Here is a 56,954-nt window from a genome sequence, read left to right on the forward strand (position 1 = left end):
GCGCCACGTCGGTCACCCGCACGGGACCCTCCTGCGCGATCGCCTGGAGCGTGGCGGCCAACGTCGCCGCGTGCCCCACCAGCCGGGCATACTCGTTGTGGAAGTAGAGCGACAGCCGCCCCGTACGCGAGAACAGCAGGCCCTGCAGCACCGGCTTGAGGGTCGCGTCGTCGTAGGGCGGCGGCTCGGAGACCAGCGCCTCACCGACCATCTGCAAGTAGAACGGGTGACCGCCCACGATGTCGACGATGCGCTCGGCCAGCGCGCCGGGGATCCGGCGATCGGGCGGCGACGCCTCCACCAGCAGCTCCACGGCATCCACCCGCTCGAAGGGACCGAGCTCGAACAGGTGGAAGTGCTGGAAGAACGGCGAGTGGCGCGAGGTGACCAGCTCGCGCAGCACGCTCGGCGCCGAGCCGGAGATCACGTAGCCCACCCGCTGGTGGCGCTGCCAGACCGAGCGCATCAAGGCGAACGGCTCGAAGTAGCGCGTGAGGCCCATCAGCTCCTGGACCTCGTCGATCGCCAGCACCAGCGTGCGGTCGAGCGCGATGCACAGCTCCTCGGGAAGCTCCAGCCAGCGACGCACCGTGTCCCCCGTGGCCTCGTCGTCGGCGAGCCGATCGAGGTCGGTGCGCAGCCCAGGGTCCAGCGTTCGAAGCGACGGCGCTCGGTGCAGCAGGGCCCGAACCTCGGCGGGCGCGTGGAGCCGCCGCGACAGCGAGCCTCCCATCTCCTCGTCCAACAGCGCGTCGATGCAGCGAGCCGCGAACAATCGGAACACGTCGAGGTCGAGCGGCGCACGCTCGAACACGTCGACGACGGCGACGCTCAGCGCCTGCGGTGCCCGACGCGCCGCCTCGAGCAGCAGGCTGGTCTTGCCCACCTTGCGCGGGCCCACCAGCGCGAGCCACCGGGGAGCCCCCGCCTGCAGGGCCTCGAACGACGAGAGCACCCGGGCGATCTCGGAGGTGCGGTCGCGAAAGCCGCTGGCGGTTACCGGGGCGCTCGAGCGAAACATCGTCCTAGACGCTACCCCGCGGCCTTCGGGTAGGCAAGTTTGCCTGCTGGCAAAGTTGCCTACTGGCAAGGTTGCCTGCTGCGCTCATTGCGCTTGTCCTTCGCCCGACCCTAGCCCGCCAGCCACTCGGCGAAGTCGATCAGCGCGTCAGCCTGGGCATCGACCACGCCCGCCATGTGCGGCCCGACGGAGTTGGTCTCCTCGTAGTGATCCCCGTCGGCCTCGTCGAAGTAGGGCAGCAGATCGTGAAGGATGAAATCGTATTCGGGGATGATGTAGCCGAGCTCGTCGTTGCCCAGGCCGATGATCCACGGCGTGCGCAGCCGATCGCCGGCCGCCACGCGCTCGAGCAGATAGGGCCCCACGGGCGCCGCATCGAGATCGGGCGGGTTGGGGTTGGCCGGATCGACCAGCGGCACTCCGGGCGCATGGACGTGCGAGCCGTCGTAGCCGCCCACCGCCAGCTCGGGCAGCAGCTCGCCGGGCACCGTGATCATGCGCAGCGGGCCCACGTCGATGAGCGCCATCTCGGTGACGATGCCCTGCTGCCCGCCGACGTCGATGATCTCGCGCTCGAGCAGCCCGTTCTCGAACGCGAAGATGAAGTTGGTGTTGTCCACCACCAGCTCGAAGCTCTGCGCCATGAAGCGCAGCTGCGGATCCTCGATCACCTCGCCCACGTCGAGGGCATCGAGCGCCATCTCGCCGACGATCTGGCCGATCGAGTCGGCCTTCTCGAAGCTCGCCGACTGATAGGTCTGACCGTCGGGATTGGTCACCTGCACGCCGAGGCTGGTCATCATGCCGCCCAGCGCCCCGCTGATGAAGATCGCGGGGCCGCCGACCCCCGTGCGCTCGGGGGCGGTGCTCCAGATCGAGCCCTGCTCGACCGTGCGACGCAGCGCGTGGATGTAGTCGGCCGACCACAGCGTGTTCTCGTCCGCGACGGTCTCCGGATGGCAGGCCCACGACAGCAAGGTCACGATCGTCTCGCCGCGCTCGTCGACCAGGCGAGCCGCGCCCACGGTGGGATCGACGATCCACGGATCGCGAGAGTCGCGGAGCACGTTGGCCACCCCCGCGACGGGATCGTAGGTGGAGGCGTCCACGTTGCCCACGATCATCGAGGCCACCGGACGCAGCTCGCCGATGGCCGTCCCCACCGCATCGACCGCAGCCGCACGCCACTGCTCACCATAGGCGGGATCGTAGCCGCTGGTCAGCAGATCGGGCCCCCAGAGGCCCATGGTGTCGGGGCCTTCGTGATCGTGGATCGCATGGATCACCAGGAAGTCGACGTCGTGGCCGGCCTCCTGCAAGGCGGTGCGCACCAGCTCGACGTCGGGGCGGAAGATCCCCACCGTGTCGGCGGCCACCAGGGCCAGCCGCGCATCGCCCTGCTCGAGCACCACCGCGCGCAGGCTGATGCCGTCGCCCTCTCCCACTCCGGGCAAGCCCACGCCGTCGCCGCGCACGCCGGAGGCCGGGCGGTTGTGCTGGAAGCCACCGATGAAGGCTCGCTGGAACACGCCATCGCCCTCGCCCTCGTCGGCCCCGGGGTAGCCGCGATCGGCCGGACACAGGCGGTCGCAGCCGCAATCGAGGAAGTCGTCCTCACCCGCGTCGTAGGTCCCGTCGCCTGCGAGGTCGGTCCAGCTCTCGTAGCACTCGGGCACGATCGAGCGCACCGCTGCCGCTGCCATCAGCGGGCCCTCGGTGGAATCGCAGATCCCCGAGGGATCGCCGGGGCAGTGGAGTTCGGGAGGCGTGCCCGGATACTCGCCACCCCCGGTCGTGCCCGAGCTGCCCGAGCCGTCGCTGCTGCCGGCCGTGGTATCGGCCGGGCCCACCGTGGACGATCCGTTCGACGTGGGTCCGGCCGTGGTCGTGGCCCCCGTCGTGCTGCCCGCCGTGGTCGCCGAGGTGTCGTCCCCGCAGGCCGTGGCCAGCAGCAACGCACACGCGGCAAGGCCCCACCCTTGCTTCCCCCTCGTCTGCATGCCTTCAGGGTGCGCCCTCGGGCCGCATCGAGGCAAGGGCGCAGGTGGGCACCCGGGCCTTCGTCAGGGCACGGGCCCGACGATCGCGTCGGGATCGACGTCCGCGGCCAGATGGGCGCTCACCTCGATCGTCACGCCGGTGGGGTCGATCCCCGCATCGGCCAGATCGAACGCATGCCCGCCCGCCGCCGGATCGAATTCGACGACGTGGCGCCCTGGCTGTGCGACGCCGTCCACCGCCAGCGACAGCGACAGCGGCACCCGCACCGTGATCGGCTGACCGGGCCCGGCCTCGGGATCGAGCACCCGCCAGCCCGCCACGGGCCAGGTCTCCTCGACGGTCCACGTCGTCGGCGGCAGCTGAAGGGTCAGCGTGAGCATCGTGCCGCTGCGCTGCACGTCGAGCATTGCCCCCCCGTGCTGGCCCACCGAGAACGGCGACGACGCGACCTCGTATGGCTGCTCGGCCGCGCCATCCCACCACGGCCCGGTGGCCACCAGGCGATAGGTCGCCGCCGGGAGCTCAGCCGGCAGCTCCCAGTCCACGAACCACACGTGGGCCCGCGACGCGAGGACCTCGTCGGACTGCTCCGGCGTGGGGTCGTAGTGCGTGATCATCTCGTGGCGCGAGTTGTCGAGCGCCACGCCGGGAAAGCCCGCGGGGCTCGGCACGTCGACGAACGTGCCATCGCCGGGATCCACCTGCACGCGCACCCGCGGGGCTCCCAGGGCCGGATCGCCGCCCTCGAACCCGAAGCGCACGACCTCGGTCCGCATCATCCCCGTGCTCACGTCCTGCACCAGCGCGCCCGGATCGTCGCTGCCCTCGAGCTCGCGCGGGTCGAACGAGTCGGGCTCGGCCAGCGAGGGCGCCTCCTCCACGAACGGCGGCAGATCGGCGCCGCCGAGCAGCTGGTCCACCACCTCCATCTGCCGGTCCACCAGGGTACGCCCTGCGAACGGCCCCCACAGGCTCATCTCGCTCTCGTAGCCGGCCTGATACCAGTCGTCGGGGTGCGTGAGGTAGAGCAGGTGATCCTGGCTATAGCCCACGCCGAGCACCGTGGCCGAGGGATCGCGCTCGGCCATCTGCTCGCGCAGGTAGTGCATCACCGAGTACGCCGGCTCTCCCGGCAGCGTCACCAGGTAGAGCTCGTCGAGCCTCGCCGCGCTCAGATAGGTCTGGTGGGCCTCGGCATGCGGCGCCTGGCCCAGCAGGAGATCCACCGGGATGCAGTTCTTGTCGAGCCCCTCCATCGAGGTCGCCGGGTCGTCATCGGCCGGGACCTCGGGGTTGGTGCACTGCCACCCTCCCCACGTGTACTCCTTGGGCACGCCCAGCCACGCCCCCTCGAACTCGGGGGTCTCGTCGTAGCCGAACGTCTCGTAGCGCAGCTCGATGCGCTGGGAGTGAACGTCGAGCGCGAGCTCGTCGCGCCACGACAGCCCCTCGTAGAGCGCCAGCAGGCTCGGCGCGGCGGCGTGGCCGATCACCTCGGCGCGCGAGATCCCATCGTGCCCCAGGTGCCCGCCCGCCGGCGAGGCATCGCCGCCCCCCGCCTGCATGAACATGCCGAGGATCGGCGCCCCGTGGGCCGCGAAGAACTGCTCCTCGAACACCATCTCGACCCCGCCCGCCGCGTCCTCGGTGAGCAGCTCGTTGTCGGAGTCGAGCAGCGTGCCGTGCATGCCGAAGTTGAGCACCGACGCCAGTGGCGTGCCGTCGGGGCGCCGCACCGCCAGCATCGTCAGGCGGGGGTCCTTGCCGTAGAGGAAGTCGTTCTCCCCGCGGCGGTCGCGATACACGAGATCGGCGGGATCCCAGTCCTCCTGCACCCCATAGGCCCACTGCGCGGGCGCGAGCTGCTCGCGCGCATCCATGATGGTGTCGGCGAACGCGGTGGCCAGCACGTCGATGACCTCCTCGTCGGCGGTGTCGGCCCCCACCTCGGCCAGCGCGTCGGGCAGCCGCCAGTAGCGGGCGTGGATGTGGTGCGAGTGGGTGGCGCCCGTGATGATCCGTCCCGCGAGGTCCACCCCGTGGCGCTCCATCATCTTGGCCACGATCGCATCGGTGATCCCGGACTCGCCGCTCATGATCGGCAGCTTGACGAGCACCAGCTCCTCCTCCCCCGCCCGAAGCACCATGGCCTTGATGGTCGGCAGCGCATAGAAGCCGCGCGAGGCGAAGAACGCTCCCGCCCAGGTCGAGCCCAGCCCTCCCGTGCGGCCGCCGTAGCCCGCCATCGACACGCCCACGGGGCGATCGAGGTAGCGCATGGCCACCCCGGCCTGCAGCGGCGCCGGCTCGATCACCCCGCCGGTCTCGCCGGTGCTGGTGCCGGTGCCGGTGCTGGTGCCGGTCTCGTCGGCGGTCCCGGTGACGTCGACCCCCGTCGTCGTCATCGCCCCGCTCGTCCCGGTGCTCGATCCATCGGCGGGCTCGACGGGAGCATCGTCTCCGCACGCTCCGACCAGCACGAGCCCACCAAGCCAAGCCGGCCACGCCCACTTCGTCCATCCCCGCGCTCGCATGGCCCCCACAGTAGCGGACCTCGACCGCGTACGGACATCCACGTGCATCGCATGCTCGGACATGAGATTCGTCTCACCCAAATGCCCAGCGGGACGTCGTTCGCGCTTGCCAACGCCATGGCCTACGGGGTTCAACACTCATCATGGTCAAGCCCGCCCGTCTTTGCATTGCCCTGAGCTCGCTGCTGGTGTCGATGGCCTGTGGGGACGACGCCCCGCCGGCGCAAGACGGCTCCTCCACGGGGACCGAGCCCACCACCACCACCGACGCCACCACCGGCACCACGGCGGTGGTCGACGAGGGCAGCACCAGCAGCAGCACCGGCGAGGGCAGCACCGACGACGGCGGTCCCATCGATCCGGAGGACCTCGAGTGGCCGCTGCTCGAGTGCGATCCCCTCGTGCCCGAGTACTGCGCGTTCCCGTTCCCCTCCAACGTCTACACGATCCCCTCCGAGGACACCGTCACCGGGCGCAGCGTGCAGCTGCCCATGGCGCCGTTCGAGGCCGATCCCGACCCCGAGCCATGGACCTGGTCCGACGGCTTCTCGCCCCAGGCGGGCATCGCCACCTTCCTCCCGGGCGCCACCGCGGCCGGCCTGCCCAGCCACGAGGACATCGACGCCTCGCTCGCCGACGACTCGCCCACCGTGCTCATCGACGCCGAGACCGGAGAGCGCATCGCCCACTACTCCGAGCTCGACTACAGCACCGACGAGGCCAACCGCCGCGCGCTGTTCATCCGCCCCGCCGTGCGCCTGCCGCCCGCGCGGCGCTACATCGTGGCCATCCGCGGGCTGGTCGACGCCGGGGGGGCGCTCGTGCCGGCGTCGCCCGCGTTCGCGGCGCTGCGCGATCACACCGACCTCCCCGAGGAGCCCTCGGTCGAGGCGCGTCGCGAGCTCTACGGCGACATCTTCTACCGGCTCGGTCAGACCGGGGTCGCCCGCGAGGAGCTGCAGCTGGCCTGGGACTTCCACACCGCGTCCGACGAGAACACCACCGGCTGGCTGCTGCACATGCGCGACGAGGCGTTCGCCGAGCTGGGGCCCACCGGCAGCCCGCCCTACACGCTCGACGTGGTGGACACGATGTGGAACACCACCGACTTCTTGTACCGGATCGAGGGCACGTTCCAGGCTCCGCTCTACCTCGACTCCGAGAGCCCGGTCTCCGGCCGCCTGGTGCACGGCCCCGACGGCATGCCGGTGGCCAACGGCACCGTCGACGTGCCGTTTTGGCTGATCGTGCCGCGCACGGCCGAGACCACCCCGGCCGCCCTCATGCAGCACGGCCATGGCCTGCTGGGCTCGGGCTCGCAGATCGAGGGCAGCCACTTCCGCGAGATGGCCACCCTGTACAACTACGCGGTCTTCGGCATCGACTGGATCGGCATGTCCGAGGAGGACTACCTGCCGATCGCGGCCACGATCTCGACCACCGGGACCACCGGGCTCGCGGTGATGACCGACCGCATGCACCAGGGGTCCCTCAATCAGCTGCTAGCCATGCGTCTTGCGTGGGCGGGGCTGGCCGAGGATCCGCTGCTGGCGGGCCTGCTCGATCCCGACCAGCGCTACTGGTATGGCATCAGCCAGGGCGGCATCCTGGGCGGCGTCTACATGGCGACCACCACCGAGGTGGAGCGCGGCGTGCTCGACGTGCTGGGACAGCCCTACAACACCCTGCTGACCCGCAGCGTGGACTTCGATCCGTTCTTCGACCTGATGCGCCTGGCCTACCCCGATCCGCTCGACGTGGCCCAGGCGCTCCTGTCGCTGCAGATGCTGTGGGATCGAGTGGAGCCCGAGGGTTACACGCACCGCATCGTCACCGATCCGCTGCCCAACACGCCGCCGCACGAGGTGCTGATGACCGCGGCGCTCGGCGACCACCAGGTGACCACGCTGGGCGCCCACAACATGGCGCGCTCGGCCGGCATCGTGCACCTCGACAGCGGCATCCGTGAGATCTGGGGCCTTCCCGTGGCCCAGGACAGCCACATGGGCTCCGCGCTGGTGGAGTACGACTTTGGCCTGCCGCCCGATCCGGTGTGCAACCGCCCCCAGACGGCCTGCAACGATCCCCACGGTCGGCTGCGCCGGATGCCGGCGGCCCGCGACCAGATCGATCACTTCCTGCGCAACGGGGAGGTGGTCAACTTCTGCCCCGCCGGCGTGTGCAGCTTCCCCGACGAAGGCATGTGCGCCCCGGGCGAGATGACGCCCGACGTCTGCCAATGAACCAGCGCCACAACGATCGCCCAAGGTGGTATCGTGGGGCGATGTCGGGTGACTTGCATTGGCCTGGTCCTTCCCTGCTCTCGTGCTCGCTGTGCGCGGGCCTGCTGCTCGCAGGCTGCACGGTGCAGGACGCCAACGACGACGGCGGAGGATCGGGCACGAGCTCGGGCTCGGCCGACTCCACGGGGGCTGCCACCGATGGCATGACGAGCCAGAGCTCGGCCGACAGCACCGCGGCTGCCGAGACCACCGAGGACAGCGGCCCGATCGTCGACGACATCCCGCCTCCCGGCGACCTGCCGCCCGTGAGCCTGGCCGACTGCCGTGACGAGCCACCGCCCGGGGCCATGATGCCTCCTGCGCTGCCCGTCTACGGCGGCGAGTGTCCGGAGATCTTGCCCGGCCCCAATGCGATCGACAGCTCCGGCGATCTGCGGGAGTTCCTGCTCATCGCGCCCAGTGATCTTCAGCCCGAGGAGAACCTGCCCGTGGTGTTCCTGTGGCACTGGCTCGGCGGTGACGCGCAGGACTTCCTCGAGCAGGGCGACGTGCAGAACGCGGTCGATCAGTTCCGCTTCCTCGCCGTGATCCCCAGCTCCAAGGGCGACCTGCTGTTCCAGTGGCCGTTCTCGATCATCGACCCGGGGCCGCGCACCGACGAGGAGTACGTGTTCTTCGACGACATGCTCGCCTGCGTGGCCGAGCAGTACAACGTGGCCGAGGGCTGCATCTCGAGCGCCGGCGTGAGCGCGGGGGGCCTTTGGACCGGCCAGCTCGGCTCCGCCCGCGGCCAGTACCTCTCGAGCATCCTCTCGCTGTCCGGGGGCACCGGCGGCGCGGTGGTCAAGCCCTGGAACGGCTCGGCGCACAAGATGCCCGCCATGGTGCTGTGGGGAGGACCCATGGACTTCTGCGTGGCGGTGGACTTCCAGGTGACCTCGCAGGATCTCGAGAACAACCTCGAGGACGAGGGTCACTTCGTGCTCGAGTGCATCCACAACTGCACCCACGCCGCGCCGCCGTTCGACGTGGCCAACGGCGAGACCGCATTCGCGCCGCTGTGGAGCTTCGTGATCTCGCACCCGTACTGGCTGCAAGATGGGGACTCGCCGTACCTGGAGACCGGAGTGCCGGCGGACCTGCCGGAGTGGTGTGGGATCGGGGTGGGTGGATCGACGCCGCGAGAAGGCCAGTGCGGCGGGAGCCAGTGCTGACATGAGCCGGGTACGTTGGATGGTCGCCGCCGTGGCGATCGGCTGGGGCTGCGGCGGGGGCTGCGGCGGGGGCTCGGAGGGCCCGGAGGGCTCGGACCAGAGCACGGGGACGAGCGAGAGTTCGACCAGTGCCGTCACCTCGACCTCGAGCGCGAGCCTCGACTCCACCGGCACCACCATCGCCGGCACCACCACCACCGAGGGCTCGAGCTCGAGCGACGGCGGGTCCTCCACGGGCGAGCCCCCGGTCGAGGAGCCCTGGGAGCCGGGCACGGTCTACCCCACGCCCGAGGGTCCCAATGCCCGGGGTCTGCTCGATCGTCGCGGTGCGATCCATACCCACTCGGTCTACTCGCACGACGCTTGCGACGGCATGCCGCAGGATGCCGGTGGCGTGCCCGACCCGGTGTGCCTCGAAGACCTACGCCGCGGCCTGTGCCAGACCCAGCACGACTTCGTGATGTTCACCGATCACGGCGACTCGTTCGCGGACAACACGTTCCCGGACGTCCTCCTCTACGATCCCGCGCGCGGCGACGTGCTGGTCGAGCGCGGCGGTGATCCGGTGGCGAGCTGGGCCGGCTGCGTGGGGCAGCCGGTCGTGCCGGAGCGGCCCACCCTGATCATGGCAGGCTGCGAGTCGGGCACGATGCCGATCGGCCTCGAGCACCATGCTCCCGGCCTCGGGGCGACCTACGGCTCGGCCACTCCGGCCGCGATCGACGAGCTTCGTGCCGCCGGGGCGGTGATCCTGGTCGCCCATACCGAGGAGTGGGACGTGTCCGAGCTGGTCGACCTGCCCCTCGATGGCTTCGAGATGTACAACCTGCACGCCAACCTCGAGGCCAACATCGCGGCCGGGCTGGCCTTGCTCACCCAGATCCTCACGGGCGATCCGGGCCTGCCCCACAGCGACCTGGTGCTGTTCCCGCTGTGGCAGGAGGACCCGCGCTACCTCGAGCGCTGGGGCAGCGTGCTCAGCAGCGGGGTGCGCCGCGTCACCACCATGGGCACCGACGCGCACCGCAATTCGTTCCCCCAGGAGCTGCCCGACGGCGAGCGCATCGACAGCTTCCGCCGCATGCTGCTGTGGTTCTCCAACCACCTGCTGGTGGAGCCCGCCGCCGACGGGAGCTGGGACGACCTCGCCCTCGACGACGCGCTGCTGGCCGGGCGGCTCTTCGGCGTGTTCGAGTACATGGGCTACGCCGAGGGCTTCGATGCGGTGATCGAGGCGGGTGGCGAGGTGTTCGAGCTCGGTGCCGAGGTGCCGCTCGGCGATGGTCCCGAGATCGTGGTGCAGCGGCCCGGGGTGCGGAACCTCGATCCCGGGGCCATGCCTCCGGTGATCACGACCCACGTGCTGCGAGCGATCGACGGTGGCTTCGAAGAGGTCGCGACCGAGGCCGGGCCCGAGCTGCGCTATGCACCCGATGCACCGGGGGCCTATCGCGTGGAGGTGCGCATGGCCCCGCTGCATCTGACCGAGTACCTCGGCAGCCATGCCGACGGCGCGGCCACGCCGAGGGTGTGGATCTACGCCAATCCGTTCTACGTGATGCCCTAGGCCGGCCCGGCCCCCCTGGGCCTAGTAGCGCGGCGGCCAGGGTCCCGGGGGTGGGGCGCCCGGAGGGGGTGATCCGGGTGGCATGCCGCCGAGCGGGGCGATGTGCGGGGTCCACAGCCGGCCGTCGAACCACCGCAACATCGGGGCGCCTTGTGGATCGGGATACCAGCCGGGGGGAGGCGCGAGCATCGGCCGCATCGGCATGCTCGGGAGCTCGCCGATGCGCGCGAACTTGGGCCGAATCGCCAGCAAGTAGGCGATCGATCCCGGGAGGCCGGCGAACAGGATCACGAGCAGCCACAGGGTCTTCTCCTGCCCGATCGCCTTCCATTGCTGGTCGGAGCGCCCGAGGATGTCGACGAGGCTCCAGCCCCACGCTCCGAGGACGCCGAAGACGAAGGCGATGATGATGAGCTCCATCCCTCCCAGCACGAGTACATCCTAACCGCTTCGACCGCGACGCGGGGGAGTGCGGTCCCTCCACCGCGTGGCGCGGGGGCGAAGGCGAGACAGAGGATCGCGGCGCAGGGGGCGAGGGCGAGGACCGACCGGGCCGTAGACGCCACCATCGGGGAGATGCCCCGAGGGTCCGGGAGCGCCCACGCGAGGCGGCCGCTCGCCGACGCACAGGCCACCCTGCGCTGCGGCCGGTTCCGGATCCGCGCTCGCACCGTCGCGCTCGGCCTCTGCCATCGGGCGCCCCCAACCTCGGGGCCATGAGGAGCATTCCCCTTCGCGCGGCGGCGGGGACTCTATCGCTGGTGGTGCGGCGTGGCGTAGCATGACTGCGCCGTGCTCGAGCTGCGGCCGTATCAGCGCGAGTGCCTGCGGTCGATCTACGCGGCCTACAAGGCCGGCCGCCGGCGCCTGCTCGTCTCGCTGCCCACCGGCACGGGCAAGACGGTGGTGTTCTCCGCGTTTCCGCGGTTCTTCCGGATGAAGCGGCGCCTGCTCGTGCTCGCCCACCGCGAGGAGCTGCTCGAGCAGGCGCGCCACAAGTTCTCGCTCGCCAACCCGGAGCTCCGCGTGGAGATCGAGCAGGCCGCCCGCCACGCCTCGGACGATGCCCAGGTGGTGATCGCCTCGGTGCCCACGCTCGGCCGCGCGGCCAGCCAGCGGCTGGCGCGGCTGCGACGGGAGGACTTCTTCCTCGTGGTCGTCGACGAGGCGCACCATGCCGTCGCGGACAGCTATGTCCGGATCTTCGACCACTTCGGCCTGCGCGAGCCCGACACGCCCCGCATGCTCGTGGGCTTCACCGCCACGCCCCACCGCGGCGACGGTGCGGGCCTGGGGGCGGTGTTCGAGGACATCGTGTTCCGTCGCGATCTCCGGAGCATGATCCGCGAGCGCTTCCTGTGCCGTATCCGCGGCTGGCGGATCGTCACCGATGTCGATCTCGACGCAGTCAAGGTGCGCCACGGCGACTTCGTGGAGTCGCAGCTCGCCGCGGCCGTCAACGTGGAGGTCCGCAACGAGTCCGTGGTCAAGGCCTACCAGGACTTCGCCCCCGGGCGCCGCGCCGTGATCTTCTGCGCCGACGTGGCCCATGCCCGCGCGATGGCGGCGGCGTTCCTCGCGGCGGGCGTGTCCGCGGCCGCCGTGTGGGGCGCGATGCCCAGCCACGAGCGCCACGCCACGCTCGCCGCGTTCTCGACGGGAGCCATCTCGGTGCTGGCCAACTGCATGGTGCTCACCGAGGGCTTCGACGAGCCGCGGGTCGATTGCGTGATGCTGGCCCGCCCGACCAAGTCGCAGCTCCTCTACGTGCAGATGGTGGGCCGCGGGACCCGGCTGCACCCCGACAAGCAGGATCTCATGGTCATCGACGTGGTCGACAACTCCCGCAAGCACCGCCTCGCGGGGCTTCACCACGTGTTCGACCTTCCCGAGACGCTCGAGCTGCGGGGCGGGGACGCGCTCGCGGTCGCCGACGAGCTCGAGGCGATCGGCGAGCGCTATCCCTGGCTCGATCTACGCCGCGTCGCCAGTGCGGACGAGCTGCGCATTGCTGCGCAGCGCATCGACTTCATGGAGCTCGAGCCGCCCGAGGAGCTCCGCGACACGACCGCCTACGCATGGTGCTCAACGCCGACCGGCGGGTACCGGCTGCCGCTGCCCGAGGGGGAGGAGCTGGTGATCCAGCGCAACCTGCTCGACGAGTGGGAGCTGCTCCATCACAGGGCGCCGGAGACGGTGACGCAGCTGAGCCGTCATCAGTTGCTGGCGGTCGCGATCCGTACGGGCGACCGCCTGGTCCGCGAGCAACGGCCGGAGGCCGTGCGATTGGTGGACATGCGCCAGCCCTGGCGCGAGCAGCCGCCGACGGAGAAGCAGGTGATGGTGCTGCGGCGGCGGGAGATTCCGGTGCCGCAAGGGCTGACTCGTGGGGGGGCGTCGTGGATCATCGCGCTGGGGGGGCGGCGGTAGGGTGGAGGGGAGCCTCGCGAACATCCAAGACGAGCACTCCCCAAACCGCCCTCGGCGAGGATCGGCCAGGCAATGTTGTCGCACCTCATGGGCACGCAGCCGCGGTATCCTCGTCGTGACGCGTGAACTCGAGGCTGTCCACATGAAGCAGCGAAACACCGTCATTGGCCTGCGGTGCCACGATCGAAATGGCTCGTACGTCCGTGATGTCGAAGTCCGGCGAGCAGAGATCGGCAAGCGGGACTCGGACGGTGTGCATGAACACGCCGTCCGTTCCGAATGAATTGTCCTGCGCCACGATGCGATCATAGACGACTGGACTACCAGGACCCTCCCCAGAGTCGAGTTGGACGCGGATTGCGAACGGCTCACGCGTTCCGAATGGCCCGGTGCGGCGGCCCAGCCGCAGGCTGAAGTGGTCGTACATCGACAGGTCGACCCCGGGATCCCCAGGCCCGGAAAGTTGCCAGCGCAAGCCGTCGCCGTCGCTCGCTGCTCCCCAGGGAACCTGCAAGGCGAAGGTCGAGTGCGAGGGGAGAGTCTGAGAGAGGCTGGTTGCAAAGCAAACGTCCGCGCTGTCGAGCGCTCCCAACAGCGATACATCCTCTCCGAGGGGTGCCGACGGCGAAAGCACTGGCTGTGCTGGGTCGTTGCACGCAAGCTCGTCCTCGCGCCACATGGTGTCGATCTGCAGGCGCGAGCCCATTTCGTCGCGTGCCTGCGATACTCCTAGCTGCAACAGTGGCCGACCACCGAGCACGTCGTAGGCTCCAGTAGCGTCATCCGCGTAGATATCCGCCCAGAGTGTGAAATCGGCCACCGAGGACGGAAACGAGGTCGCGCCACCGTCGTATGTGAGAGGGTCGAAGAACCAGTGACGGAGTTCCATCTCGCCGTAGATCTGCCAACGCAAGAACGTTGGGATGTAGAATCCGGAGACGGCACGCGCCCGGTCCACCTCAGGCCCCGGCGGGAGGTCCTGACCGCCCCAGGCGTAGTGGCCCACGCGATAGACCCACACCATGACCTTGTCGGGTGAGGGGAGCGGGGGGACCGCAACATCGGGAGGATCCTCGACCGCCATGCGGTCATAGTTCGTCGTGCCGTCGCCCATATTGTCCTCGTCGGTCGAGCCGTGGACCACGAGATACGGAACTGCGTCCGAGGGCGCGACTTCGGTCGAAGGGTCCGTCGCGAAGATCGACGTCGGCGCGATGGCGACGACTGCACGCAGCCGCTGGTCACCCCTGGTGGGCGGATCGGCCACGAAGTCGTGCATCACGTATCCGCCCACGCTGTGGCCCATCAGCACGAGGTCGCAATTCAGCCGGCTGGACTCGGACCACTGCTCGTACGCCCATTCGATCGCGCAGCGCGTGAGTGTTTGCCGAGAGCTGGCCGATGAGATCCCGGAGTTCATCCCTACCACGATGAATCCGTCCGCGGCCAGCTCATCGAAGATGTGAGCATAAGTATGCACCTCATCCACGATGAGGCTACCGCCGTTCGGCTCCGCAAACACGACGAGGGGAAACTGGCCGGCCGGCCACCCATCGTCCATGTTCATCGGGTCGGGGTCGAATGGGCGGTAGACGTAGAACGCGGCGCTTAGGGGGTCGTCGAGGCCAAGGCTCGGGCAGTGCGCAGGGGCGACCTGGGGGATCACCAGCCCGCCGTCGTCTTCGCGGTGTGGCTCGAAATCATCGAAGCCCAAGCTGGGAAACGGCAGCGGGTACTCCGAGCAATCAACGTCTCCGGTGGTGTCCGTCGCAGTCCCCGTGTCGGGCCCGGTCACGTCGGCTCCGGTAGTGGCCGTGCCGTCGATCGTCATTCCATTCGAGGTCGTACTCTCCTCGGTCGCAGTTCCCGTGCCTCCCCCACCGCCATCTGGGCATCCGAGTAGGAGAAGTGAGCAGGGAGCCGTCGCAAGCATGGCAGGGCAGCGAGAGGAGGCGAGCATGGAACAGGCTGCTTGCTGCACCCATTGGGCGTGCTCAGGGATTTCCGACCAAGAGACTCAGACCAGTCAACACGGGGCTGTCGCCAGTGGCCGTGCTGACGACGATGTCGAGCACGCCATCGCCGGTGAGGTCGCGGACCATCGCTTGCGCGGGACTGAGGGTGGTAGGGCTCAAGTCAGTAGCGATGGTGGTCGACGTCGCAGCGCCGAGGGGATCGGACACGACGATGATGTCCCGCCACCTCTGCTGCGCCGAAGGCCTCACGGCCATGATGAGCTCGAGCTCGCCATCGCCATCGAGGTCGCCCAGTTCGATGGCACCGATGCCGTACCCTTCCGCCGACTCGCCTCCGAGCTCGACGATCTGCGGAGGGGCGAAGCTCCCGCCCGGCGTGCCAGCTCCGAACGCGATCCGGTCTGCGCCGGCGACGATGAGGTCGAGGCGGCCATCTCGGTCGAGATCGGCAAGGCGGAGGGCCAGCGGCCAGGTTCCTGCCGGGAAGCGATCGCGCTCGACGAGCACGCCGTTCTGGCCGCCCATGACGACCAACTCGTCGAGCGACGGGTCGTAATGTGCATGCCCCGGTTCGCCGGAGGGGTCGTGCTGGTCCTCGATGACCAGCTCTGGGGCGCCGTCTCCATCGAGATCGCCGACGGCCGCCGCGAATCGTGGCCAGCTGTCCCTCACTGGCAGGGGATCCCCATTCACCACCCAACCCTCGGGCGAGCGACGCAGGAGCAGGGCGTTGAAAAAGGGATAGTTCGCGTCCTCGGAGATGTAGGCATCGACGATCATCTCATCGGTGCCGTCGCCGTCGACATCGAGCGCAGCGACCGGCGACTGCAATTCGACCGTGTCCGCCTGCCGCGGCTCGGTCACGGTCGACACGGCTCCATCGATCAGGCGGTGCGTCCGCACTGCATCCCAGAGGAAGGTTGCGAGCTCGACGCCTTGGCCGGGTCGGAGGCGCCCCGTCATGAGCAGTGCCGGTTCGAGCCTGACGTCCTCCGCGTCGGCGAAGAGCGTCATGTCCAAGCCGTTCCACTTCGCAATGGAAAACCGTGCCTTGCTGCCATCGGGATTGTCGATGATCCCCAGTTCCTCCCCGGGCAGGCCATCGACATCGTGAGCCGCGAGCGCAATCACGCCGCTCACCCCCGGGACGTCCACGCGCTCGAAGCAAAAGACATTCTGCTCCGTCACCCCATCGCCGCAGCCCATCGTGCCGCCGACGTCTGACGAGCTCGTTGCCGATTCGCTCGTGGACGTCTGCGAGGTCGTCGTCTCGTTCGTATCGTCTTGCCCCGCCCGCGGGCCACAACCGAGACAGCAAAGGAGCGCGGTGTAGGTCAGCGCCGCCTTCTGGTCCCAGCCATTCGGCCACGGCATTTCGAGATGCTTGCATACTCTTCGCTGGGAGTCACGTGGAGCGTGGCAACTCCCGGCGCGTCATGGGCTCGGGAAGGCGCCCAAGCGCGTGCGGAGGATTTGGCGCTGTTACGTGGACGTGGAGGATGTGGGGCGGAGGGGCGCGGGAGGCGTCGAGCCAGAGGCCGTCTTGGTTGCCGTCCGTCTTCGAGCGGTCCGCTTCAGTCACCCTCCACTGGGTTGGGCTCGGGAGCCGGAGGCGGCCCCGCCACGAAGCGTTCGCTGGATTGCAGGTGCTCGCCCTTGCCCAAGCCGCGAATGCGGTAGACCGACCATACCTTGGGGGTGCGCATCCAGGTGTGGAAGTCGGCGCCGCGCTGGAGGATGTAGTGGAAGCCCACGGGGCGGCCGGGGAGCGTGCGTAGTACTACCGTGTGGTCGTCGAACGGTAGCGCGAGCATGTTGGCCTTGAAGGGCTCGCGGTAGGTGAAGTACTGCTCGATGTTCGACAGATAGAGCACCTTCAGCGCCTGGCTGTGAGCCTCGAGCACCCTGGCCACCTCGCGCAGCAGGCCCTCGCGGGTGAAGTCGCCGCGTAGCGCCACCACGCGACCGGCGGCGTGGAGATCGGCGACGAAGCGGTACTCCTCGGGGGTGTCGAGATAGGAGTGGATGCCGAGCTCGGTGTAGCGGCGGGCGAGCTTGCGCAGGCGCTTGTCCACGACGGTGCGCGCCTCGTCGTATAGCGCCAAGCGCTCGTGTCGAGCAGGCTCATCGAACGCGTCGGTGATGGCCGCGCGAGCATCGTCGGCCCCGTCCTCTGACCACAGGCGACGGTACTCGTCGACGGTGGGTGCTGCGGCCATCAGGGCGCCGTGAATCCCGTGCAGGTCGACCACCTGCTGGTCGAAGTCCACGATGACGAGCAGCTCGGTCCGCGACCAGGCGGCCATCACGTAGTTTTGGTCGCTGCCTACGCCGAGCATCACGCCGCCGAGATCGTCGAGCTCGGGTCGGAAGAGATCGAGGCGCCGCTCGTTGGACACGAGGTAGTGCACATCGTTGGTGGTGTGCTCGGGCGCGGGATCGGGCGATAGGGTGTGCAGCTCGGCGACCACCGCGTCGCGGGAATCGGCAGCCGAGACGGCGGTGACCTCGGGCTGGACCTCGGCGAGCTCGCGCGCGACCGAAGCGACGCTCGGCTCCTCGAAGGGCTCCTCGGAGGGCACGGGGGGGCCGGGGGGCTCCGCTGGATCCACCGCCTCGGCGACGGCAACCGCGGGGCCGTAGATGGCGGTCGCCGGCTCGGAAGCGGCCGCAGGCGAAGGATCGGAGGCCGTCCCCGAGCACGCAGCCACCAGAGCAAGTCCGATGAAGACCCCCTTCACGCCTGACTCACGCTCGAAGGACGGCCGACATTCCCGTGGCCACGGAACGCTCGGGCCGCTTCATCACCGTGGACTGCACCGGGCTGCCCCACCAGATGGCCGACGGGCTGCTGTTCGGTCACATGAAGGGAGCCTTCACCGGGGCCACCTCCAACCGGCCGAGCCCCTTCGAGGAAGCCGACGGCGGGACCCTGTTCCTGGACGAGATCGGCGAGCTGCCGCTCGAGCTCCAGCCCAAGCTGCTGCGGGCAATCGACGAGCGCGTGGTGCAGCGGCTCGGCTCCAACACCCAGCGCACCGTCGACGTGCGGATCATGGCCGCGACCAACCGCGACCCCATGCAGGAGGTCAACGCCGGCCGCTTTCGCGTGGACCTCTACCACCGGCTCGCCGGGATCCTCGTGAAGATCCAGCCGCTTCGGAACCGACGGGAGGACATCCCGTTCCTGGCGAAGCTGTTCCTCGCGGAGGTGTGCGAGCGGAGCGGGCAGAAGATCGAGCTGGGCGCCGGGGTGTTGGCGGAGCTCCTGCGGCGGGAGTGGGCCGGGAACGTTCGCGAGCTGCGACAGACCATCCTTCGCGCGGCATACCTGAGCGAGGGGGGCGAGGTGACGGTCAGGGATCTGGTCCAGTTCGACGATGTGCTCGAGCAGGGGGCGGCGAAGGATAATGCCCCGGCCGAGATGGGGGCGTTTGCACGCGGCCCGTTGCAGGCGGCCGTCGATGAGTTCAAGCGCGGCTACTCCCGCCAGTTGCTCGCCGAGTCACCGAGCATGAGCGCGGCGGCCAGAGTGGCAGGAATGACGCCGCGGGGGTTTCAGCTCATGCTGAGGAAGCTCGGGATCAATGCGGAAGACTACCTCGGGGGGCGGTGAAGACCCGCCCCCTGCGCTATCCGGCACTCCCCCCAATCCCCAATCCTCGTGCCTTGTCGCACGTTTCATCAATCTCCGCCTTCGTCCAACGCCTCTCCCCATTCCTTGCAATAACCGTCCGGCCCCTCGGTGTCGTCATACAACGCACCCGTACACTTCGTGCCGGTAGCGAAGTAGTTGCACGAGTCTGGATTTGCAGTGCAGGCAGTCAGGCAAAATCTCGTAGTTCCATTGACGTCCAGTGGATCCTTGCACACAAGAAACGGATGACCGCAATCAGCATCAGCGCTGCAACCATCATGAACACATTGGCCGCTTTGCTGGTCGCATGTCCAATTGTTCGGATACTCACCTGGACAGCTTGCAGCGGCGGCCGGAACTCCCCCCGACGGATGCTGGCCACTCTGACAACAGTTCCTAGCAGGCTCTTCTTCATAGCCGCTGTCACACATCGGCACTGTACAAGGCGACTCATCCGGCACGATGTTGTGATCGGGATTCCATGCCTCGGTATCGTATACACCAGGGCCGCCGACCTGAGTCGGACCGCACCCATACACTGGCACAACGAACACGAGCACAGCGCCCATGCCCGCCCACATAAGCCTCGCCTCTTTGCCATCGCTCAATCGGACAAACATGAGCCACAAATCTCCTCATCATCAGCGTTCTCGCAGGCGACAGGATCGATGCCAGCTACAGCACCGAACATCTCCACTTCAGCAATGGGAAGGGATCCATTTCGTTCAAAATTGGCGTATTCGAAGGCCACACCGCGCTCCGCCAGTTGTACCAGTGATCCCAACGAAGTAAGACCCTGCTGACTGCCGACATAGAGCCATCTGACGTGCTCCAACTGCGGAAACGCACCAAACTCCTGCAGGCTGTCATTACTCGCAGAATTGGCGCCGGAATTATCGCAATATCCCAACGCCAGAATGTCGATGTCACGAACCCGAACAAGATCAATGCTCGACAAATTCGGATTTTCCGAAAAGCCTAACGAGCCAATCTGTTCAAGCGCCTGCAACTCGTGAATGTGCTCAAGAGAGTCGTTTTGCATAAAGTTCAGTCCGCCCACCTGATCATCAAATGCGCTCCCCAAAACGGAAAGGCGCTCGAGCCCATGGAGGTTCCTCAGTGCCGCATTATTGGCGACGGTAGCATGCTCACCAATCTCCTGGAGGCATGACAAGAACTCCAAGTCCGTCAAGGATGTCGTGTTGCGGATTGACAAGTGACCTGTAACACCTCCAATATCACGAAGTGAGTCGATATCGACCGACTCATCGACAACCAAGTCGCCTTCGTGCCAACGTGCGTCTGGGCACTCGAATATAGCGTCGGCAGCCGTCTCGGTGCCGGACTGAGTTTCGCTACCGCTACCGCTACCGCTACCGCTGCCGCTGCCGCTCATGGAACCCGGCGAATTGGGTCCGCACGCTGCACATTCAAGCAAGGCAGCAGATAGCATAGCGCCCAGCAATTTCTTATTGCGAGGGTTCATACCACACCGAATGATTGCCGTTAAGCGATACGAATCGTGCCTTGTAGGTTCCCAGTCCAGAGTTGCCATCGTCGAGGGTTTCGACCAGGTATTCCCAGACACGCGAGTCATTGCTCGGATCACCTACCCAAGAATGGTTAGCTCTCGTGAACGCGAGGAGATAGACAACATCCCAGAATGTCGGCTGAGGGGTATCATCCAGGGTCAAAAATTCCCAGAAAAAGCGAAGCCAATCAATCTCACTGCTAACTGCAGCGGGCACCGTCTGCTCCTCGTCGAAGTAGAGGATTTCCCAATCCTCCCCACATGAATTCTCCAGCCAAGCAGTGCGTCCCGCGGTTGATGTCACAGGACTAGTGGTACCGGGCAGATCGACGAACCCACTGCCGAGCACTCCGTAGTATGGATCGCCGTAGGCAGGCACGACATCAAGATCGGGGGTTTTGTAGTACAGGAAGGCACCTGATGGGTTATTGATGGAATTAAAGGCAGCGGACGCAGCGAAGTGGGCAAAGCCCTCAACCATTGCAGCATTGCTGTATTCGGCCGATCTCAACCCATGCGCCTCAAATAGAGGTGCGAAATCCGGCCCCAGCATGGCGATGCTGTCAACTTCAATGGCAAACTGACACGGCGGTTCCGGATGACTGCCTTGCAACGAATTTCCGTATTCATCCACGTGATCGAGCCGCGGATAATGATAGTTCACCGGTATTTCTCTTCCGGTTGGACCTTCATTTCCCACCACTTCTATTTGCGCTCGACCTTGAAGCCAATGGCCAATCTCGTGAGCTACAATAAATTTTCGACGGGCAACTTCTGCCCCAATAGCCACTGTCATTCCGTCATGCTGGGTCCTAAATGCGAAGTGTGGTGCATTTACCATCCGCACAAGACGAAGCCTATGCTCGCCGTCCAGGAATGAGCCTGGCAACGACTCCCAGCTATGAATGGTGTACGTGGCGATTGCCATGAGATTTGATATCTCCGAAGGCCCCGTGGTACAAATAATTGTGTCAGCGTCATCGGCGGGGCCCACGTTGCAGAAGCCGCGGGGCGACGGGTCGAGGTCCTCATCAATAAGACTAGTAATGCTGTCGAAATCTGTCGACTGGTTCGGATCTAGTTGCCAATCGTGACTTGTGACAATGAAGTTCTGGCCACTGCCCAGAAGGGCCGAGGGATGAACGACCACTTTGTGGCCGGCTGCGAACTGAGTCGGAAAATCGGCACACCCATCCTCATCGAGATAGAACCCTAGAGGGGGCTCTGGTGGAGGTCGAAAGACTGTAACCCTTGCACCGCGGGCTGGGATGACGCTCCCAATCTCGCTTGCCGGATCCCAGTCATCGTCGAGGTCCAACGCGTACTCGACGCAAAGGCGCTGTGTCTCGTTGCATGCAAGTGCCGACGAGGGTACAGAGGCACTGCAGGCAATGATCGTTGCAGCAGTCACGGCGGATGTGATGCGAGCATACGAGCGGGAGGGCATCTCCTGCCTCTCGCCACCAGGACGCCATACTAGTTTCATTCTGCCGCCTCCAAACGCGCTTCGTATACTTGTCCAAAGCCCACGGACGGGGGATTCCCACCGAGTCTCCACGCATGGAGATCTCCGCCGTAGTAGGTACTTTCCAGTGCCCCCTGCCGATACACCACCAATTCAGCGCCTGCGTCTTCGAGATGACCGAAGAGAAGCGGTGCCGAGGCAGACCCCTGTGGAACGCTTGAGATGCTGAGCTCGGCTTGAGCCAGCAGATGCGCTGACGTCGGCAGTTCAAACCACCCTACGGGTACCTCCTCTGGATCCACTCCGAGTGGAATGAAGTCTTCGAGATCCAATCCATAGACCGTCGACCCCGAGGCGCTCAGACTCACCGAATCCGTATGCTCTACCGTGAACCCGCGAACGGTGAGCTGGAAGCTGAGGTCGACCGTGAGAGCGTCTGCGCTCTGGTTCGCGATCGTCAAGTCGAGGACACCCGAGGTCGTGGACGTATACACTGAATCGGAATTTGGAAGATCGTCCCACGAGAGCTCGACCCGCGGTTTCAACCATGGGCCTTCCTCGAATGGGAAGGGTTCGCAGTCTCCGCTACCCTCCGAGATCGTCGTGTACGTCTCTATGGATACCAGCGTCACGCCGAGGAGTGTGAGCTGGCTTCCGGTCAAGTGACTCTTGACGGTGTCGCTGCCGGGGCCACCGTCGATGACCTCACCAGGCATCACCTGACATCCCAGGTCGACGACGAACACGTCATCTCCAGCACCTCCGATGAGCATGTCGAGACCGGGGCCACCGAAGAGCGTATCGTTCCCACTGCCGCCGAAGACGACGTCGTTGCCGTGTCCACCCGCGATCGTGTCGTTGCCATCCCCTCCGTGCACGATGTCGTTGCCAAAGAACATGGCGATGGTATCGGCCGACCCGGATGCATGCACGACGGGGCTGTACGTGTGGCACGCATACGTGTCGTTGGCCGCGTCGATCGTGCACGCGTAGTCATGGCACTGGATCACGTCCCCGGATAGCGTGATGCCCGAGCTCGAGCCGTAGAACAGGTGCACCGCTTCGCCGTGCCCCTCGATGCAAGAGTCCCCGGGCGTCACCACTGCGAGCTCGTCGTACCCGTCACCGTCCTCGTCCCCGGTGTAGAGCCGCAGCCCGAATCGATCGTCCTCCTCCGCCGCGTCCTCCACCCCGGTGCTGTCCTGGTGCCACGCGAGGTCCCCGGTCGTCGAGAGCCCGGAGGTTCCGCCGAGGATCGTGTACACGTACCCAGCATCGGCGATCGAGCCGACGTCCTCGTCCGGGCTCGCGATCGCGAGGTCGTCGCAGTCGTTGCCGCTGTCGGAGTCTCCGTTGAAGTTGCCCGCAGCCACCGCGCCACCGAAATGATCGCCGGCTTCGGCGACGCCGTCCACTCCACCCGAGCCCTGGTGATAGATGTTGTCCACCGTGCTGACCCCGCTGCTGCTGCCGTACAGCACCTGCGTTGCCCCGCCCCGGCGTACGTCGATACCGCCTCGCTCGGAACGCCGATTACCACGTCGGCGTAGCCGTCGCAGTTGAAGTCCCCGGTGGTCAACACCTCGCCTACCTGGTCTCCGTCCTCGGCGACGCCTTCGATCCCCGTCGTGTCCTGATGGAAGATCTGGTCGCCTGTGGTCGTGAGCCCGGAGGCCGATCCATAGATGACGTGGATCGCTCCGCTGTCGGTCTCGCCGGAGTCGTCCGCCCCGGGAGCGCCAACCACGAGGTCATCGTAGCCATCGCCGTCGAAGTCACCCACGGCGAGCGCGGCCCCGAAGTAGTCGCCCGCCGCTGCACCCGCACCCACCAAGCCCGACGTGTCACGGGTCCATCGCGTGTGCGAGCCCGTGCTCAGATCGACCACGTCGAAAGCCCCCTTGTTGCTGTCGGCCTCAGGGCTCGATACGACGAGCTCCTTGATCCCGTCACCGTCGAAGTCGCCGCGGACGGTGGCACCCGAGGCGATCCACGGGGCCGCGAATGCCTCGCCCGCTACGACGGACGTGACGACGAAGCACGAACCAGCGAGCCAACCGCGCATCACTGTACCCCTCCCTCGGGCGCCCAACGAGCCCGCTCGCGATCGACCAGCGCCTGCAATCGCTGCTCGAGGCGCTCGTGCTCCTGACGTCCCGACGTCGTCCCGTACAACTCCGCTCGCAGGGCGGAAACGGCCGCATCCGCTCGAGCACGATGGGCCTCGAAGTCCGCCCCGCGCTGCATCGCGGCAATGGCCGTGCGGTATTGCTGCCGGAGCTCACGAACCCGCGCCTCGGCCGGAAGCTCGCTCCACCGCAGCGTCAGCTCGTCCTCACCGGGGTGCGAAGTCACCGCGAGTGCGACTCGCTCCGCCGAGGGCTGAGCCCCGGGACCTGCGTCATCGTCGCGTCGCGTCGTCTCGCGTTGCCCGACCTCGCCGGACGCCGAATTCTGCGCTGGCCGTGGTCGCATCCGAGCCTTGCTCCAACGGTCGGGAGATTCCTCGGTTTCCACCGTTACGACCTCGAACACCTCGAACGCCAGCACCAGCAGGACACCGGCCACAGCTGGTCCCAAGAATGTTCGCAATCCCGCCATTCTCGCCGTAGACCACCCCACTATCAGGGATTGGAGCGCCCGGGAAGCAGAAAGTGAGGCCACCGCCGTCCCCGTCACCGATTTTGGACCATTCGGGCCAAAACTCTCTGGGCCAGGCGCGAGGGCAATGCCCGATTGATGTCCCAGATTACGTTCCTAATCCGGTCATTGGATCGGACGGGCCAGGTTGATCGCTCGCTTCCGGGCGGGGAAGGTACCGATCCAACTACGGGAGATCGAGACCACGCCCTCGGCCGCGACCCGCGGCGACGAGTTCTTCTGCAGGCGCGGGCGGAGCGAGCACATGCGGTCCACCTTCTCGTTGCTGGCGAGGGCTGCTCCCACCCCGTTGCCCGTGCTCATCGCCGATGAGATCGGCTTGGGCAAGGGCGCGCCTGCCCCTGCCGTGCGTCCCCTTGAGCGTGCAGTGGCGGAGTTGGACGGGGTTGGATAGGTCGTCGTGATGTGGAGGACGGGCTGGTTCCTGGACACGAGGCCGACTCCAGGCGCCAGCGGAGGACACACACCGCAGAGCAGGCTTGCGCGTTGCCCTTGCGGTTCGGTGGTGTGGTGCCCGGTTCTTCCGCCCCAACGCCGCCGATTTCTTCGCTACCGAGGAGATCGCCACGAAGCCGCTCTCTAGGCGTTTGCGCCCGACCTGTGCTCCCCCTGCAATTCATCGAGCCGCGCCTTGATCTCCGCGAGCTCGGCGAACACCACTTCTCGAACCGCGCGGATCGGTGCATCGGAGATGATGCCTTCGTGGTCGCCAGCCATGGCGACAAGCGCTCTATGCACCGAGTTGGCCGTGTCGAGCATGCGCTCTCGATACTCCACGCAGCGTTGCTCGATGGTCATCTCCTCGATCGGCGGTCGATGGACCGCATCCAGGCGAGCGGCAGCGAGGACGCGTTCCTCTACCTCACAGCGTTCCGGCTGAGGAACGTCATCGGGTTTCGTACCCCACAACACCGGAATGCCGGGGACACGCTCGTTGGTGAGAGCCGTCCGGACCTCCCACGGAACAAACCGGTTGCGATGCAGCGGCAGGTCGCCGCCGCCGTCGCCGGTCCATGCTCCTCTTGGTCGATCGGATCATCCCCGTACGCCACCCCCGCGGCTCCGGTCGCGGCCAGCACGGTGTTGAAGGTGTTGTCGTTGTGCTGGGTGACGTCCATGAACCGGGCGACCCCCTTGCCCTCCACGATCATGTCGAGGCTCGAGCTGCCGAACGTCAGCTTGCCCTTGGTCTTGCTCGAGATGATCCCGCCGCCCGCGGTCCCGGCCTCGTCGCCCGTGCTGGTCGAGAGGTTGCTGCTGGCCAGCGCGACCGGGTTGTTCTCGATCTTCACCTTCTTGGCGCCCTTGGCCAGGTCGCTGTCCATCGCCACGTTCGGGTAGGGGATCGGCACCGGACCACCTGGTGAGGGCGTCTTGCACACGTCGGGCGGCCCGGAGGTCTGGGTGAGCCCGTCGCCCTTGTGTAGGATGGTTCGACCGTTGGCGTAGACGCTGCTCATGCGGGCTCCTTCGCGCCACCGCGAGGATACGTCCGTCGACGACGAAGTGAACACGCGCATCGGCGCGGAATCACGAACGTCGACCCTGCGCAGGCTCGAGCCGCTCAGCGGCCGACTTCTCGCGCGCCTCGACCGGGGATGGCCCGTCCGGGCCTCCGAGTATCTCGGCGACGAACATAGCGCGAGAGAGCGCATGCCCACGGGCCGGCGGTTCATGTCCCACAAGGTCGCCCCACCTTCGCCGGACTGGTCAGCCTTCGGTCCGATCGAGATTCAGAGTTCCGCTGAACCACGCATCGCAAGCGCCGAGTCGCCGAGTCGCAGCTAACTGGCCAGCGTGCACCGGGCCACTCTCGATCCTCACCCCCTCGGCCAGCTCCCCTCCCCACCCCGTAGGCGTCGGGGACCGCCGCCGGGACCGAAGCCACGAGATCGGCAACAACGGCCTCGGTTGGCGTTTCGGGGGCCGCCGCAGTGCACGCGACCACCAATGCAAGCCCGGCGACGGCCCCCTTCACGGACCGACTCACGCCCCAGCCGCAGCACGCATTCCCGCCGCCGCCCGCCGACTCACTCCCCTCGCGCCTCGCGACAGACCTCCATCCAGCCTCGCAGCCGCTCCACCTCGAGATCATCCGCCGACCGCATCGGCTCGAGAATGGCCAGCGCCTGCTCGAAGGCCTCACCCGCCTCCACCGCCCGCCCGAGCTCGAACAGCGCCTCCCCCACGTGACCGAGATCCGCCGCCGTGACCGCATGCTCCGCCCCCAGCACCACCCGATCCACCGACAGCGCCCGCCGATGAGCCTCGAGCGCGCGCTCCCACTCGCCACGCCGCCCGAGCACCACCCCGAGGTTCGTATAGGACGCCGCCGTGGCCGGATGCTCGGCCCCCAGCGCCGCGGTCCGCGTCTCGATCGCCGCCTCGAGCACGGCAGCCGCTTCGTCGAGCTCACCGCGCTCCGCACGAATCACCCCGAGCGCATTGAGCGAAGCACCCACCGAACCGTGCGCGGCCCCAACCGCCCCGCGAAGCAATCGATGACCCTGCTCGGCGGCCTCGAGCGCACCGTCGGTGTCGCCGACCTCGAGCAGCACCAGCGAGAGGTTGTGGTAGGCCGCCCCGCGGACGGCCGGCTCGGACGAGCGCGCGAGCACCCACCGCAGCTCTCGCTCGGCCGCCTCCTGGTCCCCCTGCTCGTGATGCAGCAGCCCCAGATTGACCCGCGTCATGCCGGTCACGGCGCTGGGCGAGCGCCCATCGTTGTCGCGTCGGATCGCCTCTTCATAGTCGAGCCGCGCCTGCGCGACGTCGCCGGCCAGGTGCCGCTGCCGCCCGGCGTTCTGCACTTGGCCCGCCACCGACACCCGCAACCCCTGGACCACCTCGTGCTCGACCGCTCGATCGCGCTCGCACGCACGCTGGGCCAGCCCCCGCGAGCCATGCGCGGCGACCACCCCGTCGAGATCGCAGTGACCCGTCTGGCGCTCCAAGCCCCCGGTCCCCTCGACCGGCTTGGCCTCGAGCTCGATCTCCCCCACCACCTCCCCCACCACGGAACCCGCCCCAGCCTCCACCGAACCCTCCACCGACCCCTCGACCACCACCCCCGTCCCCATCCCCCTCCCCCTCCCGGCCCGGCTCTCCCCCACCGACCCCGGCGGCCGGGTGGACGAGGATGCGGAGGGAACGCAGGCGCCGAGGCACAGCCAGCCCAGGGCGCCCAGCAAGAGCGCGCGTCGTTTCATCGTGGCGTGTCTACTTCGCTCGCCGCGATCCCATTGCAAACCGGGCATCATGCGGCCATGACGCGCGAAGAAACCACGCATCCTTTGGGAACGACCCCCGTCTCGAAGGACATGACGACGACCGAGTCCGCCGTGGAGTTCCCCACGCCCACCCGCATCCACGTGGCCCTTGCCGTGCGCGACGTATCCCGTGCGCTCGAGTTCTATCGGGCACTGCTGCACCAAGAGCCCACCAAGGTCCGGCCGGGCTACGCCAAGTTCGAGGTGTTCGATCCCCCGCTGAACCTCTCGCTCAACGAGACCCCCGAGGCCAAGGCGCCCCCCCTGCCCCAGCACTTCGGGATCCAGGTCAAGCACCGCGCCGCCATCGGCGAGATCGCCAGCCGCATGGCCAAGCAGGGCTTCGGCGGCATGCCCGAGGAACAGGTGACGTGCTGCTACGCGGTCCAGGACAAGGTCTGGCTCACCGATCCCGATGGCCACCAGTGGGAGGTGTTCATCGTCACCCAGGCCGATGCCGCGGTACATTCCGAGGGGCGCCCCATGGCCGGGCCCACCACCTCCGAGACCACGACGCCGCCCTGCTGCGCCCCCTCGTGCTGCACATGAACCCCTCCGCAACCCACGACCCGGGCCTCGCCCACATCGTCGACGACGTTCGCCGCTTCGTGCGGCGGCGCGTGGACGATCCCGTGGCCCAGGAAGATCTGGTCCAGGAGGTGTTCCTGCGCGTGCACGACCGCCGAGACCAGCTGCGCGACGACGAGCGACTCGCGGGGTGGATCCGCCGGATCGCCGCCAACGTGGTGACCGATCACTACCGGCGGCGCCCCCCGGCCGAGCCGCTCCCCGAGCTCCTGCCCGCTCCGCCCGACGAGGACGACGAGAGCGCTCGAACGCTGTTGGCCTCGTGGCTGGCGCTCACCGTGTCGACCCTCGAGGAGCCCTACCGCGACGTGCTCACCCTGACCGAGCTGCAGGGCCTGACCCAGCGCGAGGCAGCAGCGCGGCTGGGGCTGTCGCTGCCCGCCGTCAAGTCCCGGGTGCTGCGCGGGCGGGCCGAGCTGCGCAAGCGGCTCGAGCGGTGCTGCCACGTGGAACTCGATCATCGGGGCGCCCTGGTGAGCTACGAGCCACGCTCCGCCTGCACCCCGCAGCGCTGCTGCCCGCCTGGCGAGGACGCCTGAGCGACGCTTGCCGACCGCGCCCGGTCGAGCGACCCTGCGCCCATGGCCTCTCGCGTGCGGGTGTTCATCGCGTGCTCCCTCGACGGCTTCATCGCCGGACCCGACGACGACCTGTCGTGGCTGCCGGGTCCCGTGGGCGAGGACGACTATGGCTATGGCGCCTTCATGGCCGACGTGGGCGCGCTGCTCATGGGTCGACGCACGCACGACGTGGTCGCCGGCTTCGAGAGCCCCTGGCCCTACGGCGAGCGACCGGTGCTGGTGGCGACCACCCGGCCCCTGACGCCGGGCCACCCCACCGTGCGCGCGGTGACGGGCCCGGTGGACACGCTGATCACGACCGCCCGCGAGGCGGCGGGCGAGCGCGACGTGTACCTCGACGGCGGCAACCTGATCCGCCAGGCCCTCGACGCCGGGCTGGTGGACGAGCTGACGATCACGCTCGTGCCCGTGGTGCTCGGCGAGGGCCTGCCGCTGCTCGCGGGCACCAAGGCCCGCCATGCCCTCGAGCGCGTGGCGGTCACGGAAGCAGCAGGCGGCCTGGTCCAGCTCACCTACCGACCCGTGCGCTGAACCGCCGCGTCCTCGGCCCGACCCCGGCCCGCGCGCGAGCCCGAGCCCCTCGCGCCGCCTCCCTGCCGCGCTCAAGCGAGCACGGAGGGATCGAGGCTCACCCCGACGGGGCAGTGATCCGAGCCGCGCACCTCGGGCCGAATGAACGCCCCTCGCACGTGACGCATGGCGGCCGGTGACGCGAGCACGTAGTCGATGCGCCAGCCGATGTTGCGCTCGCGCACCCCCTGGCGCTGACTCCACCACGAGTAGTGCCCCGCGCCGGGCTCGAACGCGCGAAAGGTGTCGACCCACCCCGCGTCGATCCAGCGCCGCAGCTCCGCGCGCTCCTCGGGGAGGAACCCGCTCGTGCGTAGATTCTGGCGCGGCCGGGCCAGGTCGATGTCCTCGTGGGCGGTGTTGAAGTCGCCCATCACCAGGACCCTCATGCCGCCGCGGCGACGGGCCTGGAGCACCTCGAACAGGCGGCGATAGAACGCGAGCTTGTAGGGCACGCGGCTGTTGTCGCGCTGCACGCCGTTGCCGTTGGGGAAGTAGGCATTGGCGATCACCAGGCGCCCGAAGCGGGCGATCTGCACCCGTCCCTCGCGATCGAAGCGCTCCTCGCCAAGGCAGGTCTCCACCGCGTCGGGGACCCGGCGCGAGAACAAGCCCACCCCGCTGTAGCCGCGCCGCTCGGCCGCCACGAAGCTGGTGTGGAAGCCACGCGGGCGTCGCAGGGCCGGCTCGAGCTGCTCGGGCCGGGCGCGAACCTCCTGAACGCCGAGCACGTCGGGCTCGAGCCGTCGCAGGTGCTTGCGAAAGCCCGCACGGTCGCAGGCGCGCAGCCCGTTGACGTTCCACGAGAGCACTCGGAGGGTCACGGGCGGGATGGCAGCCCCGGGTCGCCCGTGCTGTCAAGCGCAAGGGCCCGACCGTCCGCACTCGCGGATCGGCCGTCCACCGGCGCGCGGCGACCGCCCGTGCTCGGCCGCGCAACGACGACGCTCGCTCGCGCGTCCGGGGACCGATGTCACTCCCGACGACCCCCCTGGCGTCCGCGCCCCTCGATCCCCGGCTGCTCGCGCTGGCGGCCGCCCTGCTGCTGATCGGGGCGCTCATGGGCGCGTGGCAGTGGTCCCGCACCGAGCGTCACGACCCCTGGCGCTGGCGCTGGCTGCTGTGGCCACAGCTCGGCCTGGTGCTCGCGATCACGGTGGCTGCCTACGCCGGGGCCCTGGGCGGTGGCCGGCTGCCGTGGCTGCGGACCCCGGGCGTGGACAAGGCGCTGCACTTCCTCCTGTTCGGGCTGGTGGCGCTGTGCATGCACTTCGCCACGCGCGGCCGTACGATCGGCACCACGATCGGGCGAGCCTCGCTGCGCATACCGCTGGCGGTCGGGCTCCCCATGGTCGGCGCGCTCGCCGAGGAGCTCGCCCAGGCGTGGTCGCCCCACCGCACCGCCGATCCCCTCGACCTGCTCGCCGATCTGCTCGGGATGGTGCTGTTCTCGTGGATCGGCCGTCGCCTCACGAGCGGCGGGCTCGCCCGCGCTACCGCCGGACCGTGATCGAGAACCGATCCTCGAGGCTCCCCACCCAGATGCCCTCGATCGGCTTGCCGTCGAACAGCACCTCGCTGGGTCCGTCGAGCGTGTTCACGCCCCCCTTCCACTGGGTGATCTCGTTCTCGTAGACCCAGCGCACCCCGTAGGTCCCAGGGAGGAGGTCGGCGGGGACCCTCAGGGCCTGCGAGAATGCCAGGCGGCTGCGCGGAGCGATGTCGTGGAAGTCGGCCTCGGTCACCACGTAGCCATGAGGGCGAGGCGGGGGCGACACGATCGGTGGACCCGAACCCCCGCGATCGAGGGTGAGGGTGCTCTGACCGAAGCGAAACGGCTCGGCGCGGATGAAGAACAGCTTGCGCGCGCGCACGTCCAGGTTGAGGAACCGCAGCGAGACCACCACCGACGCCCCCGGCTCGATGCCTTGCGGTGGGATCTCGGCGTCGATCCGTAGGTTGTCGACGATGGGACTCATGGTCTACCTCCCCCCAAACGCTAGCACGCGGCCGGGCCCGAGCGCGGCCGAGAGCACGAGCGACCGAAGGCGGCGCCCACCGTCGCGAGTGGACGAGCGAAACCGCGATGCGTCGGGGGATGGGCCTGGTACCATCGCCCCATCGCCATGACTCGTACGTCCCTGACCCCACGCCCTCGCGTTCCCATGCTCGTGCGGGCCACCGCAGTGAGCACCCTGGCCCTGGCCTCGCTGGCCTGCGGCGACGACGGCAGCAGCTCCACGAGCGTGGCCGACAGCGACGTGCACCCCACCGCGGGGCCGTGCGCCCACGACCCGCAATCGCCCGAGTGCGGCAGCACGGGGCCCTCAACCGGCACCACGGAACTCTCGACCGGCACCACGGGCAGCACCGACGCGACGTCGGTCGCCGACTCGGCCACCGACGTGCACCCCACCGCGGGGCCGTGCGCCCACGACCCGCAATCGCCCGAGTGTGCCACGGGCACCGACGGGAGCTCGGACTCCGGCAGCGGGTCGAGCGGCTCGGGAACCGGCGCGAGCACGGGCTCCACGGGCGCGGGCTGAGGTCGCACCGTGCCCAAGCATCCGAGCGAGCCGGGGGCGCCGAGCGAGCCCGATGATGCCGAGGTGATCCATCCCCGGTGGCAAGCGTGGGTGGCCGACAACCTCGCGCGCGGGGCCGAGCCCGAGGCGCTGGTCGAGGCGCTGGTCGAGGACGGAGCGCCTCGTCCACGCGCTCGCGCCACGGTCGACGAGCAACGGATCCATGCACTGCGACGCCGGGTGGCTGCGCTCGAGCAGATCGTGCGACTGCGTGCAGAGCACCGCACGCTCCAGGCCGAGGGACACACGGCGATCGCACGACGCCCCCTCCCCACGGCCGAAGAGTTCATCGCACGCTACGTGGTCCCGGGGGTGCCCGTGGTGCTGACCGACCTCGTCACGCGCTGGCCCGCCCTCGAGCGCTGGCAGCCGGCGGCCCTGGTGGAGCGACTGGGCCACGAGTCCATCGAGGTCTGCGTCGGCCGCGAGGACACGACGGATCCCGACGCCGAGTGGGCCCCGCTTCGCCAGGAGCTGACCGTGGCCGCGCTGATCGAGCGCGTGCTGGCGGGCCCCTCCAACGATGTCTACGTGATCGCCAAGAACGCGGCCCTGCGTCGCCCGGGCCTGCGCTCGCTGCTCGACGATCTCGTGCTGCCCCCCGCGCTGTTCGGCCCGCGCATGGACCCCGCACGCATGGGGCTGTGGATCGGCCCTGCCGGGACCCACACGCCGCTGCACCATGACGGCGACGACTCGATGTTCTGCCAGGTGGTGGGCCGCAAGCGCTTCCGCCTCGCACCGCCCGAGTCGCTTGCGCTGCTCGATCGATCGCGGGGGGTGTACTCCCACTGGGACCCGGGCGAGTCGGCTGCGCTGGCCGATGGTCCCGCGCACCTGATCGAGCTGGTGCTCGAACCCGGCGAGGCCCTGCTGATCCCGGCGGGCTGGTGGCACCAGGTCGACGCGCTCGACCCCAGCATCAGCGTCAGCATCCTCGCGCTGGCGTGGCCCAACGACTTCGGCTGGTATCGCCCGGGGAGCCTGCTGCGCGGCTCGGTGGAGCCGGCCCGATGAGCACCGGCCCGATGAGCACCGGCCCGGTCAGTGCTCGACCAGCCGCTGCACCAGCTCTCGCAGCATCGAGGGCTCGATCGGCGTGGCGATGGTGGGCAGCCCGTTGCGCTCGACGCTCTCGGAGTCGTCGTCGAAGTCCCCGCTGGTGATGAACGCCACCCGCCCAACGAGGTGCGGCGCCACCCGCATGATGCCGCGGTGGAATTCCATGCCGCTCATGTCGAGCAGCCTCATGCCGCACAGCACCGCGTCGATGCGCTCTCCGTCGTCGAGGATCGCGAACGCGTCGCGGCCGTTGCGAAGCGAGACGACCTCGTAGCGCGGGCCCAGCATGCGCGACAGCGGCCGCCCGAGCTGCCCCGACTCGTCGAGCACCAGCACCCGGGCCCGATCCACCTCGTCGTCTTCGTCGTCGATGAAGTCGTACGCGCCGCTGACCTCGGGAGCGGCCGGCAGCACCACGCTCACCCGGGTGCCACGGCCCTCTTCGCTCTCGATCTGGATCTCGCCGTGGAACGAGCGAATGATGTTGTTGGAGATCGACAGCCCCAGGCCCGTCCCCACCCCCACCGGCTTGGTGGTGTAGAAGGGATCGAACACGCGGGCCTTGACCGCATCGGGCATGCCCAGCCCGTTGTCCTTGACCGTGATCCGCACCCGCCCGTCGGGGTCGATGGCGGTGGACAGCTCGATCTCCCCGTCCTTGCCGTGCTCGCGACGCTCGGGGATCGCCTGCGCGGCGTTGACGATGAGGTTGACGAGCACCTGGGTCAGGCGCGACTCGTCGGCCACCACCGCGGGCACGTAGCCATAGTCGCGCACCAGGTGGGCGCGGTACTTGAACTGGTTGGTGGCAATGTTGACCGCGATGTCGAGCGCCTCGTGCACGTCGACGCTCTCGAGCTGCTCGGGCTGCGAGCGCGAGTAGGTCAGCAGGTCGCGCACGATCCGCTTGACCTGATCGGCGCCCTGCTGGGCCTCTGCGATCATCTTGGCGACCTGCTCGAGGGCATCGGGATCCCCGGTCGGGATCGACGACAGCTCGCGGTCGATCGCGTCGAGGTTGGCGATGACCCACGTGAGCGGGTTGTTGATCTCGTGGGCCACGCCGGCCGCCAGCGTTCCCACCGTGGCCATGCGCTCGGAGTGCACCACGCGCTCGTGGAGCTGCTTGCGCTCGGTGACGTCCTGGAACACGCCGAACACGGCGAGCGGGCGCCCGTCGTCGCTGACCTCGCACTTGCCGCGGGAGAGCACGTCGCGGATCGAGCCGTCGGGGCGCACCAGCCGAAGCTCGAACTCGAAGTCCTTGCGCAGCAGGATCGCATCGCGAATGTGGTCGGCCACGAGCCCGCGATCCTCGGGGTGATAGGCTTCCACCGTGCGCTCGACGTCGGGCTGGAACGTTCGCGGATCGAGCCCATGGATCCGATACATCTCGCGCGACCAGGTGAGGGTGTCGCTCATCAGGTCGATGTGCCAGTGGCCCACTCCGGCGACTTCCTCGGCCATGAGCAGCAGGCGCGTGCGCTCCTCGGCCTCGCGCTCGGCGAGCCGGCGCTCGGTCACGTCGCGGGCCGTGCCGTAGAAGGCCCCGTTGCGCATGGGCACCGCGCTCCACTGCAACCAGCGAAAGCCACCATCCCGACAGCGCAGGCGGTTCTCGAAGCGCAGGTCTTGATCCTCGGTGCGAAGCGACGCGAACGCCCTGGCGCTGTCGTCGGCGTCGGCCGGGTGCACGAAGTCGAGCAGCGTGCCGCGCCGCAGCTCCTCGGCGCTCCAGCCCAGCACGCGCTCCCACGCGGGGTTGAGCCACCGAATCGACCCGTGCCGGTCGACGATGCACATCAAGTCGACGGCAGACGCAACGAGCCGACCCAGCGCGCTGCGGGGGACGATCTCCGGAGGGTCGGTGGAACTGGACGCGATCAACGTTCGGCGCGAGTATACCCTCGCCGGGCTCGAGTGCCGCCGCGGGCTCCCGCCCGTGGGAGCCCGGGAACCCCCGATGCCTGCACGACCCGAACCGTGATCGCCGTGGGATCGCAGTGGGATCATGGACGATCGAGCGATCCGGGCTAGGCTGAAGAATCGTGGGTGAACGCGGGGACGACCGAATGTCGTGGTCGATCCGGGTGGGTCGAGACGAGCACGGCCGTCGCGTGTTCCACGAGCTCACCGAGCTGGTGCCCGAGCTATTGGTCCACCACTTTCCTCCGTCGTGCGGCTACGAGGCCCACGGTACCCGCCTCGGTGGCCCGATCGAAGGCGTCCGCTGGACGGTCACGCGCGCCGCGTTTCGTGGCGAGCTCGACGTGCAGCGCTACGATCGCGCCGGAGCCGATCGCGGCTCGCCCACGGCCGTGGTGCTGCGCGTGGTGGCATCGGCTGGCATGCGCGAGACGAGCGCCGTCGATCCCGAGGCGCTCGAGCGACGGGTGGTGACCTGGGCGATGGTGGGCTGGGGGCTGGGCAGCGTGGCCCTGGGCACGCTCTTGCTCGGCGTGGGCGGGCTCGTGCCCGTATGGGCCCAGGTGTTGGCCCTGGTCCCGGCCGTGGCGGCGTGGCGTGCGAGCGTGGCCTGCCTGGTGCGGCGCGCCGGAGCTCCTGCGCTCGCGCCCGCTCCCGCGGCGGCAGCCCTTCGCGCCAGCCCGGATGCAGCCCGCGAGCCCCCGGTGGTGGGCGATGGCGTGCGACGATGGCGGGAGCTCCTGCCCACCTTGGCGGCCCAACGCGAGCTGCTCCAGGCCGCCGCCGGACAGGCTCCGTTCCGCAACCCCGGCCAGCTCGAGTCGACCCACGGGACCCCGCACGAGCGCATGCGCATGGCGCTGGCGGCCGCGAGCCGCTCGCTCACGTGGTCGCAGCCGGCGCTGGTTCCCGTGCACGACCCCAGCGAGCGCGCACGCGGGCGATGAGTCCCTCCGCCGGTCTCTCCACCGGGAAGAACGAGGCGTAGGCGACTCCGGCCAGCGGGTAGTGGAACACGATCGCCATCAGCACCACCACCCCCGCGTGGAACGACCATGCGGCCACGGCCCATGACCGTCCGATCCGCGGGTGGAGGAGCGCCAGCGGAGCCCCCAGCTCGACCAGCAGCGACACCGTCGCCATCGGCGGGAACACCCAGCCGTGACCCGCCAGCGTGGCCCCCAGCCACGAGAATCCCGCCCCCAGCTCGACCTTGCGAAGATTGTCGTAGGCCACGTACATGCGCAGGGTGTCGCTGGTGGCCCAGCCCCAGCCCCCGTTGTGCACCTTGGACCAGCCCGCGATGAAGTAGGTGGTCACCGTGACGGCGCACATCAGGCGGATCGCCCAGCCGTAGCGGGCCAGCGGGCGCCGGTCGGGCGCGCTCCCTCGGCGCCGGGCGTCCATCGACAGCGCATCGGCGCTGGGCGCCGCCGCGAGCACCAGCACGTGCAGGACGATGAGGTTCTCGGTGTGGAACACCATGCTCCACGAATTGCGGTAGCTGGTCACCCACAACAAGGCGACGGCGAACGCCGGGCCGACCACGCGAAAGCGCCAGCCCGCGACGAAGGCCACGCCCAAGACCGCGGCGAGCACCGTGTGCAGCACCACCGCCCAGGCGGGGAGCGGGGCCGCCAGCAGCGTCACCGGACCCACCGGCTTCCACTGCTGCGCCGACATCCCGCTGACCGAGACGAAGTGTCCGAAGCGCACCACCAGGTAGGCCAGGGCGTAGCCGCCGACGAGCCATCGCAGCACCGCCAGCCGCTGGGCGGGCGCGGGTGCGGCCCACCAGCGCAACGGGGCGGCCAGTGCCTTGCCGATCTCGATCATCGCTCGGGCTCCTGCACGGGCGGGGTGCCCTCCTCGACCGAGCACCGGGCGTGGATGCGCGTGGCTCGTGGCTTGGTGTCTCCCGAGAAGTAGGTGAGCGCGTCGTAGGTGTCGGTGCGGACCTCGAGGTGCTCGAGGTCTGCGTGGGCGGGATCGCGACGCACGTGCTCGGCCGTGCTCTGGCACAGGGCCGAGGCGCGTCCGCGGCGAATCGCCACGTGCACGGTCTGATGGGCCTGCATCACCTCGGCGGTGCCAAGCAGCTCGGGCGGCACCGGCCGGTGCCGTCCTTCGCGAGACCATCCGACCACGTGGGGGATCTCGGCCTCGGCGCTGCGCCGATCCCTCGAGAACATGGGGTAGTTGGACAGGGGAAAGCCATCGCGAGGAGGGTCGCGCAGGATCGGCCACAGCACCGCGAGCAGCAGCCCCACGCTCCACGACAGCGCCCACAGCCGAGCGCCCGGGCTCATCGAGCTGGCGTCGTCGGTCATTGCAGCGGCTCGGGGATCGACGAGCCTTCCACCAGGCCCAGCATGCGCCCGCCGTGTCCCATGCCGGCCATGGCGTGCTGCACGAAGTCGATGCGGATCTCGGGCGAGCCCATGTGCTCGGAGAATGCGCCCACCATCGGGTGGGGCTTGGTCGCGCAGGCGAAGCAGCTCACCTCGTCCCACTGCTGCTGCACCAGGAAGTGCAGGGCACGGCGCAGCACCTCCTCGTGGGCCGTGGTGTCCTCGCCCCGCGCCCGCTCGAGGGCCAGCGCGGCGCTCATGGCCTCGCCAAAGCCCGACGAGCCCGTGTTGTGGGGGATGAGCACGTTGCCGAAGCCGTAGCCGCCCACCAGCTCGGGCGTCACGCCGTCGCTCTCGGCGAGGATGAGCCGGGTCTTGTACCGGGTGTAGTCGATGCAGAAGCGCTCGTAGCCGTCGTGGCGGTGGTGCCCCAGCGAGGCCCGGGCGGCCAGGCAGTGCCAGTTCTCCTCCATGAAGAAGAAGTCGGCGGCAAAGCCCGACCAGTAGTCGTTGGCGGTGTAGGTCATGGCCGCGTCGACGACCTCGCGCGTGAGCTCGGCCGGGGGCAGGCCGGGCAGCGCCTGCTCCGTCTGCAGGCGCTCGAGCAACGAGAGGGCGAACACCGCCTGCCCCACCGCGTAGAGCGGATCGGGGCCGGGGATCGGCTCGCCGGTGGTGAGGTCGAGCTCGGGATGGAAGCCGCCGTCCTCGCGCCGCATGTGCAGCAAGAAGCGAGTCATGCGCCCGATCGCCTCGTCGAATTCGTCGCCCACGCGCTCGCGGCACGACAGCAGCGCGATGCTGGTGAGCGCGGTCGACCCCAGGCCCACGCGCTCGACCTTCTTGCCGATCGGATACACCACGAAGCCCAGATCCTCGTGGGTCTGCATGGAGCGGACCAGCATGGCCAGCGCCTTGCGGGCGACCTCGCGGGCGCGCTGGTGGTCGCGAGCGAGCTCGCAGATCACCAGGGTGGTGCCCGCCTGGCGGGCCAGGGCAAAGCCCTGGTAGCTGACCTGGCCGGTGAAGGGGTTGGCCTTGTACTCGAAGCGACCGTCGAAGCCCTGGGCCGACAGGATGTAGCGCTCGGCCGCATCGACGGCGGCCTGGAGCGAGGCGGCGTCGAGCGGCGGCGCGGGCTCCCGCATGCGGTGCAGCGCGTGAAGCTGGCCGCCGGCATCCTGCACGAAGCTACGGACCTCGAGGCGCCGCAGGCCCTCCACCCTTGGATCGAAGCGCTCGGGCACGCTGGGCCACGACAGCGCCTTGCGGAGCTGGGCCGGGTCGAAGCCGAAGCGCAGGTCGGGGATGACCTTGATCGGCATGAACTCGTTGAACTGATCGTGCGCCAAGAGCTGCCAGGGCATCAGGCAGCGCGTGCCCTCGCAGACGCCATCGAGGCCGGGGCGCAGGAGCATGGCGTCGACCACGGGGACGACGTGCTCGAGATCCTGGGTGCCGGTCACCACGTCGATCTCGATCGGTCCGCGCAGGGCCTGGGCCTTTAGCTGGGCCTCGAGCGCGGCGAGGGCCTGCGGCAGCGTGGCTCCCTGCACGCAGCGGCTGCGGGCCTCGGCGCGGGTGGGGGCCACCTCCACCAGCGACGTCGCGACCACGGTGACCAGGCCCGGGCCCGGCGGGGCCTCGCACTCGATCGCCTGTCGGACCAGCAGCGACGGCGCATCGGCGGGAGGCTCCGGCAGCCCGGCAGGGTCGGGCAGCACGCTGGCCAGCGCCTTCGACAGCGCGTCGCCCTCGAGGCTCGCGGGATCGATCGCCGCTTCTGCCTCGGCCGAGGCGGCCGCGCGCCACAGGCCCACACCGGCCAGCAGCAGCGCGACCGCGGTGCCTCCCTGAGCGCGTCGATTCCAGCGCATGCCTCCGGTGACGGCCAGGCCCCACACGGCGAGCGGCAGCAGCAGGAAGGCCACCACCGCCCAGGCCGCGGCCAGACCGGCCGCCACGCCCTTGCCGAGCCCACCGTAGAGCGCCGCGATGTACGTGCTGGCGCTGAAGATGTGCCAGGTGATGTAGCCGAGGTAGGCCAGCGCCGTCAGCGACTGCACGCGCCACGCCAGTCCGCGGCGCGAGTGACCGAGCAGCGCGAGCGCGGCGTGTCCTCCGTGCGCCACGGCGGTGATGGTGGTGGTGATGGCAAACGGGGTGAACTCGCGCCACGGCAGCACCGTGGCGCCCCAGCCGAGGACGGCGGCCACCAGCCCCGAGAGGAGGGCGGGCGCGAAGCGAGGGAGCGCGGTGGAATCTTGGGCCATGACGCGTAGATGGGGATCAGGTGTAGATCTGCAGCTTGCGCTGGTAGGCATCGGTGAGCTCGTGATCGTGCCCGAGCAAGCCGAACACGATCAGCATGGCCTTGTGGGCGGCCGCGTCGCGGTACTTGTTCTTGCGCATCACGCTCTCGAGGAACGCCTGCAGCGCGTCCTCCCAGCGGTGTGCCGCCGCGTGGGCGCAGCCCAGGGCGTACCAGGCGTCGAGATCGCCGTCGTCGGACCCGAGGCGGGTGCGGGCGGTGGTCTCGTCGAGGGTCTGGAGCTCGGCGTGGAAGATCAGCGCCTTGCGCAGGAACTCCGCCTGCTCGTGCTCGGGCGCATCCCAGCGGATCGCCTCGGCGTGACGCTCGACCGCCTCCGCGTCGCCCTCGTCGAGCGCGAGGCGAGCCAGCGCGAGGTTGGCCCCGGCGTGGGCGGCATCGAGGCCGAGCGCCGCCTCGAACGCGGTGCGGGCTGCTGCCACGTCGCCGGCGGCCAGCTTGGCCCGGCCGGCCTGCGCGTGATCGTCGGCCGGCGAGGGCAGGTGCTCGTCGAGGAACTTGCGAATGGAGCCACCCGGCAGCGCGCCCACGAACTCGGCGGCGACCTTGCCGTTGATGAACAGCTTGACCGCCGGGATGCTGCGGATGCCGTAGCGCGCCGAGATCCGCGGGGCCTGGTCGGTGTCGATCTTGACCAGCACGAAGCGCTCGTCGCCCTCGGCGATCTGCTCGAGCACCGGCCCCAGCATGCGGCACGGGCCGCACCACTGCGCCCAGAAGTCCACGAGCACGGGCAGCTCGTGGGAGCGCTCGAGCACCTGCGCGTCGAACTCGGCCTCGCCGATCTCCATCGCCATGCCGCGGAAGGTAACAAGGCGGGTCTTTGGGCGGTCAAGGGGCTTGAATCATTGTGGTTTGTTCGCAGGGACGCCGCACCGAGCGACGCCGGCGGCAGGGACGTCGGCCGGAATCACCTCGATCGCCTGCTTGATCGTGCCCAGCGATCCGTTTGACTCCGGCCTCGACGAAATCGAGGATACGAAGCCACGCCGATGGGACCAGGGACCAACGACGACGAAGCGGGGGCACCTGACGACACCTCGGACGACCACGTTCGGGCGGGGATGGTGGTGGGCCTCTTCGCCTATGCGCAGGCCCGAGGCCTGCCGCGCGAGGAGCTCCTCGCGTGCATGGAGCTGTCGCTGCCGGACCTACTCGACCCCGAGGCCCGGGTACCCGACCGAGCGCTGCACCTCTTGTGGCGCCGCCTGGCCGCGCACTGCCCGGGCGAGGCGGTCGGGCTGCACCTGGCCTCGGTCGCGCCGCTGACCGACTTCGGCGTGCTGCTGCACGCGGTTCGCTTCACCCGCACCATGCACGAGGCCCTGCGGATGTTCGTGCGCTACAGCGACCTCATCGCCGGACGCCTCGAGGTGCGCTTGGTGGAGGGGCCCGAGCATACGGCGCTGCACATGCATCACCCGCTCGACGACCTCGACGGAGGCCACCTCGCCGAGATGGCGCTGGCCCTCACCGCGCGCCTGGGTCGCGAGAGCTTCGGCAGCGACGGCGCCCTCGACCACGTGGAGCTGCGTTCCGTCCCGCACGGGCCGCTCGACCAGTACACGAGCACGTTCGGGGTCCCGGTTCGCTTCGAGCAGCCCCACAACGCGATCGTGTTTCGCACCGCCGACTTCAGCATCCCGGTGCGGCGCGGCGACGCTCACACGCTCGAGTACCTGCAAGCCCACTTCGAGGCCGTCCGCCAGCGCTTCGCCCCCGCCCCCACCGACGACTTGGCCCCGGTGCACGTCGCCATCGCCACCAACGCGGAGCGCGGCGAGTACGGAGCCGAGGCCCTGGCCAAGCAGCTGGGCATGGGCCTGCGCACCCTGCAGCGCATGCTCCGCGAGCACGACACCACGGTGGCCGCCCTGCTCGAGCAGGCGCGCGAGGCCAACGCCCGCGCGCTGCTCGGCGACCCGCAGATCGGCGTCGACGAGGTGGCGTTCGTGCTCGGCTACTCCTCGGCGCGAGCCTTCCGGCGTGCGTGCATCCGCTGGACGGGGCTGCCGCCCTCGGAGCTGCGGGCCCAGCTCGTCTCGGGCTGAGAGACCACTGCCACTGCGAGGCTGCGGACGCGGGCCCGGCCTGGCCATGGATCAGATCGGGCAGAACGCGGTGCCGTCGTCCATGTGGAACGAGGCCTCCTGGCAGCTCCCGTGGCCGTTCTTGTCGACCCAGCAGGAGTTGCAGCCATTGAAGAACAAGTCGCATCCTTCGCACTGGAGGTAGAGGCCGAGGTCGTCGTTGTCGAACTGACTCGTGTAGTAGTACGTGCCGTTCTTGACGACTCCCACCTGGGCCACGCGAACCGCGTTGCTCGAGTCGGTCTTGACGTGCATGTAGAACGCGCTGCTGCCGGCCGATCCTGCATCCGAGGGCGTGCAGCACTTGGTCTCGCCCCGATCGATGCCGGTGAACGAGCACTTCTCCAGATCGCCTTCATAGTAGAACTTGAGCGTGAGCGTGCCGTCGGTCCCGGCGCCGCTCGCATCGCGTGCCTTGATGCACAGCTCGTCGGGGTTGGACAGGTTCACTCGCGCACCCCCGATTGGCACGCAATTGCCGTGCTCGCAGTCCTGCATGTCGGTCACCAGGTCCTCGTGGGGCTGCCGGCAGGTGGCGATCCCCTGTGCGTCACCCAGACACCGCAGCCCTGGGGCGCAGGTCTTGGCGTAGGTGAGGTCGCCGTCGACCGGGGTGCAGTCCTCTCCTTCGCCGCGAGAGCCTCGCAAGAACAGGGGCTCCACCGGCAGCGCGCCGGTGCAGGCCGTCGCCTCGGCCACGGACGCGACGAGGTAGGCCGCCGCGCCCTCGGGGTCGAAGGTGAGCTCGCCGCTGATCAGCAGCGGATGCTCGAGGTCCAGCGGACACGCGAGGGTCTGAGCGCCCACCTCTTCGGGATCACAGCCCTGGCTGGCCTGGAGGTAGGCATCGGACAGGCGCTCACAGAAGTCGTCGACCGACAGGGGCTGGCTGGACTTCGTGGCGAGCGCGGAGTCCACGGAGTGCATGGAGATGGTGGCGTCCTCGTCGTCGAGGACGAGCTCGTCGGGCGAGGGTGCCTGGTCATCGCAGGCACCAACGCCGATCATCAACGACAGAACGAGGAGGGTGGACGAGGAAGTGGCTTTGATTTGCATGGTCTGGTGATCCCTTCGGATGGTCTCGATGAGTGTTCAGCCGGCCGCGCGGAGCTTGTCGCGGACGATGGCGATGAGCTCCGCGGGCGATTTCCCGGCGAGCTCGTCCCACGGCATGTCCAGGCCCGAGATGCTGGTGAGCTTGTTCTCGATCATCAGCTTGGGGATCCGGTGGTAGCTCCACACGATGCCAAATTGCTCGTCGGAGCGGCGCGAGGCCTTGAACGACCCGTGCTCGGTGGACTCGTCCACGAAGCCCTGGAAGCCCGCCTTGCCCGACAGCTCGATGTAGCGCGCGTCCTGCTCGGTCGCGTTCCAGAACGTGTGCTCGTGGCCGCGCGGCTTGAGCACGTAGCTGCCCGCAGGCGCCGTGAAGCGCTCGCCGTCTTCGCCCCCCACCTGGAAGACCAGCTCTCCGCTGAGCACCACGACCACCTGATCCTCGTGCTCGTGGGTGTGCGGGGCAAGCAGCGAGCGCGGCTTCATCACCCCCTCCATGACCGAGTAGTCGTCGTTGAGCTTGCTGGCGTGGATCTTGGTGACCAAGTGGGTCCCGGAAGCGTCGCCAGCGCCGGGAAGGGTGAGCAGATCCGCCGTGGTGGGCCGTGTCATCGTTCTTTCTCCTTCGTGGTTGGGGGTCAGGGCCTCGGGGAGCCGTTCGACTCGAGCCTCGACGAAATCGAGGATACGAAGCCACGCCGATGGGACCAGGGACCAACGACGACAAAGCGGGGACACCTGACGACACTCGGACTCTCGATCTCATGCCTTCACCGTTGGCTGCGTCACCGCGCAGCACGTGCCGGAGCTGGGCGACTCTTTCGAGGCGGAGTCGAAGCGTTCTACTCTCCCCCGAGAGTCCGTCACGATGTCGCTGTCCGTCACGATGTCACTGCTCGACGAGGCGCACACACCCGTCGAGCGCGCCGTCGCGGTCCCGCTCGCAGCGGAGCTCACCGACGAGCCGCTCTGGCGGCGCTTCCTCGGGCAGACCGCACACCTCGCCATTCGCGGCGGTGCGCGCTCCGTGCTTCGCGAGGCGCTCGGCGAGCCGCTCGGCTCGCTGCCGCGAGCGTGGGCAGACTCGCACGTGGCCGAGCATGGGCGCCCCGACTTCTTCATGGTCCGCGTCGCCACGACTCGCACGGCGAGCATGGACGACGCACGGATCCGGACCATCGAAGCCGGCCACGAGATCGGCCGCGCTGCCTTCACCCGCGACGCGCAGCGCGTGATGGCCTTCGTCTGGGGTGATGACTCCCAGTGGCCATGCAGCGGCCCGCCGGGCCGCACGTCTGCCCTGCTCCAGTGGCGGCGCTCGACGGGTGAGTTCGTCGGTGGCACGCATGTCGGTCAGTTTCGCGAGGGCAACGGCACCTTCGACCTCTCGCACGACGGGCGGCGCGTGGCCGTCCGTTCGCACCGCAGCACGCACGTGCACGAGGTCGACGCCACCACGCACCTCGTCTCGCCGCGGGTGCTCGTGGAGCTGCCCGGCAGCGAGGGCCCGAACGTCCTGACGTTCCTCGATGACGGCCGGATCGTCGCCGACGATGGATACGACGTGCTCGTGTACTCCATCGATCCCGAGGTGCACGCGTCACGCGTCTCGAGCATCGGCAACGGCGGACGCGTCGTCGCTCTCGAGACGGCGAAGGTGATGATCGGCGGAGGGAGCAGCCCCGCGCCGAGGATCGCCGTGCACGAGCTCTCGACGCTCGCGCTCGAGGGCATCGCGATCGCAGACCTCGGCGCCGACGAGGCCACGCCACGGATCCTGCACCAGCGCTGGCACGACATCGTAGGCACGCGCAGGGGCGCCGTCGTGTCCGCCCTGGCGCTCTCGCCTTCCGGGACCCGGCTCGCATCCGGCGACTGGCTCCGTGACGTGCGCGTGTGGGACGTCGAGCGGCTCGCCGCCTGTGCGGGCTCGCTGCGCGACACGCAGGTCGCTGCACCAAGGGTCGCCAGCCACGACGGCTGGGTCTCTGCGCTCGCCTTCGTCGGCGACGAGCGCCTGCTCTCCGCGGGCTGGGACGGCGTGGTGCTCGACATCGACCTCTCCGCGGGCCCTCGCATGCGCCGCGCGCTCCACGGGCACCACGGATACGTGACGTCCCTCGACGTGTCGGCGGACGGCACCGAGGTGCTCTCCGCCGATTCCTCCGGGAGCATCATCTCGTGGGACCTCACGCGCGGCACGAGCCGAGCGCCGCCGTTCTTGCTCGACTACGGCGGGCACCGGCCGCCCATCGTTCTGCGCGTGACGAGCGACCAGGTGCGCATCGCCGTGGGATGGATCGAAGCGATCTTCGATCACCACGGCGCCCTGCTCGACACGCACGCGTTCGAGCCACCGGCAAGGGCGTCGAGATCCCTGGGCGCGCACGTCGAGGTCCGCGGCTTCGAGTCCGACGCGATCGACGTGGAAGTCACCGCGCTCACACGCGGTGAAGCACTCGACGAATCCGGGCCGGCGGTGGGCCCCGCGCTCGTGGTCACACGTGACGATGCGGTGCTCGACGTCGTCACCCTCGACGCAAGCGCGCTCGCGTTCGCGTGGGTCGACGCCCACACCATGGTGGTGCTCGACGCCGGCGGGCACGTCTCGTTCTGGCGCCGTTGAACCGCTCGAGGTCACCTCCGTGCGCGGGCGCCGAAACCGCGGTCCGCCGAGGATGCGTCGAAATTACCCGACTCGTGACGGATCGGACGTCGTAGTTCGCCCGCTCGCGTGGTGTACTCCCGGTCACGGTCCAGCCGGCTGTGCAGACCCCCACGAGGAGAACGACCGACCATGGCCCTCAGCGATCAAGTCCCAACCCAGTCCCCCTTCCCCGCCAGGACCGACGGCTCGGTCGTCATTGCCGACATCGAGCTCGGGGGCAAGACCGCCATCGTCACCGGGGGCTATAGCGGCATCGGCCTCGAGACCACTCGGGCGCTCGCAGCCAAGGGCGTCAAGGTCATCGTCCCCGTCCGCGACCCCGGCAAGGCCAAGGACACCCTCGCCGACATCGAAGGCGACGTGGTCACTCACGCCCTCGACCTCGCCGAGCTCGCCTCGGTGCGTGCGTTCTCGGCAGCCATGGTCGCCGACCTCGCGCGACTCGACCTGCTGATCAACAACGCGGGCATCATGGCGTGTCCCGAGGCGCGCGTCGGGCCCGGCTGGGAGTCGCAGTTCGGCGTCAACCACATGGGGCACTTCGCGCTCACCCAGGGGCTGATGCCGTTGCTCGAAAAGACGCCCGGCCACCGCGTCGTTGCGCTGACCTCGACCGGCCACAAGATCAGCGACATCCGCTGGGACGACCTGAACTTCGAATCGGGCTCGTACGACAAGTGGGTCGCCTACGGCCAGGCAAAGACCGCGAACGCGCTGTTCGCCAACGCCCTGTCGCGTCGGCTCGAGGGCAAGGGAGGCCTCGCGTTCTCGGTGCACCCGGGCGGCATCTTCACGCCGCTGCAGCGCCACCTTCCCAAGGAAGAGCAAGTACGGCTCGGGTGGATCGACGAACATGGCGAGCCCACCCCGCTGGCCAAGCAGGGCTTCAAGACCCCGCCGCAAGGCTGCTCCACCACGTTGTGGGCGGCCACCTCGCCGGCGCTCGAGGGCAAGCCGGGCGTGTACTGCGAGGACTGCGACATCGCGGCGCCCACCCAAGACGGCCCCATGTCACGCTACCGCGGCGTCAACCCCCACGCCGCAAGCGACGAGTCGGCCGAGAGGCTCTGGGAGCTGAGCGAGACGCTGCTCGCCGACGCCTGAGCGTCGAGGTCGCAGGTTGCCCTCGAGCTTCGCGTGGCCGCCCCGACCCGCTCGATGCATACTCGGACCGCATGCTGGACCTGTGGCTGATTCGACACGCAGAGAGCCAGGGCAACGTCGATGGCACCCAGGCCGACACTCCGCTGTCGCCGCGAGGGGCTCGCCAGGCTGATGCGCTACGAGCCGCCCTGGCCCCGATGGACTTCGAGCGGGTGTTCACCTCTCCCTTGCTACGAGCTCGCGAGACCGCCGCGAGGGCCATACCCGGGGCCGAGCCCGTGGTGGAGCCCGCGCTCACCGAGCTGCGTCGGCCGCCCGATCGCTTCATCGACACCTCGTCGCTGACCCTGGACGATCTACGGAAACTGGCCGACGCGACCGAGGCCAGCCCCGCCGAGACTGGCCCGCAGTTCCGGGATCGTATTCGGGGGTGGCTGCGCTCCCTCGAGGGGGTGCGCTCGGCAATCGCGTTCACCCACTATGCCGTCATCCGCGAGGGCCTCTACATGCTGACCCCCGAGCAGGGCTTCGTGCAGAGCGTGGAGCACTGCGCCATCTTTCGGATCGAGGTCGACGAGGGCCGAGGCCGGCTGCGCCAGACCATGGACTCCTCCGAATCCTCGTAGAGGCCCTTGCCGCCCTCGTCGCCCTCGTCGCGGTGCAAGCCGCTCAGGCCGCGCTGTCCGAGTCGTGGAAGACCTCGGGAACGGGCTCGACGCACGGGCGCTCGTGCACCGCACGCCACGCGAGGATCTGAGCCAGCGTCTGCCACAGCGCGGTGCGATCGTTGGCCCCGCGCACCCGCTCGATCGCCGAGCGCGACAGCAGCAGCAGCCGCGTCCCGGGTCGCTCGACCACGATCGAGGCCTGGCGCGCCTGGCCGAGGACGGCCGACGCCACCCCGATCACCTCGCCGGCCCCCAGCCGCGCGACCGCTCGATCGCCACGCAGCGCCGAGACCTCGCCCTCGAGCACGACCGCCAGTCCGCGCACGCCGTCGCCCTCGCGAAACGCCAGGTCACCCGGCTGCCCCTCGACCTCGACTGCGTGCTCGAGCAGCCCGCGACGCCCGGCCGCCGACAACCCCGCGGTGAGCACCGACAGCGCGCGGTGATCGTAGCGGGGCTCCCAGCGACGCACCCCGGACTCGGCGGGCAGATCCGGCTGCGCTCGGAACCACCGCAGCCCCGCGTCCGGCCACGGCCGCGGCAGGCGACGCAGCGCGGGCAAGAGCGGCGAGCGCACGCGGGCCAGGTGCTCCTCGTCGTGGCCCACGAGCAACGTGGGCACGCGATAGCCCCCGCTGGGCTTGGCCCACGCTCGCCCCACCGCTCGATAGCCCATGCGCTGGTACATCGACAGCAGCGCGGGCTCGCACGACACGCAAAACAGCATCATCCCGCAGTCGCGGATCGAGTGCTCGAAGAACGCCCGGGTGAGCACCAGCGAGGCGCCGGTCTTGCGCATCTGGGGCATGATGGCCATGCGCGCGGCGATGCCCGTGTACTCGATGAGCTCGGGGGGTACGAGGTCGAGTCGATACTCGTGGTGCACCTGGGGCTGGTGCGCCACGCTGCGGGCGAAGATCCCCCGCACGCAGCCCACGATGCGACCGCTCCAGCGCTCGCGCACCGCCAGCATGATCGCATCGGCCCCTTCCTCGGAGAACCCCGAGGTCTCGAGCGCCGTGCGCCCCGCCACGCGGCGAAGCTCCCAGCGGCGCACCGACTCGATGATCTCCACGCATGCCGCGAGGTCCGAGCGCTCGTGCACCACGAACGCCTCGAAGCGACCGCTCAGGTCGTCGAGCCCAATCCGTGCCATGGCCAGCATGCTCATGCGTCCGCTGCCCTTTCCTTCGTGTCGTTGGCGTCGTCGATCCAAAGCCCCCAGCCGTGGGGCGCGAGCGATTGCTCGGCGAGCTCCATCCAGCCTCCCCGCCCGTAGGCGAGGCTCGGTGCCACCGGCTCCCAGGCCAGCACGTGCCGACCGAGCCCGCCTTCGAGACCGCGAAGGGCCGAGCCTGCCGCCCGTGCGATCACGTGGCCCGCCCGCGTGAGCACCGAGGTCTCGCCGGCCTGGGCGCCCACGATGATCCCCCAGCCGGCGGCCCGGGCCTGCTCCGCCAGCGCGAGCGAGCGCAGCACGCCGCCGCAGCGCGAGACCTTGATGTTGACGATCCACTCCGCCGGGTGCTCGGCGTGCGCCCGAAGATCGGCGGGCGAGCCCACGGCCTCGTCGAGGATCATCGGTACGCCCAGCGCTCGCCCGATGGCGGCGGTGGCCTCGGGACGACCGGGGAGCAGCGGCTCCTCCACCGCCCAGAACCCCGAACCACCCTCCAGCAGCGCACCGAGGTGTCGCATCGCGGCCTGCTCGTCGTGCCCGAAGGCGTTGTTGGCATCGAGGTGGATGCGCGCGTGGGGGACCCGCTGCCGCACCGCGCCCAGCAGGGCACGATCGGCCGTTGGATCGAGCCCGACCTTGAGCTTGAGGTGCTCGATCTGCATGGGCACGAGCCGGTCGAGCACCGCCGGCCCCGGGTTCATGCCGAGCACGGTCGTGTAGCGAAATCGAGTGGGCGCCGCGGGCCGATCGAGCAGCGTCTCCACGCTCAGCCCGGCCTCGCGCGCCAGCAGATCGAGGACCGCGGTCTCCACGGCGCAGCGGGCCGCAGGGGGTGCTGGTGACGTGGAGATCCAGTCATGCAGCGCCGCCACATCGTGGAGTGCGAGCGCGGGCATCGATGCGATCCAGTCGAGCGCGGACGCGAGCGTCTCGCCGGTCTGGTAGTCGCGCGGGCATCCTTCGCCGATGCCGCGCGCTCCCTCGCGCTCGGCGAGCACGAGCACCGACTCGGAGCTCGTGCGGTACTTGGACGCCTGCTGGAAGGCAGTGCGAAACGGGATCTCGAGCGGTCGCGCATGCAGGGAGATCACGCGGCGGTCCGGGGGCGGAGCGTTGGGCGGCAAGGTACCCGGGCCTCGTGCAGGGCCCGTGCCGAAGCCGGCCGGGACGCGATCACCACCGCTTGCAATCGCGTGAAATCTCGGCGGGCCCGGGAGGCGGACGATCCGGCGCGCCCCGGATCGCAGCAACCTCCGGAATTCGCCGCTTCTGGCCGTTCCAGCGGGGAGGAGCGACCGAAGGCAACACCTCTGGCCACCGGCCACCACGCTGGCCACCCCACCGCTCCAGGGCTCCGAGCCGCCCGACGAGGTGCATCATCGCTCCGGCTGCACCTGCCCGGCCGCCCCGCTCACGACGGTGGGCCGGCCGCCCCTCTCACCCCTCGAGCCCGTCCTCCCCCTCGGCTGCCGCTCGCTCGCCGGCCTCACCCACCTCGCACGCTCGCCCCTGCGGCAGCGGCAGCGGCTTGCCCTCGTCATCCTTGCGATAGGGACTGAACCGCGCCAGCTGTTCCATGTACCCGCCGAGCTCCATCGCCTCGGCCCTCAAGTACCGCTCCACCCCGTGCCGCAGCCCCGGGTGTCGCAGCCAGTGATTGCTGTACGTCTTGGCCGGCAAGAACCCCCGCAAGAGCTTGTGCTCCCCCTGCGCCCCCGCCTCGAACAGCGGCAGCCCGTGCCGGATGCAGTGCTCGATGCCCGCGTAGTAGGCCACCTCGAAGTGCAGGAACGGGATCTCCCTCGCGCACCCCCAGTAGCGACCGTAGAGCGCGTGCTCGGTCTGGAAGAACAAGGCGCCCGCCACCAGCCGACCACCCTGCTCCACCCGCGCGAACAGGGCCTGCTGCGACATCATGCTCGGCATCAGCTCGAAGAACTCCTGCGTCAGGTAGCCCTCGTTGCCGTGCATGAGGCACGTGCGGCGATAGAACGCCTCGAGCCGCAGCACGTCGTCGCGGGTCCACTCCGACGCGGGCCGCAGCTCCACCGGACCGTCGATCGCCTCGAGGGCACGCCGACGCTCCTTGCGGATCTGCTTGCGCTTGCGCGACGACAGCCCCGCGAGGAACTCGTCGAAGTCGGCGTAGCCCGCCGTCTCGACGGCTGGCCCCGTGCGGTTGTGCCAGTGGAACTGGAAGCTCGCCCGCGGGCAGTAGCCGGCCTCGGCCAGCACCCCGTGCTCCTGCGCGCCGCAGAACAACCAGTGCACCGAGTGGCACGACAGCTCGTCGGCCACCGCTCGCACGCCCTCGAGCAACGCCTCGATCACGGCGGTGCGATCGGCGACGCCCAGCCCCGGCGCGACCAGCAGCCGGCGCCCGGTGGCCGGCGTCACCGGAGCCGCGATCACCAGCTTGGGGTAGTACGGCACCCCGGCTTGCCGACTGGCCCTCGCCCAGCCAAAGTCGAAGATGTACTCGCCGTAGCTGTGAGTCTTGCGATAGCACGCCACCGCCCCCAGCAGCCGGGCCGCGCCCGCGGCGCGAGCCTCGTCGTCGGCATCGCCCTCCACCCGCTCGACCAGCACGTAGCAAGGCTCCCAGCCCGTCCCCTCGCCCACCGAGCCCGAGCGCTCGAGCGCTCGCAGGAAGCCGTGACCGGTGAAGGGGCTCGGCCCATGATCGAGGCCGTCCCAGGCTGCGGGATCGACGCCTGCGAGATCGAGCACCGTACGCGTGGACAGCCGCACCGTCCGTGTCCTTCTACTTGCGACCCGCGGCGCCTGCAAACCCTGGCCCTCCGTGAGGGCCCCTGCCCGTTCGGGCGGGAGGCAAGGCCGGATCCCCCTGCTAGAATCCGCCGCGAGGTAGCCCGGCGCCCGTGAGCGAGCGAGACCGATCCAAGAATCAACCCGAGCACGGAGTGGCGCTGCAAGAGCGCCAAGAAAAGAAGCTCAAGCGGCCGCGCATGTTCCGCGTGGTGTTGCACAACGACGACTACACCCCCATGGACTTCGTGGTGCGATTGCTCGAGACGGTCTTCCACCGCAGCGAGTCCGAGGCCACGCGGATCATGCTGCACGTGCACAACCACGGCTCGGGAGTCGCGGGTATCTACACCCACGAGATCGCCGAGACCAAGGTCGCGCAGGTCCACCTGCTCGCCCGCAAGAACGACCACCCCCTGATGGCCTCCATGGAGCCCGAGGACGACGGCGAAGATGCTGAGTGAAGAGCTCAAGGCGACGATCCAGCAGGCGATCGAAGACACCCAGCGACGCCGACACGAGTACCTCACGCTCGAGCACCTGCTGCTGGCGCTGCTCGACGATGGCAGCGCCGCCAAGGTGCTCACCGGGTGCGGCGCCGACATCGAGGCGGTGCGGGCCGACCTCGAGGAATTCCTCGACGACAACATGGACGAGGTGCCCGAGGACGAGGAGCTGACCACCCACCAGACCATCGGGGTCGGCCGGGTGCTCCAGCGCGCCGTCCTCCACGTGCAGGGCGCGGGCAAGCGCGAGGTGACCGGCGCCAACCTGCTGGTCGCCATCTTCGCCGAGCCCGAGTCCAACGCCGCGTTCATCCTGCAGAGCCACGGCGTCACCCGCCGCGACGTCACGCTCTACATCTCGCACGGGATCGGCAAGGGCGTGCCGCGGGCCCGGCGTAGCTCTTCCGCGAGTGGCTCGGGCGGCGCGGCGCCCGGAGCCGGCCGCTCGGGCCCGGCGCGCGATCCCGAGGCCGACGGCGGCGACGTGGCCGACGATCCGCTGGCCGCCTACGCGGTCGACCTCAAGGCCAAGGCCGAGTCGGGGCGCATCGAGCCGCTCATCGGGCGCGACCAGGAGGTGCGGCGGGTGATCCAGGTGCTGTGCCGGCGCCGCAAGAACAACCCCGTGCTGGTGGGCGAGCCCGGCGTGGGCAAGACCGCGGTGGTCGAGGGCCTGGCGCTGCGCATCCACGAAAAGCGCGTGCCCGCCGTGATCTCCAGCGCCCACATCTACGCGCTCGACATGGGGTCGCTGCTGGCCGGCACCAAGTTCCGCGGCCAATTCGAAGAGCGGCTCAAGGCGGTCATCGCCGCCATCGAGTCCGATCCCGACGCGATCCTGTTCATCGACGAGATCCACACGGTCGTCGGAGCGGGCGCCACCTCGGGCGGCTCGATGGACGCGAGCAACATGCTCAAGCCCGCGCTGTCGTCGGGCTCGATGCGCTGCATCGGCTCCACCACCTACAAGGAGTTCAAGGCCTCGTTCGAGCGCGACGCCGCCCTCGCCCGGCGCTTCCAGAAGATCGAAATCATCGAGCCCAGCAAGGAAGAGACGCTGCTCATCCTGCAAGGGCTGGCCGAGGTCTACCAGGAGCACCACCTGGTCCAGTACACGCCCGAGGCGCTGCAGGCCGCCGTCGAGCTGGCCCACAAGTACCTGCGCGACCGCCACTTGCCTGATAGCGCCATCGACGTGATGGACGAGGTCGGCGCCGCGGCGCGCATCGACTCCCCGCTCGCGCTGCCGACTCCGTCGATCGCCGACGCCCAGGCCGAAGACGACGACCAGGACCAGGACCAGGACCAGGACCAGAACGAAGACGACGACGACGCCCCCAAGGCCAAGTCCAAGACCCCCCCCTCCAAGACCAAGACCCAGGTCGAGACGAGCAAGACCGGCGATGCCGACGCGCCTGCGCCCGCGCCCATCGTGATCGACGTGTCTGCGGTCGAGGCCGTGATCGCCCGCATGGCTCGCATCCCGCCCAAGTCGGTCAGCAGCGACGACCGCCAGGTCCTCGGCCGCCTCGAGGAGGGGCTGCAGGAGGTGCTCTACGGGCAGGACGAGGCGGTCAAGACGGTCACCCACGCCATCAAGCGCGCGCGCGCGGGCCTGGGCCGCGAGGACAAGCCGATCGGCTCGTTCCTGTTCGCGGGTCCCACCGGGGTGGGCAAGACCGAGCTGGCCAAGCAGCTCGCGCGCCTGCTCGGCGTGCCGTTCTTGCGCTTCGACATGTCCGAGTACATGGAGAAGCACAGCGTCAGCCGGCTCATCGGGGCTCCGCCGGGCTACGTGGGCTTCGACCAGGGCGGTCTGCTCACCGACGCGGTCAGCAAGCAGCCGCACTCGGTGGTGGTGCTCGACGAGATCGAGAAGGCCCACCCCGACATCTTCGCCGTGCTCTTGCAGGTGATGGACGCCGCCACGCTGACCGACACCACCGGGCGCAAGACCGACTTCCGCAACGTCATCATCATCATGACGACCAACGCGGGCGCCCACGAGATCGCCACCCGCAAGGTGGGCTTCTCCGACGACGGGGTACAGGCCAGCAACGCCAGCAAGGCGCTCGAGCGCACGTTCAGCCCCGAGTTCCGCAACCGCCTGGACAAGACGGTGATGTTCGCCGCCCTGGGCCCCGAGGTGATCCGCAAGGTGGCCGACAAGATGCTCGGAGAGCTCGAGCTGCAGCTGCTCGACCGCGACGTGCACATCGAGTACAGCCCGGCCGCCCGCGACTGGGTGGCCGAGAAGGGCTTCGACAAGCTCTACGGCGCGCGGCCGATGGCGCGGCTCATCGACGAGCGGATCAAGGAGAAGCTGGTCGACGAGCTCTTGTTCGGCGCACTCGAGCACGGGGGGACGGTGCGGGTGGATCTCGACGCGGACGCCGGCGAGCTGACGTTCGCGTTCGAGGCCAAGGCCGGACAGGCCGAGGCGCCCGAGCCCAGGCCCGAGCCAGTGCCGGCGTAGGGGGGCCGCGGACCATGGCCACACGAACCGCCGGCTCCGAAGCTATGTTCTGGGCCGGCGTCGAGCACGCGGGAAGGTTCTTCATGGGAGATGCCGACGTCCACCATGCACTGCGCAAGCTGGTTGCCGCGCTCGCCGAGGTGAACGTGCCCTATGCCATCGTCGGCGCGATGGCGCTCAACGAGTACGGGTACCGCCGCGTGACCACGGATGTCGACGTGTTGCTCACCGCCGAGGGGCTCGCCGCGTTCAAGGCTCACTGGCTCGGGCGCGGCTACGTCGAGAAGTTCCCGGGGAGCAAGGGGATGCGCGACACCGAGAACGATGTCGCGATCGACGTGCGCCTCGCCGGGGAGTACCCCGACGACGGCAAGCCCAAGCCCGTCCGCTTTCCCGACCCCGCCGATGTGGCAGTACCCGGCAAGAGCGGCGCCTTCGTTCCCCTGCCGCGCCTGCTCGAGCTCAAGCTCGCCTCGGGAATGTCGGCTCCCCACCGCCTCAAGGACCTCGCCGACGTGATCGAGCTGGTCCGCGCGATCGAGTGCCCCCGGGAGTTGGGTGAGGAGCTCGAACCATCGGTGCGCGGCAAGTTCTACGAGCTCTGGGATGCCGCACAGACGGTCGATCCGGAGTAGCTGGCGGGTGTCGCGTCATGGGCACGGCGTGTCGGGCTCGATCGTGATGTAGGGCTCGCCGTCGACGTTGGCTCCGCCGCCCTGGAGGTTGGCTTCCACGATCGAGTAGATCAGCGCGGCGCGAATCAGGTCCGAGTGGCAGCAATTCCAGGAACACAGGAAGGGGCTGTTCTCGAAGCCGTCCACGTGAACCCATGCACCGGGGTCCGAAGTGCAATCCTGGACCTCGGGGTCGTAGCCATAGTCCATGCGAGGATCGAGCGCAGCCAACGTATCGGTCAACTCGGTGTAGGCACGCTCGCTCAGGATCCCGCACTCGCGGCGCTCGGCTTCGCCCTCCACGAGCACGGCGTCGACACGGCGGTCGAGGCGGTGGAGCTGGGCGTAGGGGTGCTCGTACTCCAGTACGCCGGGGGGCGGCTCGGGCTCGCGCTGGAGCTCGGGCTCACAGCCCATGCCCAGCGACAGCAAGACCGCCGCGGTGATGACTCTCCTCATGACCTCGCCTCCCTTGTAGCGGCGCGGGCTCGAGTCGCCCTCAGGGACACGGTGTGTCGGGCTCGATCGCGATGTAGGGCTCGCCATCGACGTTCACGCCGCCACCCTCGAAGTGCAACACGATGAGAGAGTAGATCAACGCCGCGTGGGCCAGCTCGGGGCGGCAGCAATACCACGCACAGAGGAAGGGGCTGTGGTCGAAGCCCTCGATGTGCACCCAAGCCCCCGCAGACGTGGTGCACTGGTCGACCTCGGGATCGTAGCCGTAGTCCTCTCGTGGATCCAACGCTGCGAGCGTGTCCTCGAGCTCGGTGTGGGCCCGTTCGGTCAGGACGCCGCACTCGCGACTCTCGCCGTCGCCGTTCACGTGCACGATGTCGATGCGGCGCTCGTGCCGGTAGATGCGGGCATGGGAGTGCTCGAATTCCAGCGTACCGGGTGGATCGGGATCGAGGTCGGCTTCGGTCTCGGGACCACAGGCGAACGCGAGCGACGCGAGGGCCGCTTCGGTGATCGCTTTCCTCATGACCTCTACTCCTCATGGCAGCGCGGGCCCGCGTCGCCTCAGGGACACGGCGTGTCGGGCTCGATCGCGACGTAGGGCTCGCCATCGAACTCCAGGACCTGCCCGGCCACGAAGTGAGACTCGATGAGCGTGTAGATCAACGCCGCCCGGGCCAGATCGCGATGACAGCACATGAAATCGCACAGGAATGGACTGTGCTCGAAGCCCTCGATGAGGATCTCGGCGCCAGGAGAAGAGGCGCACTCCTGGACGTTCGGGTCGTATCCATAGTCCTCCCTCGAATCGAGCGATTCGAGCGTGTCCTCGAGTTCGGTATGGGCGCGCTCGCTCAGGATCCCGCAACCGTGGCGCTCGGGCTCTCCCATCGTCCTCACGTAGGCGATGTCGACGCGATGATCGAGCCGGTAGATGCGGGCGTAGGAGTGCTCGAATTCCAGCGTACCGGGTGGTTCGGGATCGTCGGGCTCATCGGGCTCGCAGGCAAGGACGAGCACGGCGAGAGCCGAGGCTGCGAAGGACCTGATCATGAGCCTACCTCCCTTGTACCAGCGTTGGGTCGCAGTATGGGTGCTCGATTCGGACATGGCTAGAATCCCCAGTGCATGCCTACGGGAGCCGCATTCGGCGGCGTCTGTGCGGTCACCCCGCAGTCGAAATCGCGCTGACCGGGCAAGCAGCGCCACACGTGCAATTGGTCGCCGACCGCGTCGAACCAGGCGACATCGTGGCAGCCATCGGCGTCGAAGTCGCCCACGTAGGGACTGTAGTCGCCATCGAGGACGAAGGTCTCGGTTTCATGCCCACCCATGGCATCGAAGTACCAGATGAAGCTCGGGCCGGTGGTGAACGCCGACGGACCCTCGGCGGTCATGCCCCAGCTACGGTGCCAGAAGATGTCGTCGTTACCATCGCCGTCGAAGTCCCCCACGAACGGCCGGTGGCTGCGACCGACCGCCTTGGGCACGGTCGCGAACGCAATCGCATCGGGTGTGCTCTGCGAGAGCCACAGAACGTCCTCGATCTCTTGGAAACCAGCGGCTTGATTGCTTACACCCTGCCACATGATGTCGGCTCGACCGTCGCCGTTGAAGTCACCGATGGCCGGGATGTTCTCGCCGGGAACGAGGCCCAGCTCGCCCTGGTCGATCCTCGTGATCTCGACCACCTCGAGCAGCCCGCTACCCAGACGCCATGAGATGAACCGGCCGGCCACGGGGTCGAACCACAGGATGTC

General features: G+C 68.9%; 51 protein-coding genes and 1 pseudogene (2 of these 52 only partly in view). 19 read left to right on the forward strand and 33 right to left on the reverse strand.

The annotated features are described in order from the left end of the window. From OEB96_RS14250 to OEB96_RS14260, 3 genes are all read right to left on the reverse strand, one after another. Positions 1-1,021: the 5' portion of an AAA family ATPase gene (locus OEB96_RS14250; protein ID WP_266216221.1), read on the reverse strand. 536 nt of this gene lie to the left of the window's left edge; the window shows 1,021 of its 1,557 coding nt (coding positions 1-1,021); its start codon is at positions 1,019-1,021; its stop codon lies off the left edge, out of view. A 110-nt stretch (positions 1,022-1,131) separates the two neighbouring features. After that, positions 1,132-3,021, reverse strand: a complete 1,890-nt coding sequence (locus OEB96_RS14255) for a hypothetical protein (protein WP_266216222.1) — start codon at positions 3,019-3,021, stop codon at positions 1,132-1,134. A 63-nt stretch (positions 3,022-3,084) separates the two neighbouring features. After that, on the reverse strand, positions 3,085-5,502 hold the full coding sequence (locus OEB96_RS14260; RefSeq protein WP_266216223.1) for a neutral/alkaline non-lysosomal ceramidase N-terminal domain-containing protein: 2,418 nt from the start codon (positions 5,500-5,502) through the stop codon (positions 3,085-3,087). A gap of 197 nt (positions 5,503-5,699) precedes the next feature. Between OEB96_RS14260 and OEB96_RS14265 the strand changes: the two genes are divergently transcribed. The 3 genes from OEB96_RS14265 to OEB96_RS14275 are packed head-to-tail and all read left to right on the forward strand — an operon-like array spanning position 5,700 to position 10,580. Beyond that, positions 5,700-7,799, forward strand: coding sequence for a hypothetical protein (locus OEB96_RS14265; protein ID WP_266216225.1), 2,100 nt, complete (start codon positions 5,700-5,702; stop codon positions 7,797-7,799). Positions 7,800-7,840: 41 nt separating this feature from the next. After that, on the forward strand, positions 7,841-9,013 hold the full coding sequence (locus OEB96_RS14270) for a hypothetical protein (RefSeq protein ID WP_266216227.1): 1,173 nt from the start codon (positions 7,841-7,843) through the stop codon (positions 9,011-9,013). Position 9,014: 1 nt separating this feature from the next. Continuing rightward, positions 9,015-10,580, forward strand: a complete 1,566-nt coding sequence (locus OEB96_RS14275; RefSeq protein ID WP_266216229.1) for a hypothetical protein — start codon at positions 9,015-9,017, stop codon at positions 10,578-10,580. A 21-nt stretch (positions 10,581-10,601) separates the two neighbouring features. Here the strand turns inward: OEB96_RS14275 and OEB96_RS14280 are convergent, their stop codons facing one another. Next, the gene (locus tag OEB96_RS14280; RefSeq protein WP_266216231.1) at positions 10,602-11,012 is read right to left on the reverse strand and encodes a DUF2510 domain-containing protein; all 411 of its coding nucleotides are present in this window, start codon (positions 11,010-11,012) and stop codon (positions 10,602-10,604) included. Positions 11,013-11,372: 360 nt separating this feature from the next. Between OEB96_RS14280 and OEB96_RS14285 the strand changes: the two genes are divergently transcribed. Continuing rightward, positions 11,373-13,010: a DEAD/DEAH box helicase gene (locus OEB96_RS14285; protein WP_266216233.1), complete on the forward strand. Its 1,638-nt coding sequence runs from the start codon at positions 11,373-11,375 to the stop codon at positions 13,008-13,010. Positions 13,011-13,095: 85 nt separating this feature from the next. Here the strand turns inward: OEB96_RS14285 and OEB96_RS14290 are convergent, their stop codons facing one another. From OEB96_RS14290 to OEB96_RS14300, 3 genes are all read right to left on the reverse strand, one after another. After that, positions 13,096-14,841 (reverse strand): alpha/beta hydrolase, encoded by a 1,746-nt coding sequence (locus OEB96_RS14290; RefSeq protein ID WP_266216235.1) that lies wholly within the window; start codon positions 14,839-14,841, stop codon positions 13,096-13,098. Between the two features lie 163 nt (positions 14,842-15,004). Continuing rightward, entirely contained in the window at positions 15,005-16,360 is a 1,356-nt protein-coding gene (locus OEB96_RS14295; protein WP_266216237.1) for an FG-GAP repeat domain-containing protein, read from the reverse strand. Positions 16,361-16,560: 200 nt separating this feature from the next. Then, a complete protein-coding gene (locus tag OEB96_RS14300; protein WP_266216239.1) occupies positions 16,561-17,727 on the reverse strand; it encodes an LIC_10091 family protein in 1,167 nt (388 codons plus the stop codon). Between the two features lie 35 nt (positions 17,728-17,762). On the opposite strand from OEB96_RS14300, the gene OEB96_RS14305 reads away from it, so the two are divergent. Further along, positions 17,763-18,602 carry a sigma 54-interacting transcriptional regulator gene (locus OEB96_RS14305; protein ID WP_266216241.1) on the forward strand — a complete coding sequence of 280 codons (840 nt, stop codon included), beginning with the start codon at positions 17,763-17,765 and terminating at the stop codon, positions 18,600-18,602. Between the two features lie 208 nt (positions 18,603-18,810). Here OEB96_RS14305 and OEB96_RS14310 read toward each other — a convergent pair whose 3' ends face one another. From OEB96_RS14310 to OEB96_RS14350, 10 genes and pseudogenes are all read right to left on the reverse strand, one after another. Continuing rightward, a complete protein-coding gene (locus tag OEB96_RS14310; RefSeq protein ID WP_266216243.1) occupies positions 18,811-19,038 on the reverse strand; it encodes a hypothetical protein in 228 nt (75 codons plus the stop codon). Between the two features lie 189 nt (positions 19,039-19,227). Continuing rightward, the gene (locus OEB96_RS14315) at positions 19,228-20,109 is read right to left on the reverse strand and encodes a receptor L domain-containing protein (protein ID WP_266216244.1); all 882 of its coding nucleotides are present in this window, start codon (positions 20,107-20,109) and stop codon (positions 19,228-19,230) included. Further along, positions 20,093-21,565, reverse strand: coding sequence for a hypothetical protein (locus OEB96_RS14320; protein ID WP_266216246.1), 1,473 nt, complete (start codon positions 21,563-21,565; stop codon positions 20,093-20,095). The genes OEB96_RS14315 and OEB96_RS14320 overlap by 17 nt, the downstream gene beginning before the upstream one ends. 71 nt (positions 21,566-21,636) lie before the next feature. Continuing rightward, positions 21,637-23,067, reverse strand: coding sequence for a calcium-binding protein (locus tag OEB96_RS14325; RefSeq protein WP_266216248.1), 1,431 nt, complete (start codon positions 23,065-23,067; stop codon positions 21,637-21,639). Positions 23,068-23,123: 56 nt separating this feature from the next. Then, positions 23,124-23,684 (reverse strand): annotated as a pseudogene (locus OEB96_RS46655) (hypothetical protein); the annotation flags it as partial. After that, positions 23,684-23,974 (reverse strand): hypothetical protein, encoded by a 291-nt coding sequence (locus tag OEB96_RS14330; protein ID WP_266216250.1) that lies wholly within the window; start codon positions 23,972-23,974, stop codon positions 23,684-23,686. The pseudogene OEB96_RS46655 and the gene OEB96_RS14330, both read right to left, overlap by 1 nt. A gap of 411 nt (positions 23,975-24,385) precedes the next feature. Further along, positions 24,386-24,607 (reverse strand): hypothetical protein, encoded by a 222-nt coding sequence (locus tag OEB96_RS14335; protein ID WP_266216252.1) that lies wholly within the window; start codon positions 24,605-24,607, stop codon positions 24,386-24,388. A 252-nt stretch (positions 24,608-24,859) separates the two neighbouring features. Beyond that, entirely contained in the window at positions 24,860-25,078 is a 219-nt protein-coding gene (locus OEB96_RS14340; protein WP_266216254.1) for a hypothetical protein, read from the reverse strand. Between the two features lie 59 nt (positions 25,079-25,137). Next, on the reverse strand, positions 25,138-25,740 hold the full coding sequence (locus OEB96_RS14345) for a DUF4150 domain-containing protein (protein WP_266216255.1): 603 nt from the start codon (positions 25,738-25,740) through the stop codon (positions 25,138-25,140). Positions 25,741-26,310: 570 nt separating this feature from the next. Beyond that, positions 26,311-27,489: a tetratricopeptide repeat protein gene (locus OEB96_RS14350; RefSeq protein WP_266216257.1), complete on the reverse strand. Its 1,179-nt coding sequence runs from the start codon at positions 27,487-27,489 to the stop codon at positions 26,311-26,313. A gap of 57 nt (positions 27,490-27,546) precedes the next feature. Between OEB96_RS14350 and OEB96_RS14355 the strand changes: the two genes are divergently transcribed. The 3 genes from OEB96_RS14355 to OEB96_RS14365 are packed head-to-tail and all read left to right on the forward strand — an operon-like array spanning position 27,547 to position 29,249. Further along, positions 27,547-28,098, forward strand: a complete 552-nt coding sequence (locus OEB96_RS14355; RefSeq protein ID WP_266216259.1) for an ArsI/CadI family heavy metal resistance metalloenzyme — start codon at positions 27,547-27,549, stop codon at positions 28,096-28,098. Further along, the gene (locus OEB96_RS14360) at positions 28,095-28,676 is read left to right on the forward strand and encodes a sigma-70 family RNA polymerase sigma factor (protein WP_266216261.1); all 582 of its coding nucleotides are present in this window, start codon (positions 28,095-28,097) and stop codon (positions 28,674-28,676) included. Before OEB96_RS14355 ends, OEB96_RS14360 begins: the two co-directional genes overlap by 4 nt. A gap of 42 nt (positions 28,677-28,718) precedes the next feature. Beyond that, entirely contained in the window at positions 28,719-29,249 is a 531-nt protein-coding gene (locus OEB96_RS14365; RefSeq protein WP_266216263.1) for a dihydrofolate reductase family protein, read from the forward strand. A gap of 71 nt (positions 29,250-29,320) precedes the next feature. On the opposite strand, the gene OEB96_RS14370 is transcribed toward OEB96_RS14365, so the two are convergent. Continuing rightward, on the reverse strand, positions 29,321-30,112 hold the full coding sequence (locus tag OEB96_RS14370; protein ID WP_266216265.1) for an exodeoxyribonuclease III: 792 nt from the start codon (positions 30,110-30,112) through the stop codon (positions 29,321-29,323). Between the two features lie 146 nt (positions 30,113-30,258). Between OEB96_RS14370 and OEB96_RS14375 the strand changes: the two genes are divergently transcribed. After that, positions 30,259-30,798 carry a VanZ family protein gene (locus OEB96_RS14375; RefSeq protein WP_266216267.1) on the forward strand — a complete coding sequence of 180 codons (540 nt, stop codon included), beginning with the start codon at positions 30,259-30,261 and terminating at the stop codon, positions 30,796-30,798. Here the strand turns inward: OEB96_RS14375 and OEB96_RS14380 are convergent. Next, a complete protein-coding gene (locus OEB96_RS14380) occupies positions 30,782-31,267 on the reverse strand; it encodes a hypothetical protein (protein WP_266216269.1) in 486 nt (161 codons plus the stop codon). The genes OEB96_RS14375 and OEB96_RS14380 overlap by 17 nt on opposite strands. 147 nt (positions 31,268-31,414) lie before the next feature. On the opposite strand from OEB96_RS14380, the gene OEB96_RS14385 reads away from it, so the two are divergent. After that, on the forward strand, positions 31,415-31,834 hold the full coding sequence (locus OEB96_RS14385) for a hypothetical protein (protein WP_266216271.1): 420 nt from the start codon (positions 31,415-31,417) through the stop codon (positions 31,832-31,834). Positions 31,835-31,843: 9 nt separating this feature from the next. Further along, positions 31,844-32,890, forward strand: coding sequence for a cupin-like domain-containing protein (locus OEB96_RS14390; protein WP_266216273.1), 1,047 nt, complete (start codon positions 31,844-31,846; stop codon positions 32,888-32,890). Between the two features lie 27 nt (positions 32,891-32,917). Here the strand turns inward: OEB96_RS14390 and OEB96_RS14395 are convergent, their stop codons facing one another. Beyond that, positions 32,918-34,822 carry a PAS domain-containing protein gene (locus OEB96_RS14395; RefSeq protein ID WP_266216274.1) on the reverse strand — a complete coding sequence of 635 codons (1,905 nt, stop codon included), beginning with the start codon at positions 34,820-34,822 and terminating at the stop codon, positions 32,918-32,920. Positions 34,823-34,983: 161 nt separating this feature from the next. On the opposite strand from OEB96_RS14395, the gene OEB96_RS14400 reads away from it, so the two are divergent. Continuing rightward, positions 34,984-35,808 (forward strand): hypothetical protein, encoded by an 825-nt coding sequence (locus OEB96_RS14400; RefSeq protein ID WP_266216276.1) that lies wholly within the window; start codon positions 34,984-34,986, stop codon positions 35,806-35,808. On the opposite strand, the gene OEB96_RS14405 is transcribed toward OEB96_RS14400, so the two are convergent. The 4 genes from OEB96_RS14405 to OEB96_RS14420 are packed head-to-tail and all read right to left on the reverse strand — an operon-like array spanning position 35,744 to position 40,341. After that, positions 35,744-36,697 (reverse strand): HTTM domain-containing protein, encoded by a 954-nt coding sequence (locus OEB96_RS14405; protein WP_266216278.1) that lies wholly within the window; start codon positions 36,695-36,697, stop codon positions 35,744-35,746. The genes OEB96_RS14400 and OEB96_RS14405 overlap by 65 nt on opposite strands. Next, on the reverse strand, positions 36,694-37,191 hold the full coding sequence (locus OEB96_RS14410; RefSeq protein ID WP_266216280.1) for a hypothetical protein: 498 nt from the start codon (positions 37,189-37,191) through the stop codon (positions 36,694-36,696). The genes OEB96_RS14405 and OEB96_RS14410 overlap by 4 nt, the downstream gene beginning before the upstream one ends. After that, a complete protein-coding gene (locus OEB96_RS14415) occupies positions 37,188-39,485 on the reverse strand; it encodes a prenyltransferase/squalene oxidase repeat-containing protein (protein ID WP_266216282.1) in 2,298 nt (765 codons plus the stop codon). Before OEB96_RS14415 ends, OEB96_RS14410 begins: the two co-directional genes overlap by 4 nt. Positions 39,486-39,501: 16 nt before the next feature. Next, entirely contained in the window at positions 39,502-40,341 is an 840-nt protein-coding gene (locus OEB96_RS14420) for a tetratricopeptide repeat protein (RefSeq protein WP_266216284.1), read from the reverse strand. Between the two features lie 195 nt (positions 40,342-40,536). Here OEB96_RS14420 and OEB96_RS14425 point away from each other — a divergent pair, with 195 nt between their 5' ends. Then, complete coding sequence (locus OEB96_RS14425) at positions 40,537-41,595, forward strand: AraC family transcriptional regulator (RefSeq protein ID WP_266216286.1); 1,059 nt, start codon at positions 40,537-40,539, stop codon at positions 41,593-41,595. 51 nt (positions 41,596-41,646) lie between these two features. Here OEB96_RS14425 and OEB96_RS14430 read toward each other — a convergent pair whose 3' ends face one another. Together OEB96_RS14430 and OEB96_RS14435 are read right to left on the reverse strand one after the other, a co-directional pair. Beyond that, positions 41,647-42,690: a hypothetical protein gene (locus OEB96_RS14430; protein WP_266216288.1), complete on the reverse strand. Its 1,044-nt coding sequence runs from the start codon at positions 42,688-42,690 to the stop codon at positions 41,647-41,649. Between the two features lie 36 nt (positions 42,691-42,726). Further along, entirely contained in the window at positions 42,727-43,302 is a 576-nt protein-coding gene (locus OEB96_RS14435) for a cupin domain-containing protein (protein ID WP_266216290.1), read from the reverse strand. A 256-nt stretch (positions 43,303-43,558) separates the two neighbouring features. On the opposite strand from OEB96_RS14435, the gene OEB96_RS14440 reads away from it, so the two are divergent. The 3 genes from OEB96_RS14440 (at position 43,559) to OEB96_RS14450 (ending at position 47,088) form a co-directional block, all read left to right on the forward strand. Further along, positions 43,559-45,316, forward strand: coding sequence for a WD40 repeat domain-containing protein (locus OEB96_RS14440; RefSeq protein ID WP_266216292.1), 1,758 nt, complete (start codon positions 43,559-43,561; stop codon positions 45,314-45,316). Positions 45,317-45,487: 171 nt separating this feature from the next. Next, positions 45,488-46,462 carry an oxidoreductase gene (locus OEB96_RS14445; RefSeq protein WP_266216294.1) on the forward strand — a complete coding sequence of 325 codons (975 nt, stop codon included), beginning with the start codon at positions 45,488-45,490 and terminating at the stop codon, positions 46,460-46,462. Between the two features lie 71 nt (positions 46,463-46,533). Continuing rightward, on the forward strand, positions 46,534-47,088 hold the full coding sequence (locus OEB96_RS14450; protein ID WP_266216296.1) for a histidine phosphatase family protein: 555 nt from the start codon (positions 46,534-46,536) through the stop codon (positions 47,086-47,088). Positions 47,089-47,131: 43 nt separating this feature from the next. Here OEB96_RS14450 and OEB96_RS14455 read toward each other — a convergent pair whose 3' ends face one another. From OEB96_RS14455 to OEB96_RS14465, 3 genes are all read right to left on the reverse strand, one after another. Next, positions 47,132-48,286: a cyclic nucleotide-binding domain-containing protein gene (locus tag OEB96_RS14455; RefSeq protein ID WP_266216298.1), complete on the reverse strand. Its 1,155-nt coding sequence runs from the start codon at positions 48,284-48,286 to the stop codon at positions 47,132-47,134. 11 nt (positions 48,287-48,297) lie between these two features. Beyond that, entirely contained in the window at positions 48,298-49,401 is a 1,104-nt protein-coding gene (locus tag OEB96_RS14460) for an enolase C-terminal domain-like protein (RefSeq protein WP_266216300.1), read from the reverse strand. A gap of 346 nt (positions 49,402-49,747) precedes the next feature. Then, the gene (locus OEB96_RS14465) at positions 49,748-51,061 is read right to left on the reverse strand and encodes a GNAT family N-acetyltransferase (RefSeq protein WP_266216302.1); all 1,314 of its coding nucleotides are present in this window, start codon (positions 51,059-51,061) and stop codon (positions 49,748-49,750) included. A gap of 131 nt (positions 51,062-51,192) precedes the next feature. Between OEB96_RS14465 and clpS the strand changes: the two genes are divergently transcribed. The 3 genes from clpS to OEB96_RS14480 are packed head-to-tail and all read left to right on the forward strand — an operon-like array spanning position 51,193 to position 54,696. After that, positions 51,193-51,543, forward strand: a complete 351-nt coding sequence (gene clpS / locus OEB96_RS14470; protein WP_407674626.1) for an ATP-dependent Clp protease adapter ClpS — start codon at positions 51,193-51,195, stop codon at positions 51,541-51,543. After that, positions 51,533-54,061 (forward strand): ATP-dependent Clp protease ATP-binding subunit ClpA, encoded by a 2,529-nt coding sequence (gene clpA, locus OEB96_RS14475; RefSeq protein ID WP_266216304.1) that lies wholly within the window; start codon positions 51,533-51,535, stop codon positions 54,059-54,061. The genes clpS and clpA overlap by 11 nt, the downstream gene beginning before the upstream one ends. A 14-nt stretch (positions 54,062-54,075) precedes the next feature. Next, on the forward strand, positions 54,076-54,696 hold the full coding sequence (locus OEB96_RS14480) for a hypothetical protein (protein WP_266216306.1): 621 nt from the start codon (positions 54,076-54,078) through the stop codon (positions 54,694-54,696). Positions 54,697-54,711: 15 nt separating this feature from the next. Here OEB96_RS14480 and OEB96_RS14485 read toward each other — a convergent pair whose 3' ends face one another. The 4 genes in view from OEB96_RS14485 to OEB96_RS14500 are tightly spaced (at most 59 nt apart) and all read right to left on the reverse strand, a layout consistent with a single transcriptional unit that may run on beyond the window. Continuing rightward, positions 54,712-55,194 carry a hypothetical protein gene (locus tag OEB96_RS14485; RefSeq protein WP_266216308.1) on the reverse strand — a complete coding sequence of 161 codons (483 nt, stop codon included), beginning with the start codon at positions 55,192-55,194 and terminating at the stop codon, positions 54,712-54,714. Positions 55,195-55,234: 40 nt separating this feature from the next. After that, on the reverse strand, positions 55,235-55,720 hold the full coding sequence (locus OEB96_RS14490; protein ID WP_266216310.1) for a hypothetical protein: 486 nt from the start codon (positions 55,718-55,720) through the stop codon (positions 55,235-55,237). Positions 55,721-55,758: 38 nt separating this feature from the next. Further along, on the reverse strand, positions 55,759-56,247 hold the full coding sequence (locus OEB96_RS14495) for a hypothetical protein (RefSeq protein ID WP_266216312.1): 489 nt from the start codon (positions 56,245-56,247) through the stop codon (positions 55,759-55,761). A 59-nt stretch (positions 56,248-56,306) separates the two neighbouring features. Then, a protein-coding gene (locus OEB96_RS14500) for a hypothetical protein (protein WP_266216313.1) crosses the window boundary here: on the reverse strand, positions 56,307-56,954 show its final stretch. The gene runs 1,623 nt beyond the window's last position; the window shows 648 of its 2,271 coding nt (coding positions 1,624-2,271); the start codon falls outside the window, past its right edge; the stop codon is at positions 56,307-56,309.

This window comes from Paraliomyxa miuraensis, from assembly GCF_026337845.1.
Classification (GTDB): domain Bacteria; phylum Myxococcota_A; class Polyangia; order Nannocystales; family Nannocystaceae; genus Paraliomyxa; species Paraliomyxa miuraensis.

Bases quoted from the DNA above. Each gene is read 5' to 3' on its own strand.
- OEB96_RS14255 (WP_266216222.1), bottom strand. From the start codon at position 3,021: ATGCAGACGAGGGGGAAGCAAGGGTGGGGCCTTGCCGCGTGTGCGTTG.
- OEB96_RS14265 (WP_266216225.1), top strand. From the start codon at position 5,700: ATGGTCAAGCCCGCCCGTCTTTGCATTGCCCTGAGCTCGCTGCTGGTG.
- OEB96_RS14270 (WP_266216227.1), top strand. From the start codon at position 7,841: ATGTCGGGTGACTTGCATTGGCCTGGTCCTTCCCTGCTCTCGTGCTCG.
- OEB96_RS14275 (WP_266216229.1), top strand. From the start codon at position 9,015: ATGAGCCGGGTACGTTGGATGGTCGCCGCCGTGGCGATCGGCTGGGGC.
- OEB96_RS14290 (WP_266216235.1), bottom strand. From the start codon at position 14,841: ATGACGATCGACGGCACGGCCACTACCGGAGCCGACGTGACCGGGCCC.
- OEB96_RS14295 (WP_266216237.1), bottom strand. From the start codon at position 16,360: ATGCCGTGGCCGAATGGCTGGGACCAGAAGGCGGCGCTGACCTACACC.
- OEB96_RS14310 (WP_266216243.1), bottom strand. From the start codon at position 19,038: ATGAAGAAGAGCCTGCTAGGAACTGTTGTCAGAGTGGCCAGCATCCGT.
- OEB96_RS14315 (WP_266216244.1), bottom strand. From the start codon at position 20,109: ATGAACCCTCGCAATAAGAAATTGCTGGGCGCTATGCTATCTGCTGCC.
- OEB96_RS14340 (WP_266216254.1), bottom strand. From the start codon at position 25,078: ATGACCATCGAGCAACGCTGCGTGGAGTATCGAGAGCGCATGCTCGAC.
- OEB96_RS14345 (WP_266216255.1), bottom strand. From the start codon at position 25,740: ATGAGCAGCGTCTACGCCAACGGTCGAACCATCCTACACAAGGGCGAC.
- OEB96_RS14350 (WP_266216257.1), bottom strand. From the start codon at position 27,489: ATGAAACGACGCGCGCTCTTGCTGGGCGCCCTGGGCTGGCTGTGCCTC.
- OEB96_RS14355 (WP_266216259.1), top strand. From the start codon at position 27,547: ATGACGCGCGAAGAAACCACGCATCCTTTGGGAACGACCCCCGTCTCG.
- OEB96_RS14360 (WP_266216261.1), top strand. From the start codon at position 28,095: ATGAACCCCTCCGCAACCCACGACCCGGGCCTCGCCCACATCGTCGAC.
- OEB96_RS14365 (WP_266216263.1), top strand. From the start codon at position 28,719: ATGGCCTCTCGCGTGCGGGTGTTCATCGCGTGCTCCCTCGACGGCTTC.
- OEB96_RS14375 (WP_266216267.1), top strand. From the start codon at position 30,259: ATGTCACTCCCGACGACCCCCCTGGCGTCCGCGCCCCTCGATCCCCGG.
- OEB96_RS14380 (WP_266216269.1), bottom strand. From the start codon at position 31,267: ATGAGTCCCATCGTCGACAACCTACGGATCGACGCCGAGATCCCACCG.
- OEB96_RS14385 (WP_266216271.1), top strand. From the start codon at position 31,415: ATGACTCGTACGTCCCTGACCCCACGCCCTCGCGTTCCCATGCTCGTG.
- OEB96_RS14405 (WP_266216278.1), bottom strand. From the start codon at position 36,697: ATGATCGAGATCGGCAAGGCACTGGCCGCCCCGTTGCGCTGGTGGGCC.
- OEB96_RS14410 (WP_266216280.1), bottom strand. From the start codon at position 37,191: ATGACCGACGACGCCAGCTCGATGAGCCCGGGCGCTCGGCTGTGGGCG.
- OEB96_RS14415 (WP_266216282.1), bottom strand. From the start codon at position 39,485: ATGGCCCAAGATTCCACCGCGCTCCCTCGCTTCGCGCCCGCCCTCCTC.
- OEB96_RS14420 (WP_266216284.1), bottom strand. From the start codon at position 40,341: ATGGCGATGGAGATCGGCGAGGCCGAGTTCGACGCGCAGGTGCTCGAG.
- OEB96_RS14425 (WP_266216286.1), top strand. From the start codon at position 40,537: ATGGGACCAGGGACCAACGACGACGAAGCGGGGGCACCTGACGACACC.
- OEB96_RS14430 (WP_266216288.1), bottom strand. From the start codon at position 42,690: ATGCAAATCAAAGCCACTTCCTCGTCCACCCTCCTCGTTCTGTCGTTG.
- OEB96_RS14435 (WP_266216290.1), bottom strand. From the start codon at position 43,302: ATGACACGGCCCACCACGGCGGATCTGCTCACCCTTCCCGGCGCTGGC.
- OEB96_RS14440 (WP_266216292.1), top strand. From the start codon at position 43,559: ATGTCGCTGTCCGTCACGATGTCACTGCTCGACGAGGCGCACACACCC.
- OEB96_RS14445 (WP_266216294.1), top strand. From the start codon at position 45,488: ATGGCCCTCAGCGATCAAGTCCCAACCCAGTCCCCCTTCCCCGCCAGG.
- OEB96_RS14450 (WP_266216296.1), top strand. From the start codon at position 46,534: ATGCTGGACCTGTGGCTGATTCGACACGCAGAGAGCCAGGGCAACGTC.
- OEB96_RS14455 (WP_266216298.1), bottom strand. From the start codon at position 48,286: ATGGCACGGATTGGGCTCGACGACCTGAGCGGTCGCTTCGAGGCGTTC.
- clpA (WP_266216304.1), top strand. From the start codon at position 51,533: ATGCTGAGTGAAGAGCTCAAGGCGACGATCCAGCAGGCGATCGAAGAC.
- OEB96_RS14480 (WP_266216306.1), top strand. From the start codon at position 54,076: ATGGCCACACGAACCGCCGGCTCCGAAGCTATGTTCTGGGCCGGCGTC.
- OEB96_RS14485 (WP_266216308.1), bottom strand. From the start codon at position 55,194: ATGAGGAGAGTCATCACCGCGGCGGTCTTGCTGTCGCTGGGCATGGGC.
- OEB96_RS14490 (WP_266216310.1), bottom strand. From the start codon at position 55,720: ATGAGGAAAGCGATCACCGAAGCGGCCCTCGCGTCGCTCGCGTTCGCC.
- OEB96_RS14495 (WP_266216312.1), bottom strand. From the start codon at position 56,247: ATGATCAGGTCCTTCGCAGCCTCGGCTCTCGCCGTGCTCGTCCTTGCC.